This window comes from Crocinitomix catalasitica ATCC 23190, from assembly GCF_000621625.1.
Taxonomy (GTDB): Bacteria; Bacteroidota; Bacteroidia; order Flavobacteriales_D; family Crocinitomicaceae; genus Crocinitomix; species Crocinitomix catalasitica.
In genome coordinates this window covers 57,672-115,342 of record NZ_JHXV01000015.1, presented here as the reverse complement: position 1 = coordinate 115,342, position 57,671 = coordinate 57,672, and the positions used below count along the sequence as shown (strand labels likewise).

General features: G+C 34.0%; 53 protein-coding genes and 1 tRNA gene (2 of these 54 cut by a window edge). 27 read left to right on the top strand and 27 right to left on the bottom strand.

Annotation, left to right across the window (positions count from 1 at the left end):
- The 4 genes in view from T367_RS0110450 to arsB are tightly spaced (at most 54 nt apart) and all read left to right on the top strand, a layout consistent with a single transcriptional unit that may run on beyond the window.
- Nucleotides 1-81, top strand: partial view of an ArsR/SmtB family transcription factor gene (locus T367_RS0110450; RefSeq protein ID WP_027419796.1) — the 3' portion only. The gene continues 255 nt to the left of window position 1, outside the view; 81 of the gene's 336 nt are visible here — the last part of the coding sequence; its start codon lies beyond the left edge, outside the window; its stop codon occupies nucleotides 79-81.
- Nucleotides 82-135: 54 nt separating this feature from the next.
- Nucleotides 136-609 carry a DUF6428 family protein gene (locus T367_RS0110445; RefSeq protein ID WP_027419795.1) on the top strand — a complete coding sequence of 158 codons (474 nt, stop codon included), beginning with the start codon at nucleotides 136-138 and terminating at the stop codon, nucleotides 607-609.
- 10 nt (nucleotides 610-619) lie between these two features.
- Entirely contained in the window at nucleotides 620-1,222 is a 603-nt protein-coding gene (locus T367_RS0110440) for a low molecular weight phosphatase family protein (protein ID WP_027419794.1), read from the top strand.
- A 2-nt stretch (nucleotides 1,223-1,224) separates the two neighbouring features.
- Nucleotides 1,225-2,283, top strand: coding sequence for an ACR3 family arsenite efflux transporter (gene arsB / locus T367_RS0110435; protein ID WP_035843211.1), 1,059 nt, complete (start codon nucleotides 1,225-1,227; stop codon nucleotides 2,281-2,283).
- 85 nt (nucleotides 2,284-2,368) lie between these two features.
- On the opposite strand, the gene T367_RS0110430 is transcribed toward arsB, so the two are convergent.
- The gene (locus tag T367_RS0110430) at nucleotides 2,369-4,624 is read right to left on the bottom strand and encodes a PKD domain-containing protein (RefSeq protein WP_084274384.1); all 2,256 of its coding nucleotides are present in this window, start codon (nucleotides 4,622-4,624) and stop codon (nucleotides 2,369-2,371) included.
- A gap of 331 nt (nucleotides 4,625-4,955) precedes the next feature.
- Between T367_RS0110430 and T367_RS0110425 the strand changes: the two genes are divergently transcribed.
- From T367_RS0110425 to T367_RS24905, 4 genes are all read left to right on the top strand, one after another.
- On the top strand, nucleotides 4,956-5,771 hold the full coding sequence (locus tag T367_RS0110425) for a helix-turn-helix domain-containing protein (RefSeq protein ID WP_027419791.1): 816 nt from the start codon (nucleotides 4,956-4,958) through the stop codon (nucleotides 5,769-5,771).
- Nucleotides 5,772-5,802: 31 nt separating this feature from the next.
- Nucleotides 5,803-6,159, top strand: coding sequence for a DoxX family protein (locus T367_RS0110420; RefSeq protein WP_027419790.1), 357 nt, complete (start codon nucleotides 5,803-5,805; stop codon nucleotides 6,157-6,159).
- A 103-nt stretch (nucleotides 6,160-6,262) separates the two neighbouring features.
- A complete protein-coding gene (locus tag T367_RS0110415) occupies nucleotides 6,263-7,054 on the top strand; it encodes a head GIN domain-containing protein (protein ID WP_084274383.1) in 792 nt (263 codons plus the stop codon).
- A gap of 109 nt (nucleotides 7,055-7,163) precedes the next feature.
- A complete protein-coding gene (locus T367_RS24905; RefSeq protein WP_157454197.1) occupies nucleotides 7,164-7,751 on the top strand; it encodes a hypothetical protein in 588 nt (195 codons plus the stop codon).
- A 32-nt stretch (nucleotides 7,752-7,783) separates the two neighbouring features.
- Here T367_RS24905 and T367_RS0110405 read toward each other — a convergent pair whose 3' ends face one another.
- Nucleotides 7,784-12,646, bottom strand: a complete 4,863-nt coding sequence (locus tag T367_RS0110405; RefSeq protein WP_027419787.1) for a T9SS type A sorting domain-containing protein — start codon at nucleotides 12,644-12,646, stop codon at nucleotides 7,784-7,786.
- Between the two features lie 323 nt (nucleotides 12,647-12,969).
- A tRNA-Gln gene (locus T367_RS0110400) sits at nucleotides 12,970-13,042 on the bottom strand.
- Nucleotides 13,043-13,376: 334 nt separating this feature from the next.
- Here T367_RS0110400 and T367_RS23910 point away from each other — a divergent pair.
- Nucleotides 13,377-17,312, top strand: coding sequence for a glycosyltransferase family 117 protein (locus T367_RS23910; RefSeq protein ID WP_027419786.1), 3,936 nt, complete (start codon nucleotides 13,377-13,379; stop codon nucleotides 17,310-17,312).
- Nucleotides 17,313-17,314: 2 nt separating this feature from the next.
- Nucleotides 17,315-17,953, top strand: a complete 639-nt coding sequence (locus T367_RS0110390) for a polysaccharide deacetylase family protein (protein WP_027419785.1) — start codon at nucleotides 17,315-17,317, stop codon at nucleotides 17,951-17,953.
- 973 nt (nucleotides 17,954-18,926) lie between these two features.
- Here the strand turns inward: T367_RS0110390 and T367_RS0110385 are convergent.
- The 3 genes from T367_RS0110385 to T367_RS0110375 form a co-directional block, all read right to left on the bottom strand.
- Entirely contained in the window at nucleotides 18,927-19,748 is an 822-nt protein-coding gene (locus T367_RS0110385; RefSeq protein ID WP_084274381.1) for an outer membrane beta-barrel protein, read from the bottom strand.
- Between the two features lie 67 nt (nucleotides 19,749-19,815).
- Nucleotides 19,816-20,892, bottom strand: a complete 1,077-nt coding sequence (locus T367_RS0110380; protein WP_027419783.1) for a hypothetical protein — start codon at nucleotides 20,890-20,892, stop codon at nucleotides 19,816-19,818.
- Nucleotides 20,893-20,896: 4 nt separating this feature from the next.
- Entirely contained in the window at nucleotides 20,897-21,385 is a 489-nt protein-coding gene (locus tag T367_RS0110375) for an RNA polymerase sigma factor (RefSeq protein WP_027419782.1), read from the bottom strand.
- 142 nt (nucleotides 21,386-21,527) lie between these two features.
- Between T367_RS0110375 and T367_RS0110370 the strand changes: the two genes are divergently transcribed.
- The 4 genes from T367_RS0110370 (at nucleotide 21,528) to T367_RS0110355 (ending at nucleotide 24,281) form a co-directional block, all read left to right on the top strand.
- Nucleotides 21,528-22,421 (top strand): flavin reductase family protein, encoded by an 894-nt coding sequence (locus T367_RS0110370; RefSeq protein WP_027419781.1) that lies wholly within the window; start codon nucleotides 21,528-21,530, stop codon nucleotides 22,419-22,421.
- A gap of 10 nt (nucleotides 22,422-22,431) precedes the next feature.
- On the top strand, nucleotides 22,432-22,788 hold the full coding sequence (locus T367_RS0110365; protein WP_027419780.1) for a DUF3127 domain-containing protein: 357 nt from the start codon (nucleotides 22,432-22,434) through the stop codon (nucleotides 22,786-22,788).
- 239 nt (nucleotides 22,789-23,027) lie between these two features.
- Nucleotides 23,028-23,699: a YceI family protein gene (locus T367_RS23905; RefSeq protein ID WP_051568487.1), complete on the top strand. Its 672-nt coding sequence runs from the start codon at nucleotides 23,028-23,030 to the stop codon at nucleotides 23,697-23,699.
- A 3-nt stretch (nucleotides 23,700-23,702) separates the two neighbouring features.
- Nucleotides 23,703-24,281, top strand: a complete 579-nt coding sequence (locus T367_RS0110355) for a pseudouridine synthase (RefSeq protein WP_027419779.1) — start codon at nucleotides 23,703-23,705, stop codon at nucleotides 24,279-24,281.
- Here the strand turns inward: T367_RS0110355 and T367_RS0110350 are convergent.
- From T367_RS0110350 to pheS, 9 genes are all read right to left on the bottom strand, one after another.
- The gene (locus T367_RS0110350; RefSeq protein ID WP_027419778.1) at nucleotides 24,278-24,592 is read right to left on the bottom strand and encodes a helix-turn-helix transcriptional regulator; all 315 of its coding nucleotides are present in this window, start codon (nucleotides 24,590-24,592) and stop codon (nucleotides 24,278-24,280) included. The two genes, T367_RS0110355 and T367_RS0110350, sit on opposite strands and share 4 nt — an antisense overlap.
- A gap of 138 nt (nucleotides 24,593-24,730) precedes the next feature.
- Nucleotides 24,731-25,699: a glycosyltransferase gene (locus tag T367_RS0110345; protein ID WP_169736051.1), complete on the bottom strand. Its 969-nt coding sequence runs from the start codon at nucleotides 25,697-25,699 to the stop codon at nucleotides 24,731-24,733.
- Between the two features lie 80 nt (nucleotides 25,700-25,779).
- Complete coding sequence (locus T367_RS23900; RefSeq protein ID WP_072032191.1) at nucleotides 25,780-26,709, bottom strand: lysylphosphatidylglycerol synthase domain-containing protein; 930 nt, start codon at nucleotides 26,707-26,709, stop codon at nucleotides 25,780-25,782.
- Nucleotides 26,710-26,757: 48 nt separating this feature from the next.
- Entirely contained in the window at nucleotides 26,758-27,777 is a 1,020-nt protein-coding gene (locus T367_RS0110335) for a quinone oxidoreductase family protein (RefSeq protein WP_027419775.1), read from the bottom strand.
- Between the two features lie 5 nt (nucleotides 27,778-27,782).
- Nucleotides 27,783-28,457: a 16S rRNA (cytidine(1402)-2'-O)-methyltransferase gene (gene rsmI, locus T367_RS0110330; protein ID WP_027419774.1), complete on the bottom strand. Its 675-nt coding sequence runs from the start codon at nucleotides 28,455-28,457 to the stop codon at nucleotides 27,783-27,785.
- Nucleotides 28,457-29,521, bottom strand: a complete 1,065-nt coding sequence (locus T367_RS23895; RefSeq protein ID WP_157454195.1) for a glutaminyl-peptide cyclotransferase — start codon at nucleotides 29,519-29,521, stop codon at nucleotides 28,457-28,459. Before T367_RS23895 ends, rsmI begins: the two co-directional genes overlap by 1 nt.
- A 10-nt stretch (nucleotides 29,522-29,531) precedes the next feature.
- Complete coding sequence (locus T367_RS0110320) at nucleotides 29,532-30,257, bottom strand: LytR/AlgR family response regulator transcription factor (RefSeq protein WP_027419773.1); 726 nt, start codon at nucleotides 30,255-30,257, stop codon at nucleotides 29,532-29,534.
- Nucleotides 30,254-30,628 (bottom strand): bacillithiol system redox-active protein YtxJ, encoded by a 375-nt coding sequence (ytxJ, locus tag T367_RS0110315; RefSeq protein ID WP_072032190.1) that lies wholly within the window; start codon nucleotides 30,626-30,628, stop codon nucleotides 30,254-30,256. Before ytxJ ends, T367_RS0110320 begins: the two co-directional genes overlap by 4 nt.
- On the bottom strand, nucleotides 30,628-31,665 hold the full coding sequence (gene pheS, locus T367_RS0110310) for a phenylalanine--tRNA ligase subunit alpha (protein ID WP_027419771.1): 1,038 nt from the start codon (nucleotides 31,663-31,665) through the stop codon (nucleotides 30,628-30,630). Before pheS ends, ytxJ begins: the two co-directional genes overlap by 1 nt.
- Nucleotides 31,666-31,900: 235 nt before the next feature.
- Here pheS and T367_RS0110305 point away from each other — a divergent pair, with 235 nt between their 5' ends.
- The 3 genes from T367_RS0110305 (at nucleotide 31,901) to T367_RS0110295 (ending at nucleotide 33,311) form a co-directional block, all read left to right on the top strand.
- Nucleotides 31,901-32,284, top strand: a complete 384-nt coding sequence (locus T367_RS0110305; protein WP_027419770.1) for a hypothetical protein — start codon at nucleotides 31,901-31,903, stop codon at nucleotides 32,282-32,284.
- A gap of 69 nt (nucleotides 32,285-32,353) precedes the next feature.
- On the top strand, nucleotides 32,354-32,938 hold the full coding sequence (locus tag T367_RS0110300) for a suppressor of fused domain protein (protein ID WP_027419769.1): 585 nt from the start codon (nucleotides 32,354-32,356) through the stop codon (nucleotides 32,936-32,938).
- A 49-nt stretch (nucleotides 32,939-32,987) separates the two neighbouring features.
- Nucleotides 32,988-33,311, top strand: a complete 324-nt coding sequence (locus T367_RS0110295) for a BlaI/MecI/CopY family transcriptional regulator (RefSeq protein WP_027419768.1) — start codon at nucleotides 32,988-32,990, stop codon at nucleotides 33,309-33,311.
- Here T367_RS0110295 and T367_RS23890 read toward each other — a convergent pair.
- The 3 genes from T367_RS23890 to holB all read right to left on the bottom strand — a co-directional run bounded on the left by T367_RS23890 (nucleotide 33,306) and on the right by holB (nucleotide 36,704).
- The gene (locus T367_RS23890) at nucleotides 33,306-33,782 is read right to left on the bottom strand and encodes a gliding motility lipoprotein GldH (protein ID WP_072032189.1); all 477 of its coding nucleotides are present in this window, start codon (nucleotides 33,780-33,782) and stop codon (nucleotides 33,306-33,308) included. The genes T367_RS0110295 and T367_RS23890 overlap by 6 nt on opposite strands.
- A complete protein-coding gene (ricT, locus tag T367_RS0110285) occupies nucleotides 33,782-35,341 on the bottom strand; it encodes a regulatory iron-sulfur-containing complex subunit RicT (RefSeq protein ID WP_027419767.1) in 1,560 nt (519 codons plus the stop codon). The genes T367_RS23890 and ricT overlap by 1 nt, the downstream gene beginning before the upstream one ends.
- A 232-nt stretch (nucleotides 35,342-35,573) precedes the next feature.
- Nucleotides 35,574-36,704, bottom strand: coding sequence for a DNA polymerase III subunit delta' (gene holB, locus T367_RS0110280; RefSeq protein ID WP_027419766.1), 1,131 nt, complete (start codon nucleotides 36,702-36,704; stop codon nucleotides 35,574-35,576).
- 100 nt (nucleotides 36,705-36,804) lie between these two features.
- Here holB and T367_RS0110275 point away from each other — a divergent pair, with 100 nt between their 5' ends.
- From T367_RS0110275 to T367_RS0110235, 9 genes are all read left to right on the top strand, one after another.
- On the top strand, nucleotides 36,805-37,464 hold the full coding sequence (locus T367_RS0110275) for a hypothetical protein (RefSeq protein ID WP_027419765.1): 660 nt from the start codon (nucleotides 36,805-36,807) through the stop codon (nucleotides 37,462-37,464).
- A 58-nt stretch (nucleotides 37,465-37,522) separates the two neighbouring features.
- Nucleotides 37,523-38,428: a DMT family transporter gene (locus T367_RS0110270; RefSeq protein WP_027419764.1), complete on the top strand. Its 906-nt coding sequence runs from the start codon at nucleotides 37,523-37,525 to the stop codon at nucleotides 38,426-38,428.
- 97 nt (nucleotides 38,429-38,525) lie between these two features.
- Complete coding sequence (locus T367_RS0110265) at nucleotides 38,526-39,365, top strand: universal stress protein (protein ID WP_027419763.1); 840 nt, start codon at nucleotides 38,526-38,528, stop codon at nucleotides 39,363-39,365.
- Nucleotides 39,366-39,552: 187 nt separating this feature from the next.
- Entirely contained in the window at nucleotides 39,553-39,978 is a 426-nt protein-coding gene (locus T367_RS0110260) for a hypothetical protein (RefSeq protein ID WP_027419762.1), read from the top strand.
- Between the two features lie 102 nt (nucleotides 39,979-40,080).
- Entirely contained in the window at nucleotides 40,081-40,392 is a 312-nt protein-coding gene (locus T367_RS0110255) for a hypothetical protein (RefSeq protein ID WP_027419761.1), read from the top strand.
- 28 nt (nucleotides 40,393-40,420) lie between these two features.
- A complete protein-coding gene (locus tag T367_RS23885; protein WP_157454194.1) occupies nucleotides 40,421-41,185 on the top strand; it encodes a hypothetical protein in 765 nt (254 codons plus the stop codon).
- Nucleotides 41,185-41,679, top strand: coding sequence for a Rab family GTPase (locus tag T367_RS0110245; RefSeq protein ID WP_027419760.1), 495 nt, complete (start codon nucleotides 41,185-41,187; stop codon nucleotides 41,677-41,679). Before T367_RS23885 ends, T367_RS0110245 begins: the two co-directional genes overlap by 1 nt.
- A 16-nt stretch (nucleotides 41,680-41,695) precedes the next feature.
- Complete coding sequence (locus T367_RS0110240) at nucleotides 41,696-42,550, top strand: sensor histidine kinase (RefSeq protein ID WP_169736050.1); 855 nt, start codon at nucleotides 41,696-41,698, stop codon at nucleotides 42,548-42,550.
- Nucleotides 42,551-42,555: 5 nt separating this feature from the next.
- Entirely contained in the window at nucleotides 42,556-42,951 is a 396-nt protein-coding gene (locus tag T367_RS0110235; RefSeq protein ID WP_169736049.1) for a response regulator, read from the top strand.
- On the opposite strand, the gene T367_RS0110230 is transcribed toward T367_RS0110235, so the two are convergent.
- From T367_RS0110230 to T367_RS0110190, 9 genes are all read right to left on the bottom strand, one after another.
- Nucleotides 42,948-43,331 carry an Hpt domain-containing protein gene (locus tag T367_RS0110230; RefSeq protein WP_084274379.1) on the bottom strand — a complete coding sequence of 128 codons (384 nt, stop codon included), beginning with the start codon at nucleotides 43,329-43,331 and terminating at the stop codon, nucleotides 42,948-42,950. The genes T367_RS0110235 and T367_RS0110230 overlap by 4 nt on opposite strands.
- A gap of 136 nt (nucleotides 43,332-43,467) precedes the next feature.
- On the bottom strand, nucleotides 43,468-44,154 hold the full coding sequence (locus T367_RS0110225) for a LytR/AlgR family response regulator transcription factor (RefSeq protein ID WP_027419756.1): 687 nt from the start codon (nucleotides 44,152-44,154) through the stop codon (nucleotides 43,468-43,470).
- A gap of 106 nt (nucleotides 44,155-44,260) precedes the next feature.
- The gene (locus T367_RS0110220) at nucleotides 44,261-46,453 is read right to left on the bottom strand and encodes an OmpA family protein (protein WP_211252701.1); all 2,193 of its coding nucleotides are present in this window, start codon (nucleotides 46,451-46,453) and stop codon (nucleotides 44,261-44,263) included.
- Between the two features lie 12 nt (nucleotides 46,454-46,465).
- Nucleotides 46,466-47,404: a PorP/SprF family type IX secretion system membrane protein gene (locus T367_RS0110215; protein ID WP_027419754.1), complete on the bottom strand. Its 939-nt coding sequence runs from the start codon at nucleotides 47,402-47,404 to the stop codon at nucleotides 46,466-46,468.
- A gap of 7 nt (nucleotides 47,405-47,411) precedes the next feature.
- On the bottom strand, nucleotides 47,412-53,288 hold the full coding sequence (locus tag T367_RS23880; RefSeq protein WP_169736048.1) for a T9SS type B sorting domain-containing protein: 5,877 nt from the start codon (nucleotides 53,286-53,288) through the stop codon (nucleotides 47,412-47,414).
- A 262-nt stretch (nucleotides 53,289-53,550) separates the two neighbouring features.
- Nucleotides 53,551-54,141, bottom strand: a complete 591-nt coding sequence (locus tag T367_RS0110205; protein ID WP_027419752.1) for a bifunctional nuclease family protein — start codon at nucleotides 54,139-54,141, stop codon at nucleotides 53,551-53,553.
- Between the two features lie 44 nt (nucleotides 54,142-54,185).
- Entirely contained in the window at nucleotides 54,186-55,127 is a 942-nt protein-coding gene (locus tag T367_RS0110200) for an electron transfer flavoprotein subunit alpha/FixB family protein (RefSeq protein ID WP_027419751.1), read from the bottom strand.
- 10 nt (nucleotides 55,128-55,137) lie between these two features.
- Nucleotides 55,138-55,878, bottom strand: coding sequence for an electron transfer flavoprotein subunit beta/FixA family protein (locus T367_RS0110195; protein ID WP_027419750.1), 741 nt, complete (start codon nucleotides 55,876-55,878; stop codon nucleotides 55,138-55,140).
- Nucleotides 55,879-56,003: 125 nt separating this feature from the next.
- Complete coding sequence (locus T367_RS0110190; protein WP_027419749.1) at nucleotides 56,004-56,525, bottom strand: glutathione peroxidase; 522 nt, start codon at nucleotides 56,523-56,525, stop codon at nucleotides 56,004-56,006.
- A 79-nt stretch (nucleotides 56,526-56,604) separates the two neighbouring features.
- Here T367_RS0110190 and T367_RS0110185 point away from each other — a divergent pair, with 79 nt between their 5' ends.
- Nucleotides 56,605-57,671, top strand: the 5' portion of a protein-coding gene (locus tag T367_RS0110185; protein ID WP_027419748.1) for an aminotransferase class V-fold PLP-dependent enzyme. The gene runs 85 nt beyond the window's last position; the window shows 1,067 of its 1,152 coding nt (coding positions 1-1,067); the start codon lies at nucleotides 56,605-56,607; its stop codon lies off the right edge, out of view.

Below are 57,671 nucleotides of genomic sequence, written 5' to 3'. Positions count from 1 at the left end.
GAAAAATGGTTAGAAATTAAATCAACATTCGAACAGTTTTTTGACCAACATCAGTGTTGTTCGGGAGATTCTTGCTGTTAAAAAAAATTGATATACACTATCGTAATATTACAATGAATAATTAAAAAAAGCAATATGAAATTAAACGAATTTAAAAACAAATTAAAAGAATTGGGACAAATCAGTTTTGAATTACCCAATGGAACATTAGTGCCTTCTCATTTTCACGTAACAGAAGTTGGCAGTGTTACAAAGAACTTTATTGATTGCGGTGGAACGACAAGAAAAGAGAACAGAGTCAACTTCCAATTATGGGAAGCGAACGATTATGATCACCGATTACATCCAGAAAAATTATTGTCAATTATTGAATTATCGGAAGATAAACTTGGTCTACAAGACGAAGAAATTGAAGTAGAATACCAAGGAGATACAATTGGAAAATACGGAATTGAAATGAAAGGGAATAACTTTATCTTAACCTCATTAACGACAGATTGTTTGGCAAAAGACAAATGTGGTATTCCTGAGAATAAAATCAAAGTTTCATTGAATGATTTAACTGCAGGAGAAGGCGAGAGTTGCGCTCCAGGATCAGGTTGCTGCTAATAATTATCCTATGTTCGACAAAATAAAACAGGTCATTAATAAAATGGACTTCGACGCGATTTTACCTCAACGTAAAGTCGCGTTAGACGTCCTTAGCCAATTCATACAAGAGAAAAAGGACAATAATGCGGAAGTGTTGTTAAATTTTATTTGTACTCATAATTCAAGAAGAAGCCAATTTTCACAGGTTTGGGCACAAGTTGCAGCGAATTATTTCGATGTAAAAGCTGCGTGTTTTAGCGGAGGCGTAGAGGAAACGGCCTTTAACGAACGTGCAGTCACATCTCTTCAACGTTTTGGTTTTAAAATCGCTCAAGCTGGAGAGGAAAACCCAAAGTACTCCGTACAATGGAATAACAATTCACAACCCTTCGTTATGTTTTCAAAAATGTACGATGATGTGATCAATCCGTCTTCAGGATTTGCAGCGATAATGACTTGTTCGCATGCCGATGAAAACTGTCCATTTGTTGCCGGTTGTGAAAAACGCATTCCAATTCGTTATGAAGACCCAAAAAACTATGACGACACACCATTAGAATCCGCTTTCTACGATTATCGATCGTTTGAAATTGCAACAGAAATGTTTTACGTATTCTCTAAAATTAAATAGACATGAGCGAAGCCGCCAAAATTGGATTTTTTGAAAAGTACCTCACCGTTTGGGTATTGATATGCATCGTGGTTGGTATAGGTGTTGGATTCGCTTCAGGGGATAGCATTACCGTGCTAAGTGATTGGAATATTGCAACAGTTAATGTTCCAGTAGCAATACTAGTCTGGTTAATGATTTACCCAATGATGGTTCAAATCGACTTTTCATCCTTAAAATATGTATCTCAAAACTGGAAAGGACTTGGGCTAACGGTTGTAGTAAACTGGCTAATTAAACCCTTCACGATGGCATTTTTTGCTTATATTTTCTTCTATCATTTATATGGCGCATGGATGTCTCCGGGCGATGCAGAACAATATTTAGCGGGAGCAATTCTACTCGGTGCTGCACCGTGTACGGCTATGGTTTTTGTATGGTCATACCTTACCAAAGGTGATGCAAATTATACCTTAGTACAAATATCTGTAAATGATCTAATTCTATTGGTCGCTTTTGTTCCGATTGTTGGATTATTATTCTCTTGGTTCGATATTAGTTTCATGAATGGAAGCGGAGAAATAATAGGCATTCCATACAACACACTTATTTCTTCGGTAATCATCTTCGTTGTTATTCCTTTAGTCGCTGGATATTTGACCAATAGAATTTTAATAAAAAGTAAAGGGCAAGAATGGTTCGAAAATCAATTTTTAAGACGTTTAAAACCTATTTCTATTGCGGCTTTATTATTAACCTTGGTTTTGATTTTTGCTTTTCAAGGACAGAAAATTATTGACAATCCAATCGCCATTTTATTAATTGCGATTCCACTTACTTTACAGACTTATTTCATCTTTTTTGTGAGTTGGTTTGTTGGCAGATTTTTAAAATTGAAACACAATATTTGCGCACCTTCAGCGATGATCGGAGCGAGTAACTTTTTTGAACTCGCTGTTGCGGTTGCCATCTCCATATTCGGACTAAATTCTGGGGCATCACTTGCTACTGTAGTCGGTGTATTAATCGAGGTTCCTGTAATGTTATCACTGGTCGCTTTGGCTAATAAATGGAAGTATTAATATTATATATCAGGTAAACAAGTTTGATTTTAAATGGATTCCGAAATGACTTCAGCATCCATTTAAAATTGAACGGTATGAAGGTTTATTTTAATATTGTCACATTACCTCTTTCGATGTGTTTTTTATCACTCATCACCTCTCCAAATTCAATGATCCAAATATAAGACCCGTCATCAACTAATCCTCCATTACCGTAGGATCCATCCCATCCAAAATTTGCATCAAACGATTCGAATACCATTTCTCCCCAACGGTTATAAATCGTTAAGTGATAATCGTAAACATCTAAGCCCATCGTAAAAATAGGTTTGAAGGTATTATTAAATGGATCTCCATCTGGTGTGAATGCATTTGGTATATAAAAAACCAATTCCTTTGTAATTTTAATTATTTGTTGTGCTTTACTCACACATCCGATATCATTTGTCGCTGTGAGCTCAACATAATAAGTGCCATTTGCTGTTTGGGGGAATTCGTGTGCTGGATTCTCTTCAAATACTGAAGGCGAACCATCACCAAAATTCCATGAATAAATAGTGGCATCCATTGAACGGTTAACAAATACATAAGTATAATTAAATTCAGAATCCTCTAAAGGGTTATAAGTAAAAATAGCTTCTGGTTGTGGAATCACTTCGATATACTCATTGTAGGTATCACTATCAACACAACCTTCAGTTGAAGTGACAGTCAATCTCACATCATACAGACCGACCCCTTCATATGTATGTAAAACATTTGCGCCTACTCCATTATCGCCATCTCCAAAACTCCATGAATATATCGCCTCATCGGAAGAAAAACTTGTAAATTGAACGGTGAAAGGCTCACATCCTATTGTATCGTCCTCAGTAAATTCAACTTCAGGTAATGGATGAACAGTAACAACCATAGCATCCGAACTTATACAACCTTCCGCAGAAGTAACAGTGAAAACATAAGTAGCCGTTTCAGTTGGTGCAAAAGGAACACCATCAATAATACCCCTATCCCAAGCAATTTCGTCACCAACTTCGACGCCTAATCCTGATAAAGTAATTTCATCACCAATACAAATCTCTTCATCCATTCCGGCATTGATAACAGGCAAAGGATTTACTGTTACAATCACCTCATCTGTGTTGACACAACCATTTTCATCAGTACCCGTTAATGTATAAGATTCAGTTTCAACAGGAGCAAAATCTTCGCCATCAACAACACCACGATCCCAAATATATTCACCATCTACACCGGCACCCGCACCAACTAAAACGGTCGTTTCTTCAATACAAATAGCATGATCTGGCCCAGCATCAACAGGTGGTAAAGCGACTACTTCAACCAATACATCATCCGAATTCACACATCCATTTACATCTGTTCCAGTTGCCGTATAAATTGCCGTTGCTGCGGGAATAAACGCCACACCATCAACCACACCCAAATCCCAGACATAAGACACTGCCCCATCGCCGGTAAAAACTACCTCTTCACCGACACACAAAAGAGAATCGTCAGCAATTGCCAATATCTCAGGCAAATCATTCACAAGAATGTCAATCGTAAATTCACAATCATCTTCATGATCACTTGTTGCAGTGAAAGTGTGAATTCCTGCCGCATCTGGTCTAAAAGCTTCGCCATCAATGTAGCCGTCCGACCAAGTTATTGTTCCACCATGAGTTGATTCGGCAGTTAAAGTCACTTCGCCACCTAGACAAAACTCAACTGAAGATACATCTGTAACTAAATCATCACAAGGTGGCTCAGCTTCCGTCCCTTCTAATACAATTACACCATGCGGATCAGGATTCGCCGCACCATCTGCAAAAGGTTCGAAAATTATTCCAATTACTCCTTCACCAGGAGGAATTACATAATCAGCAAAATCTAATAATTGAGAAGGACGCTCATAATTATATGGACCGCCATAAATTATACCACACGATGCTAAAGTTCCGGTTGCATTTGATGTCACCAATGTTAAATCATAATCTAAAGTTGCGGTTGTCGATCCATCAGACAATCTTAAAGCCACACGCCATGATTCGGTATAAGTATGTAAAGAAACCAATAAAACCTCTTCCCCCGGTCCATCAAAATAAGTAACACCAGAATTCCAAGTACCCGAAAAAGACCAACCCATTGGTACTTCAGCAGCTCCATTAATAAAATCTGCATCACCAATTGAAGCATTTACGAAAGTCATATCACAAGGAGCACCCTCGTCTGGATTGGTATAATCAGTTGCGTAATCAATGCCAGTATAAGGACCAACAATTTGACCATGTCCAACTAAAACATACATTAAACAAAATACAACTGATAGTATTATATAATTGATTTTGAATTTCATAGCGTTACAAAAATAAAAAAATAATTTAGACACCAATGGAAACGAACGATTAATGCAATCGTCGCCATTTTTTTAGGTGCATCAATTCAGACGCCGAATAATGAAATTAGATTCATTCATTTAATTCATATACATAGTGAAAATACAAATTTTAAAGTGAAATCCCAACAAACCATTTATATAGAACCTATTAACCGAATTATCAAGAAAATTTAGCTTAGTGGATTGGACAAAACATCCTCTTGTTTAACAGTTATTAAACAATAATTGCAAGTAACCACATTATTAAACGTCCAACCAACATCAATAGTCAATTCATTCACACATAAATATGATAATTAGTCGACATCATTTTAAATTCAAAGACTTTATTGTTTTTGAAAAAGCAATCATAACTACACCTTTTAAATATGAAGGAGTATTTAACAATAGTGGTTGTTTTATTTATATTAAAGGAAGCGGAAGTAAACTCATTTCTGCACAAGAGAATAAAGTTGTTGATGACAAAGAGTCCGCACTTTTAAAATGTGGAACCTACTATTTCGATTTCCACAAAAAGAATAAAGAGCAACAAATAGAAATGATTGCGATTCATTTTTTTCCAGAATTAATTCGAGCTATCAGTCTACACGAACTTCCAAAAGTCGATCCATTAGCAGTGACAAATGCCAAAGCTATTATTTCGAATTTTATTGGTTCATTGGAAGTATATTTCGAACATCCAACATTAATGAATGATGAAGTTTTGGCCTTAAAACTTAAAGAATTGGTGCTTTTACTCATCCAAACCAATCAAATTGATTCAATTCAAGGACTGTTAACAGATTTAAGGAATCCAAAATCCTTAGCATTTAAAAAAGTAGTTGAGACCCACATTTACTCCAATCTTTCAGTTGAGGAATTGGCTAAATTGAACAATTTGAGCTTGTCTTCTTTTAAACGAGAATTCAAAAAAACTTATGATGACAGTCCAACAAGTTACATCAATAGAAGGCGAATAGAAAAGGCAAAACAATTGTTGACACAGTCAAACGATAATGTAAATGAAATTGCTTACAATGTAGGCTTCAACGACCCATTATATTTTACCAGAATATTCAAAAAACAAGAAGGCATTCCACCGACAATGTATCGGATGGCGAATTAAATAGACTTAACATTTTAGAAAAAACCAACACATGAAAAGAGATAAAATTATTTATTATATCGCAACAGGAGTATTAAGTGCAATCATTTTGTTTTCAGCAAGCATGTATATATTCAACCACGACGCAATCACCGTAGCATTTACAACTTTAGGTTATCCAACATACCTTATATACCCTTATGCTGCTGCAAAAATAGTTGGGATAATTGTATTGTGGAATACCAAGTATATGATCTTAAAAGAATGGGCTTATTCGGCATTCTTTTTTGCAATTATTTTAGCCTTTTTCGCACACATCATGATTGGTGATGGTGGGCAATCAGGAGCAATATTGGCATTTATCGCATTAACCGTTTCTTATATTTTCAAGCGAAGAATTCAAGGTTAATTGAAAACGTAAATGCAACCTATTTAGCATAACACAATATTTACTACTTTTAAAGAATCTTTGATCGGCATACATCTTTACCAATCTAAAAAAGTATTTAAGTATGAAAACATTAAAAAGCACACCCTACCTGATGTTTGCAATTATTTTATTGGCGTTAGGAAGCTGTACGAGTATTGATGCATCAGATGGTGACGCTATGAATCATGTTTTCAATGAAACCGATTTTAACGCGGTTAATCTTCAAGATGGAGGGGTATTAACATTTACCGAATCAAATACTGTTTCAATAATTGTAAATACCACCCAAGCGGTGATTGATGCAATGGATATTGAAGTCGATAACTCAATTTTAACCATCAAAACAAAAGACGGACAACGAATTTCGAATAGCGATGCGATTAAGATCACAATCACAGCCCCTAATGTCAACACATTTATCAATTCGGGTAGCGGCGATATAAACATTACAAAGACCAATACCGATTCAATGCCAATTTTTAATTTGGTTGTGTCTGGTTCGGGGGCTATTTCAACAAATAGAGCTTATGCGAATGTGCAAAGCATGACCGTTTCAGGCTCAGGTAATATAACAACTAACGAGGTTCTAGCTGAAAATTGTCAAGCAACAATCAGCGGCTCTGGAAGTATAAATTGCAATAGTGGAACCGCAACAAAGTCGATCATTACCATAAGCGGAAGTGGAAGTTATGAAGGAGCAGATATGCTCTCAAACAATGTCACCACAAAAATTAGCGGTAGCGGCACGGCAAAAGTCAATGCAAAAGGAAGATTAAATGTTGCCATCAGTGGTTCTGGCGATGTAACTTATAAGGGTAGTCCAAAAGTAGAAATGTCAGCTTCTGGTAGTGGGAGATTGATTGATGGGAATTGAGGTAGTGGGGTCAAACTCAATAAATGAAGACTTACATATCAGAGAACTAAACGATTAAAATTCGATTTACAGTATTGAATATCTAAATAATTTTCATATATATTCCCAGATGTATAAAAATCTCACACGGATTGGAATAGGGGCATTGACATTGTCCATTCTTTTCAGTCTATTTATTAATTATGTGTTTTACAATGGTCTCATTTACCAATTCAAATACTCCGTTACAGGTTTTTTTATATTAGGATTAGTGCTTGACTTTCTAACTTTTACCGCCTTAGTCAACTTATCAGTCCGATATCGTTATAAACTCTTAATCTTATTGTGCTTATTCTCTTTTTTAGTCAGTATCTTTTATTACTATTATGTTTATCAAGATATCGAAAACAAAGAACAATTCGCAAATATCGAACAGATTAATTTCTATTATTACTTACTACTCATAGCTAATATTCTAATGGCAATTGGCATGATTTATTCAAAATCAAAAGAAGATAAATACCTCTATACATTAGGTGTACTCGCTTTTATATTTTCAGTCCTTAATTTAACTTTTTCCTATTTTGAAAGCTACTACGTTACTTATATTCTTGGCAACCTAACACCATTCATTTATCTTATTTTAATTAAGCGTTATTATAATGAATTGGGTAATAATACAATTAATGATCCTGAAGTATTAGACAATGATTTTTAGGTTGAAAATGAAGAACTCCGACCCATATATGACTATAGGATAATGATTTTTTCAGTATAAATTCGACTTCCAGTTTTTTCATTGTAAATAGAAATGATAAATTCACCTACTCCCGTAAATTCAGATTTACTGATAACAAGATTCGCTTCAAAATTATTTATTTTTCTATAGATTTCTTTTCCGAGAATGTCGTTGACGACTATAGTATATTCTCCTATTGCGGTTTCATTAAATTGGAGTGTCACAAAATCTGAAGAAGGGTTTGGATAAATCAAAATATTTTGCTTAGCCCATTCATCTAACCCAAGACAATCAACAAGTGAAATTTCAACAGAATCTGTTCCGAAACATTCATTATCATCTTGATATCGATAATACAATTTATAATCGCCAGCGTCTAATCTACTCGGGTAAAAATTTGACCCAATTATACCTGGTCCAATAAACACGCCTCCTAATGGCTCACCAAACATTGGAAATATTTCACTGTCAACACAAACAATTTCATCTTCCAATTCAGAAAAAGTAACTGTCGGCAAATCATAAACAATAATGTCTTGCTTAATTATTGAATCGCAACCAAATACAGAACTCAAGCTATCATAATAACTGCCACTCGTATTTTTATATTCACCAAAAATTAATACGCTGTCATTTGCACAAATAAAAGCATCTGGTAATACTGAATAAAAAACAGGATTCACAATTAACTCCTGTAGTTTAATGGAATCACATCCCATGATTGATATAAGACTATCATAATAAACTCCTGAGGTAAATTGATACACACCATAAATTAACAAACTATCGCCCTCACAAATAGTCATTTCCGCATCAACGACATTATATTTAGGTTGTATAGCGGTGATAATTGTATCATTTAGGACACATCCTAACGGAGATGTTACTTTAAGACTAATACTATCCTCAACAGCCATTAAATAAAATGAATTACCAGAATAAACATCATCCCAAATATAATCATACGTAATTGGTGACAATTCCACAAACAAACTATCCTCCTCACAAATATTATAAGTTGCTGTGTACTCATTTGAATAAATACTATCGTAGAAAATCTCTACTGTATCAACTGCTAAACAACCACTAAATGTAAACACCTTAACTATATACTCCCCTGCTTCGAAGAAATTTACTGATGCTGTTGAATCGCCTGATGACCATTCATAATGATAATCCCCATCTGAAGTTGACACACTTATTGTATCCCCATAACAAAAAATGGTATCAGATATTGGCGTCAAAACAGGAAAAATAGTATCAATAAAAATATAAGTACTGTCTTCAAAAACATTTCCGAATCTGTCAACAACAATAACACTTACCAAACTGGTCGAATCTACTATAATTGTTTCCGTTATTTCACCAGTACTCCAACTATAGGTATCATACCTTCCAACATCTAACAAAATAGAATCCCCTATACATGCAAAAATAGTATCAGACGAAAAACTAAGCGGAGTAATTCTAAAATAATCACCTGCATCCGCTCCTATATCGGTCGGTGTTAAATCACCACGAATATCTCCATCAATATCTGTAGTTAGTTCAGATAAAGTTCCTTGGCCTTCCGAATAATTGTCTTCTTGGAGATGCAAATCAATTAGTTCAATCCCACCATCCGTATTAATAAATCTATGAGGAGCAAAAAAACTATTCAAATCTTTTCCTCGCTCTTGCCAATCTTCAAAAGTAATATCCTCATCAAAACGATCATCGTTCCCCATAAAATATTGATTATAATCACATACTTCCACATAATCATCCTCAAAAATAGTTGCATAGTCTACCAATGGATAATAGCCGTCAGAGGCAAAAATATTATTTGTTATAATAATGTTTTTTTCAATAGGAGATGGCCACCTATCAATTGAAATCGTTTTACACTCGCCGTAATAATAATTATCAAGTGAATCCCCTTCGAGATAGATAGAATTATGATTAATTATTGTTGAATCTTGATCCGAAAAGTGAATAGCAATTCCAAAAATCGAACAAGAATCTTGAATAGTTTGACCCAAATCATCTCTCCCTAAAGAAATCATATTGTTTTCAATTTTAGTATTCGTCCGCGAAATAATGCCAGCAATATCTCCTCTAGCACCCTTTGACTGCAAACTGTGTACAAAATTATTAGAAATAATCACAAAACCAGTTGTAACATAATAGCTGTTAGAAATTCCAACAACATATCCATCACGCTCTAAATTCTCTTGAGTAAGTGAAAACACCTCATTATTATCAACAATTATCGGGTTATTTCGCGGCTTCACACAAATCCCAATAATATCATCCAAATAAGGCAATAAATTTTCGCTTGTAAGTTTGTAAACTTTATTGTCAGTTACCCTAGTACAAATATAATCTAATGGTCCGTCAATAATGGTATTACTCTCCATTATAATCCCATTTAACCCCCAATTTTTATTATGTAAATTTCGTATTATATTATTGCTCACTATAATTGTATCATTCAAAGATACACCAGCGCGAATACCTTCCAAACCGGATTCCGAAATAATGTTTTTATCCATTTCACCGCCCAGTATATTCCCACTTATAATGGTTCTAGATTTTGCCGAACTAGAATAAGCCATTCGAATCAAAGAAAGATTTATACCACCCGTTGCTTCTACGCCATAAATTTCATTATTACTAATTGACACTTGCTGATAACAATCCAAGCATGGAGCCGTATTTTTAATTAGACTCATTTCAACTCGAGAATCATTCCCTTCATAAAAAACACTTTGATAAATTTCAGGGTCACCAATTCGGTTACTATCAATAAGAACATTATCACATCTTGTAAAAATAAGTGTGGAATTATACCTTCCCCCCCATATATAATTTATGTGTACATTTTTAATAGTGTTTTTTGAAACTGACGATTCTACTATGCTATCCGCCCGTAATTCTATAAATTGAAATCCTGAATTGGTTGAGGAAGACGTTCGTACTATCTCCATTTTTTCACCACCAGCTTCAACTTCAGCACCCCCAAACCAATTTTCTCTAATTCTAAAATTATTACCCTTTTCACTTCTTACAGAAATACAATTTGTTAAATCATTACCTATTAAAGTGTCAGTAAAATAAAAACTATTCCCTTTTATTAAATAGTCAGAATTTCCATCTTTTATTCCTATTGCCGAAATACTATTGTCTCCATTTCCAGTTTTTCCAGTTTGTTGACCAAAGTTTTTAAAGGCACAATTCTGAATAGAATTATTAATATTTGGTAATTCAACATCCCCCTCTGCAAGGATTATGTTTTCAATCCAATCATCCTCAAACGGAGCAAAATAACAACCATCAAATATATTGTAACTATTATTGTTTTCACCTATGTAAATGATAGACTCAGCATATCGATTATCTCGTCCTTTTCCTAAAAAATTACAATTAAAAAATTCATTATTTGAAGAATTATTCCTTAATGAAATAGCCGACTGCGCTGAATTATCTTGGAAAATAAATAGTGCATTTTCATCACCGTACCCACCTGGTCGTCCATCGAATTTTATGTGCTTAGCATTATCGAAAACAAACATTAAGGTATCTGTTAAATTCTTTATGACAACACTATCAACTTCAGGCGCCGGTCTGATAGTTATTGTTTTATCAAAATCTGTATTATGATTTTCATTCATAAGAATTGGGAAAACCTCTAATTCAGAATCATAGTCTTCTCCCAACTCTAAAATCAAATGACTTTCAATTTGAAGACAATTAATCGCATTTAATGCCTCTCCAATTGTTTCATAATCTCCTGGTATTCTTTTTACCCCACTCATTTGAGGTGCTACAGTGGTTGTATCAAAGAAGAGTGTATCCAATGTAAGAAATAATCCATAAGGTATAACGGCATAATAATAATCCGTTTCTGGAACTAAAATAGAGTCTTTGAGGTAATATAAATCACCAATTTCATCTGTATCAGTTACTAAATTGTCGAACACCTCATCATACGTAATGCCATCTTCCGATTTTAGAACTTTAAATCCATATTCGTTTTCAGTTGTGTCATGAATTACAAATTCTATACACGAAGCACTAACATCTAAAAATTCCACTAAAGGTAAATTAACAGGCATCGTATCTGGTAAAAAAGACAATTTCGCACCTGAGGGAATCGCACCTGAGACCCTTATGTCATCATCAGCAACATCGTAATCAGCATTAAAATCGACAAAATCATCCGTAGTCTCAATACCTACAAACTTTTCACCCTCTGCACCAAATGTAGGATTGTTATAAGTAAAACCTATTTGGTAGCTTTCTGAAAAAGATCCATCCCAATAAGTTGGTGTATCTCCATATACAAATTCTATTCCTCCTTTTTCATGAATCCAGAGTTGAAATTCATCTAATGCAGAATAGAAGGTTAATGACGATTGAAGATGGACTTGCCAGTGCACAACAAATTTTCTATTTGGAGCAGATCCCACAATTTTATACTTTACAAAGCCATTGTTTCCTGTAGACATAACAGCTCTCATTGGTGCTATAGAAGTATACCTAGTATTTAACAAAATACTATGACTAAACTGATTGCCTAGCCTTACAATCCCTCGTGAATTAATAATTAAAGAATCATAACAAATTCCAGCCATACAAGATGTAAAACCATCACCAAAAGCTATTGTTTCCTCACTGTACCCCTCTCGATAAGCACCTATCGCAATTGTTGCATCTGTCATATCTTCCAATAAAACATCTAATTCTGTCGAAAAAGGGTAATTTTCTGCATTCACCAATTGACCATTACTATTTAACGTAAACAGCAAAAAAAAGGGAAACGACAACCTTAAAAAAAGAAAATTCAAAAATCGATCGTTAAATTTAAAATTCAACGTTTTTACAAGCTTCATTAGCACAAAAGTTAAGTTAGGGTTTACTTTGGGCTAAATTTAATTAAAAAACCTTACTTCGACTACTATCGGCAAAGCCGATATTCGCTCAGCATAAACACTTCGATAAACTCAGCGCAACGCTCCCCGCCCAGATGGGCCTAAAACAAAAAATCCCCTCCGTAAAAACGGAGAGGATTTTTCTGTTGTCCCTTCCGATCACTATCGGAAAGGGCTTACTTCGACTACTATCGGCAAAGCCGATATTCGCTCAGCATAAACTTCTCGCCCAGGTGGGCCCAAAACAAAAAATCCCCTCCGTAAAAACGGAGAGGATTTTTCAGTTGTCCCACCAGGGCTCGAACCTGGACTCTTTTGTACCAAAAACAAACGTGTTGCCAGTTACACCATGGGACATTATTATCTTTTATCTCAGTGTTGCCTCCCGATCACTATCGGGATACACCATGGGACATTATTATCTTTTATCTCAGTGTTGCCTCCCGATCGCTATCGGGATACACCATGGGACATTATTATCAATAATCTAAGTGTATCCTTTAATTGCTTTCATGACACACAGCATTTCTTCAAATGCGGATGCAAATATACATATATTTTTTTCTTCTACAATAAAAACTTAAAAAAACTTAATTCGATCGTTAAAAAGCAACCTATTTGCCTATTTCGAGTTTTTTAAGAATATTCATCAAAATATATTTTTAAATTCGCAGTGCTGAAAACATTAATTATGGAGTATAAAAAACTGAATACGATAATAGGATGGATGGTATTTTTATTTGCCACCACGGTTTATTTTATGACAATCGAACCCACAACCAGTTTATGGGATTGTGGAGAATATATAACAACCGCCTTTAAACTAGAAGTTGGTCACCCACCTGGAGCACCTCTATTTATGATGCTTGGAAGATTATTTACTGTATTCTCATCACCTGAAAATGCAGCAATGATGGTCAACTTAATGTCGGCACTTTCAAGTTCTTTTACGATATTGTTTTTGTTTTGGACGATCACTATGTTGGCCAAAAAAATTCTTTTATCTCCTAAATTTTCTATTTTCTCTACTAAAGAAGAAAATGAAGCGAACGATCTTAACTATACAAAATCAGAAGTAAGCAAAACTGCTTTATCTGACGGACAAAAATGGGCCATACTTGGCAGTGGTTTAATTGGTGCCATGGCTTATACATTTACAGACTCATTCTGGTTTTCAGCTGTAGAGGGTGAGGTATACGCAATGTCATCATTCTTTACCGCACTTGTTGTTTGGGCTATTTTTAAATGGGATCACGAATTATTTGAACAAGAGCATCAGACTGAAGAGGAAGAATTACACGCCAAAAATGCAGATAGATGGATCATCCTAATCTTCTTCATGGTTGGGCTTTCGATCGGTGTCCATTTATTGAACTTATTGTCTATTCCTGTAATTGCATACGTAATCTACTTTAGAAAATATAAAAAGTCAACTGTATTAGGTTTCATTTTAACTGGAATTATTGGCGTTGCAGCTTTAGGAATTATTCAATCAATCGTCATCCCAAAAACTGTTCAAATTGCAGGTTGGTTCGAAAGATTTTTCGTGAATGGATTAAGTTTACCATTCAATTCAGGAACAGTTTTCTTCTTTTTATTATTGACAGGAATAATTGTTGCCCTTTTAATGTGGTCGAAAAAATCAGGTAAAACCATAATCAATACGATAACTTGGAGTGCTACTATGATTTTTATTGGTTATTCATGTTTTGCCATGATTGTAATTCGTTCGAATGCCAATACGCCATTAGATGAGAATGACCCTGAAAACTTGGTAAGTTTAGAGTCATATTTAAAACGTGAACAATATGGAGACTGGCCAATTCTTTATGGTCAATATTACAATGCTGAAAGAAATCCTTCAAGTGAATGGGCGGACAGAAGTGATGTTTATTTACGTCGTTTTGTTGCAATCAATTCTAAAAACGAAGAATTAAAAGGATTTAAAACTGAAGCTGAAGCAAAAGAATTTGTTGGCGATCAGAATATGACGATTGTCGAAAAATATTTTCAGACCTTTGACGGAAGTAGAGGCAAACCAACTTATAAAAGTGAACAAAGTACTGTTTTCCCAAGAATGTATAGTTCTGAAGCTAGACATGTTCAAGGTTACAAAGATTGGTCTGGTGTAACAGGAAATAGAACACCAACCATGGGCGAAAACTTGCGTTATTTTGCGAGTTATCAAGTCGGCTGGATGTACTGGAGATATTTCATGTGGAATTTCTCTGGTAGACAAAGTGACGAACAAGGACATGGTAATGCCTTTGACGGCAACTGGATTTCAGGTCTCAATTTTATTGATAAACATCATATCGGGGACCAAACTTTAGCACCAACAATTATTACTTCGAATCCTTCGCACAATAAATACTATATGTTGCCGCTAATTTTGGGTATCATCGGATTTATTTTTACGTTAACACATGCTTCCCGTTCGTGGTGGTTGGTGATGTTACTCTTCTTATTGACAGGATTCGCAATTATTATATATCTGAATCAGAAACCAATTGAACCAAGGGAAAGGGATTATGCGTACGCCGCCTCCTTCTATGCCTTCTCAATTTGGATTGGATTATCCGTATTGGCACTTTACCGAGCATTTAAATCAATGGTATGGAAAGAATTGGCGATTATTGTTGGTGTACTTGTTGGATTTGGTTTAATCTTCAGTGTTGGACAACAATTAACAGCAGCTATGAGCTTCTTCTATATGGCGTTTATTATTGGCGGCGCATATGCCCTTATGATTCTACTCCGTACTGGTGTGAAAAAAGAAGCCCACGGAGCAATTATCGCTACTTTAATAACATTGCCTGTTCCAATTATTATGGGAATGCAAGCATGGGATGACCACGATAGAAGTAATCGATATACAGCAAAAGCCATCGCTCATAATTATTTAACGAGTTGTGATGATAATGCAATTATTTATACCAATGGAGATAATGATACATTCCCATTATGGTATTTACAAGAGGTTGAAAATGAAAAAACAAGCGTAAGAGTTTGTAACTTAAGCCTTTTAAACACAGATTGGTATACTGAGCAAATGACGAAACGTGCATATGACTCTGATCCTTTACCTATCTCTTTTACGGAAGAGCAATATAGACAAAACGGTTTGCGAGATTATATGTTCATTGCATCGACTAATATGTTGACAATGCGAGCGATTGTAATTGAGCCTAAATGGAAAGCTGTTTTAGACAAAAAGATAGAATCTAACCCTACCATTTTTAAAGCAGCTTATGCACAGGCAGGTCAAGAATTACAGCGATTATTAGCTGCAACTAACTTTGCTCAGCTTAAACCTGATCTTTTAGCGCAATTGAGCAATATGCACAATACTTCTAATTATTATGATTTTAGAAATCTTATTTTTAATCTAATTCAACGAAGTGGAGAGTTTGGCTTAAATGAGACGCATACGAATCCTATGCAAGGTATTTTAACGAAATTCAATGATGCATTTGATTATTTACCGCTTCCTTATGTCATGGATTTCATGAAAGATGATGCGAACACTTTAGAAGTACAACAAGGACTTGATTTATTAGTTGTACCATGTAAAGGTTTCACATTACCGGTTGATAAAGAAAAAGTATTGGCGAATGGAATTGTAAGTGAGAAATATGCTGATAGAATTTTAGATGAATTGAGATGGCAATTGCCAAATATTCAAACCATTTATAAGAACGATTTAATGATCTTAGATATGGTTGCGAATTTCGATTGGAATAGATCTATCTACTTCGGTAGTTCAACAGATAGAAGAACTTTCTTAGGATTAAATAAATATTTCTTCTCTGAAGGATTGGTTTACAAATTTGTACCTATAGAAACTGTACCAAGCAGAAACCCTAATACATTGGGTGAAGTCAATACAGATGCTTTATATGCGAATTTAATGGAGAAATTCAGTTGGGGAAATATGAATGTTGAAGGTGTATTGGTTGATTATTACAGTCAACGTTTAACAAACAACTACCGCGTTCAATTTAGTGTATTAGCTGATGCTTATGTTGAAGTAATTGAAAAGGAAAAACAAAAACTGAACATAATGCAACAAATTGCAAAAGCGGAACATGAAAACCCTTATGCACCAATCCCTACTCAATTTGGCACATTTATTCCAAGTGAAATCCCTTCTGAAACTAAAAAATCAGAAGCTATAATCGCTGATGCTAAAACTAAAATAAACGAAGTATTGGACAGAGCTTTTGAAGTTATGCCACATTCAAATGTTCCATTCAAGAAAGTTATTCCTTCATATATTTCTACTTATTATCAAGCAGAAAATGAAGAAAAAGCACAATTGTACACGAACCAAATGTTTGATTTGTACGAAGAAGAGTTAGACTATTTCTTCGATATTGATCCGAAATTTAGTAGCTTAATGATTGATGATATGTTTAATACATACAGAAGTATATTCTCATTATTTCAATCTGCAACTGTTTACAGTAAAGATGTAGCCTTCCAAGAAGAAATGAATGCTAGGTTTGATGCTGTTAATTTAAAAGTTCAAACAGGAACAAATAATATCCGTAGAGAAAACTCCGCAACTGATAAAAAAATACAACATACTTTTGACGCTTTCTTTGATCGATTCAAAGACCTTTAAGAGTGATTACAATTAGAGCATTTAAATTTCCCAAATGGCTGAAAGGTTTTTACCAGACAGCCATTTGGGATTTTTCTTTAAATGCTACTGAGAAGAACTCAATCTATCTTACTTTTGACGATGGTCCCAACCCAATAACCACACCTTGGATATTAGATATATTAGGCCAATACAATGCAAAAGCAACTTTCTTTTGCTTGGGTAACAATGTCGAAGAACATACTTCTCTTTATCAAAACATTATTGAACAAGGTCATAGTATTGGGAATCATACAATGCATCATTTACATGGATGGCGCACCCGAACAAAAGACTATGTTCAAGATGTAATTGCAGCAGCTGAACATATCGATTCCCATTTATTTAGACCTCCATACGGTAAAATAAAAAAGAAACAGCTCAATCAATTAAAGGAATTAGGATACACGACCGTGTTTTGGTCACATATCACTTACGATTTCGATAAGTCTCTATCAACGGAAAAACGAATGAGAAAAACGAATGAAGCCATTTTTCCAGGTGCGATTCTAGTTTTTCACGATTCGGAAAAAGCTTTCGCACAAATTAAAATAGAATTGCCAAAATTGATGGAAGAATGGGCCAGAATGGGTTATACCTTTGCGGCAATACCTACCTCATAATCCTAAAATTCAAATCCAACTGTTCTGAAGGAACGCTTTTATATCTTGGCACGCATTCCTCTATTACAACAATACCCCCTCAAGTCCCAAAGGGACGCTTTTCAAAACCATGCCTTGCTTAAGAAAACTTCTTCTTTACTATGCGCGATTGAAATAGTCATTTTCAGATTATGAAAAATAGTTAAAGATAAGAAAGCCTGATACGTTTACCATCGTTGTTCTTAACGATAATAAAGAAGGCGGAAATCAAATTTAACAATAGATTTGTTTTAAGTAAATCTCAATACTTTTAAACAAAAAAATCCCGATCATTTGGCATAATGACCGGGAATTATGAAAAAAATCTACTATTTTACTTACGCTTACTTTTAACCTGAAATTGGCTATTACAATTCTACATAGAAGCCATTAATAAGTAATAATAAACAAATTAGAGATTTACAACTTCTATAAAATAATTATCAATGAATTAATGGCTTTCCTCCGGATAAATAGAAATTATCTTACGCAGCGTTATGATTTTTCGAATTAGTAATAATCCTTCAAAACCATGCCTTGCTTAAGAAAACTTCTTCTTTACTATGCGCGATTGAAATAGTCATTTTCAGATTATGAAAAATAGTTAAAGATAAGAAAGCCTGATACGTTTACCATCGCTATTCTTAACGATAATAAAGAAGGCGGAAATCAAATTTAACAATAGATTTGTTTTAAGTAAATCTCAATACTTTTAAACAAAAAAATCCCGATCATTTGGCATAATGACCGGGAATTATGAAAAAAATCTACTATTTTACTTACGCTTACTTAATGAAAAATAGTTAAAGATAAGAAAGCCTGATACGTTTACCACCACTGTTCTTAACTGCAACAAAGATGGTGAGTTTTGACAGTTAAATATGTTAACCAATCGTTAAAGAATTAAAGTATTCTGTTAAAATCTGTTAAACGTAAATTAAGTAAAACCAATGTTTTAAAAGTGGAATGAAGCTCCAAAACTGAACGGGTAAGCCAATTCAGACGCTCCATCATCATAAAGGGATAACACATTATAATTCGCGAAGAGACCAAAGTCCTTATATCCAATTCGAACAGTACCGGTCAGTTGAAATGCATTTAAATTATAGTCTCCTTTTTCTTTAGTTTTAGATTCTTTTCCGCCTGGCACTTCGTATTTGTATTTTACGTTCGCACCCATTTTTAAACCACCAATTACACCAAAAGCTACATGGAAATTATTTTCGTGATATTTAGATGTATTAATTTGGAAAAGAATTGGAATATTAAAAGTATTCACACGCAATTGATTTTTTGTGAAGCCTCTAAAATAAGTCGAATCCAACACGCCAAAAGTTGTATCACCAACAGTATTTAACGTAGTATAAGCATCCTTAAAACCATAACGACTATTCGTGAACCCAATTCCAGTTACGATACCAAAATAATCACCTATTATTTTAATCCGTTGTTCTAATAAATTAAAACTAAAAACAAAAGAGTTTCCTGGATCAGTCTGTAAATGGTGTCCACTAAAGGAATTCTGGAAATCACCATTCATTGGAACATTGACACCGATCTCAAAACCTGACCAATAAGTTAATGCATTCTTATCTCCCATTTTATGACCAACATGAATACTACCGTCGTCGTCATCTCCGCTTACTTCAATAGTATCACTTTCAACAATAATGAATTCGTGTCTACCAATTTTAAACCTTGTTGTATCACTTTTTTCTTGGGCGATTAATGAGAATGAACTCACTAAACAAAAACAAAATAGGAATATATTTTTCATGATTATAATTATTAATTTATTCTTTCAGTATTTATAATAGGACGTTACTTTAAAGGGAATGTTACAGCTATTTAGATTTTTTTCTTTCAAATTCAAAACTACCCAATTTAAATCGGTAAGCCACATAACTAGTAGAGTTCTTTATTTTATCACGTTCAAAAACTACAGGTCTATTTATTGCATTTCCAGCAGCATTTGTGATTAATTTAAAAGGTTGTTCTGATTGGAGTAAAACAGCCATGTCATTTTTGCTATCTTCAGTTGCAATCCTATCTTGTTCATTTAGTTTTTCGGGGGTAGACATCGCAATTAAAACAGGCATTTCATTATTATCTGTACGCTTTATTGATTTTAACTTTTTTGGGGAAAATTGAACTTTATCAATATTTCTTCTCTTAATCGCTTTTGTTGTTTTTGAACCTCTCAAATCTTTGCTATCTTCTGAATTAAGAATATTAACAATACCTGCAGATGAAGCTATTAGGTCACTGTCCGTTGAATTATTTACAGAATTAGATTCAATATTTTCGTTAACTTCAACTTGTGTAGAAACCAAATCATTTGGTGAAACAATAATCTCTTCCTCTACATTCATTATGTCCTCATATAAAGGCAACGAACGAGAAGCATATTTTCTATTTGGTGAATTGCCATTCAAACCGAATGAAATTAAAATCATAACAACTGCAGCTGCAGCAACTATTTTAGTAAAAAGAGGAATTACAGGCGCATCGTTCTGTTTTAATACCTTTTTATTAGGATGAACAATAGTTTGATCAGCAACTAGAATTGTAGATTGATAGTTAGCATATAATTTATGTAAATTATGCTTTTCTATATAAGCGATTAGGTGCTTTTGTTGATTTGCAGACAATTGCTTTTCTATACTCGTTACCATTATATCATCAACAGTACCTGCTGTAATTAATAAATGGTCATCATTTACTTTCAATTCATTCTTAGCATCGTAAATTGTTTCATCCGCAACTAATGCTAAATCATTCATGTTTATATCAAGCTCTTGAGCAAGATTAGGATGACGATCCAAAAATTTATTCAACTCAACCACCTCGGCATCTCCCAGATTTCCCTCTAAGAAATCAAGAAAAAATGATTCATAATTATTTATATTAATCTTTTCCATTTTATCAATCTAATACTGCCTCAACACTAACTAAAATATCCTTTAATTTTTTCCGGGCTCTAAAAATATAAACCTTTACTTGACTTTCATTTAAATTTGTGATCTCACCAATCTCATCATAACCATAACCTTCATAATCTCTCAATAAAACAAGAGATTTTTGAATGTCACTCAATTGGTTCAATGCATGATCTAATTTCACCTTTAAGTCTATATTCTTCATTCCTAAATCTTCAACCGGAAGATTTTGACTTTCAATATCAGTTTTATACTTCTCTTTTCTAACCAGGTCGATTAACGTATGGTGAGCAGCAGTAAAAAAATATGACTTCGCTTTGCTATAATCAACCTTCTCATGTTTTACCCAAACTTTGGTAAAAGTTTCTTGTACAATATCTTTGGCCGCATCAATATTGCGGATATGTTTCAATACAAACCGATAAATATTATCAGCATATAAATCCACACAAATATTATACTCTTCGTTTGTCATTTAAGGCCAAGTTATTGTTAGGACGGCTTTAGATCTAATAAGTTACAGTTCGCATTCAAGTTTCAAAAAATAATACCAAATTGGTCATCTAATTTATCAAGAAAGAATTTAAGTTCCCTTAATAATTATTAATTTTGCAGATATGTTAAGTTTAGATCCTAGTGAATTATCAATACCAGTCTTACATGGGTATTTATTGGGGGCAGTTGGCCCTCGACCTATCGCTTTTGCGAGCACAATTGATGGCAAAGGAATTCCAAATTTGGCACCTTTTAGCTTTTTTAATGTTTTTAGTGCAAATCCTCCGATAATGATCTTTTCTCCAGCGAGAAGTGGACGGACGAATGAAACAAAAGACACCTATAAAAATGTAAAAGAAATTGGTGAAGTTGTTATTAATGTAGTCAATTTCGATATTGTTCAAAAAATGTCATTAGCTAGTTCTCCTTACGAACCGGAAATTGACGAATTTGAAAAAGCTGGATTTACTAAAATAGCTTCAGACACGATTAGACCTTTCCGTGTTGCAGAATCACCAGTACAATTTGAATGTGTTGTGAATGAAGTTGTAGAATTAGGACAAAATGGTGGTGCTGGAAATTTGGTGATTTGTGAGGTTAAAAAAATTCATATCAACGAAGCTGTTTTAGATGAAAACGGAAAAATTGACCAACATAAAATTGATTTAGTTTCGAGAATGGGAGGAAATTGGTATTGTAGAGCTGACCAAAATTCGATGTTTGAAATTACAAAACCTATCACCACTTGTGGAATTGGTTTTGATGCTATTCCTGCAGACATTAAATCTTCAAATATTCTAACCGGAAACGATTTAGGACAGTTAGGTGGTATAGAAAATTTACCTGACGAAACAGAGGTTAATGAATATAAATTAATAGAATTAAGTGATTTATTTGTTTCTTTGGAGGATGAACAGGAAAAGCTCGAAAAAGAACTACATAAACGAGCAAAAGAATTATTAAATAAAAATAAAATAGAAGAGGCTTGGAAAACCTTGCTTTCTTTTAACAACTAAACAAACCAATATGTACACATTAAAAGGAGAATTAAAAGTGATAAGTGAAGTTCAGCAAATTTCTGACTCATTTAGGAAGAGAGAGTTTGTAGTATTAGATGCTTCTGGACAATATGCGCAAACAATAATGTTTCAAGCTGTTCAAGACAGAGTTGACTTGTTAAATAATTTCAAAGAAGGTGATAACGTAGAAGTTACTTTCTTTTTAAGAGGTAGAGAATGGACAAATCCTAAAGACGGAGTTGTAAGATATTTCAATTCATTAGATGCGTGGAAAATTGAACCATTAGGTGCTGCAGGTGGAACAACAACAGTAGACAATGCTGAAACTTTCGTTGCTGAAGGTGATGACGATTTACCGTTCTAATCAAAAGGTATTAATTATTGATTATTGTTAAATCTAACGATTAGAAGTTTACCCTGAGCTTGTCGAAGGGTTGCTGAAGGTGATGACGATTTACCGTTCTAATTGAATAGAAAAATCGTTTTCGATATAACAATTGGAAGCAAATAATTCAAGCTACAAAAGGATAAAATCAATTGTAGAATTGACAAAAATAATTGGGGTATTCTTTAGGATACCCTTTTTTGTAAACAACAACTTATATGAAGAAAAAAATAATTATCGCAATCGTAATTTTAGCCATTGGAGGCGGAATTGCAGCTTATTTTATGACCAGTGGTCAATATGATAGTAAGCTTGAAAAGTCAACAGTTGACGTAGCTGAAGTAGCTGAAGGTGAAACATGGGTAAATACACTTAAAGACTTAAGTGGTAATTACGTTGTTGTTGCCGGTGAAAATTCAAACGCCGAAATACTCTTCCATGTTGAAGGTTTAAAGAAAACAATTGGTGCTTTTGAAGATTTTAAAATATCATTGGAAATTGGCGAAGATTATTTGACTTCGAAGTTAAATGTCCAAATCCAAACTAGCTCTATTAATACTGGAAATAGCATGCGTGATGAGAGTCTTGCTGAAGCTGACTTTTTTGACATTCCTAATTACCCAACGATCAGTTTCTCTTCTAATCAAATCGTTTTGTCGGATACAGGATATATTGCAAAAGGTGAACTGACATTAATGGGGCAATCCAACGCAATAGATTTACCTTTTAAACATATCGGAAGTGGTACAGATAAAAACAACAATAACTTTCAAGCATTTGAAGGTGAAGTTGTATTTGATAGAACGGCTTATGGTATGCAATCAGTTTCTGGAACGGGCGACATAGTTACTTTAAATTTTTATTGTGAACTTATCGCTACAGAAAAATAATTAGTGACCGAAAAACATCAGCATTATATCATTTTTAAACCTTGGGGATATTTAAGTCAGTTTATTGATAATTCACCAACCCGAAAGAATAAAAAAAAACTCGGGGATCTGCACCCTTTTGATGAACGAACTATGTCCATTGGACGATTAGACCAAGACTCTGAAGGTTTACTGTTATTAACAACGAACGGCAAAGAAAGCTATCGAATTTTAAGCTCGAAATACGAGAAGGAATACTATGTCCAATTGGATGGAATAATCGATCCAGAGGCATTAGAATTGCTCGAGATGGGTGTTGAGATTAGTATTGATTCTGGTAAGTATATGACCAAACCTTGTTTGGCTAAAAAAATTGATGTTCCCGATCTACCCACACGTGCAAAAAAAATAAGAGACGAACGTCATGGGCCAACAAGTTGGGCGAGTATAACTGTGAGAGAAGGTAAATTTAGACAAGTAAGAAAAATGACCGCTGCAGTTGGCTTCCCTACATTGCGATTAGTTAGAGTTCGAATTGGTAAGATTACAATTTTTAACTTTCAAGCTGGACAAGTTGAAGAAGTAGACCAACTGAATGTTTAGAATCCTTCTATAAACTGATCCAAATTCGTTTCTGAACCCAATTGCAATTTCTTTTTAAGTCGATAACGACTCATTTCTAATGATTTGGTCGTAATCCCTTTAATTGATGCTATATCCTTCGCTTTAGTTTTCGTTCGAATTAATCCTAAAAGTTGTTTTTCATTACTCGTTAACTTTGGATATTTCAATGTAATTCTTCGAAAAAATTCATCATTCATTGTCTCCATTTCATTCAAGACTCTATCAACATCTTGACTCATTCTTACATTATTCGCAGACGACTGAAGTAATTCTTTTATTTCATTTAACATTGCACGTAGTTCTAACTTCTTATTAAATTGACAAACACTTCAACCAGTGTTTCTTTCTTGACGTCAAATTTTAAAACGCTCAAATAAAACTTCGATTTAAGTATAATTATGTGTTTAAACGTACGAGTTGTAGATTCCTTACGACATCCATCTTTTTTCACGATTCAAAGGGTAAAGTATCGCAATTAGATAGAAGGGATACCAAAATTGAAACAAGACAATCAATAATAATCCGTTCACACTTAAATTCCTTCCTATAAAAAGTAAAAATAAATCCGTCAAAATTTTTAAAACGATAAGCCAGTAGAATAGACTATCTGTAAAAACATTTAAGAATGAAAAGATGAATACAAACTGAAGAATGATAAGAAACGAACCTCCTAAAAACAAGTCGAAACTCAGGAGATTCTTCATTTTACCCAACCAACGTCTTCTCTGTTTTAGAAGCGGAATAAAACGCTGTGGATTTGCAGTGTAAACTGTCGTTGTTAAATCGTAAGATCCACTAATACTTTTGTTAGCCGACTTAAATTGATTCATTAAAAACATATCATCACCTGAGGCAATATTATAATCTGTTCGGTCTTTATCCAAGGTTAAAAAATCAGATTTATTAAAGATTAAATTTGCTCCATTGCACAACAATGGTTTTGACCAACCAAGACTGCCAAAAGTTATAACTTGTAAAAAAGAAAATTCAATATCCGCCATACGACCGATTAATCCTTTTGAATAGGTTTGAACGGGTAAAACAACCATTCCTTTTGGTAGAATTTTACCAATGCTATTTAGAAAATTCGGCTGAAAAGATATATCGGCATCTAAAGTTAAAATGCAATTGTGTTTCGCTGCTGTTACACCTATTCTGATAGAATGCTTTTTTCCTTTTTTAACTTCATTCTTTATAATCGCGAACGGATACAATAGATTCTCTTCAATTTTAGCTGATGTTCCATCTGTAGAATGATCGTCAATAAACAATATTTGGCAATCTTGGGTATCATCTGATTGATTCAAACTATTGATCAAACCATCGATACGATCAACTTCATTATGAAAAGGAATAATAACCGTATACTTATAATGCTCTTTTTGCTTTCCAAGCATAGGAAGACGCTTAACTCCTACAACCAATATAAAAACAACTAACGTATAAACAACGAATATTATAGCAACAACTATTACCATTATTTTTTAGCAATTAAAAGTGATCCACCAATCAAAGATGGAATAGCGACGTTAATTAACCATAATACAAATCCAGTTAGAATAATAACAGTATTTGGCACTCCTATTTTAGTCAATACAAACAAGGCAGATGCTTCACGAACGAATAATTTACCAAAAGTCAATGAGGGCAAAATCGTCATCACCAAATAAACCAATCCTACACCAATATAAAGAAGGTACAGCTTTTGCGTTTGACCAAATGCTAATAATAATAGAACGTATTGTGATAAGAAAACAACATAACGAAGCGCTGCATAAAACAAAGTAATGACTTTCACTTTAACGCTGCTTTGATCAATAAATAGAATGCCATCTATTAGAGATGTATTCAATATTTTTTTAAACCATGTTTTCAACAAGATTGATGGCTTAAAGTAGAGCCAAAAGCCAACAAATAAACCCAATATAATTATTATAACTATTAACTTAGTTTTGAAACTACCTAATATCAGCATATAAAAAATCAACGCCACTAAACCAAATACAACGGTAATAATGAATTGAGAGAGGTTAGAAAGCAATGTTAAAAGAATAGATTTTGTCTTAATATTCTTCTCCAACTTATAGGTCCTACCAACAAAATTACCCAGTCGATTCGGTGTAAGAATTCCAGTGCTTATTCCAGCTAAAACCCCAGCAAAAGCAGACCGTAATGACATAGATTTTAAAGTTGACATCAGAAATCTCCATTTAACGGCTTCAATTAACCAATTAAAAGGCATTAACAAAAGAAACACGGTAAAGTAGATATATTGACTACCGACAAATTGGATAGCGCTTAATTGTCCTAAAAAGTCATCTTTAATTAGCTTATTGATTATATAAAACAATAAAACACTTGCGAAGAGAATTTTAAGACTAAATATTATTGATTTCCGAGTTTTCAAATTATAGGGATCAGCGATCTATTTTGAAAGTTACATTTTTAGATTAGACTACCAATGTACAGTAATTTTTCCCGTTGATTTTCTACTTTCTAATAAATCATGAGCTTCAGTAATTTCAGTAGCTTTAAAAACACCACCAATCTCAGCTTTTAAATGACCTGATTCCACCAATTTAATCACCTCTTGCATACAATACTGAATCATTTCGGCTTTATTATCGCCAATTTTAAGCATATTCACACCAATAACTGACTTCGACCTCATCATCATCGTTATCGGTAAAATAGCGCCCATTTTACGTACAAAATTCAATGTAGATAATATACCCCACTTTTTACCTGATCTTTCTGAACCTCCGAATAATAATATTCTTCCTCCTGACCCAATTAATTGATAGTCCTTTTTAAAAGTTGAACCGGCAATAGGATTAAAGGTTCCATCTAATCGATCCCCTTCTAACAATTTACTAATGACTTCAAAATAATCCTTTTCACGGTAATTAATCACATGATCGGCACCAAGCTTCGTCATTAACGCCAACTTTCTTTCGCTTCCAGCAGTTGCATATACAATACAACCTTTAGCTTTTAACAGTTGAATTAATGCTGAACCTACTCCGCCTGCTCCAGCATGAACTAAAACACGATTCCCAGGGAAAAAGTTTGTAATTACTGTAGACATATAATAGGCAGTAACGAATTGAGTAGCGATACACAATGCTACATCAGTATCCATATCTCCAATCAAACCGAAGCCCAACTGATTCACTTTAGCATATTCAGCATAGCCCCCAAAACGGGTAAAAGCAATTACACGTTTACCTATAAAATCATCAGATATATTCGTTCCAACGGTATGAATAATCCCTACCACCTCGTAACCTAATACGGATGGCAACGCTGGCGCCTCACGATATAAACCATTTCTTGCCATAACATCTGCATAGTTCAATCCAAATGCATCTACTTTAACGATGACTTCATCATCTTCAGGTAGAGGAATAGCTATATCCCGTATTTCAAAAGCTTCCTTTGAAACACCATTTTTAATAAGATGTACCGCTTTCATTTTTATTATTTTGATTTACCAGAAACAACCACAACAAACTCCCCTTTAATTGGGTTATTCTGAAAATGTGTTATTAATTCCTCGGCAGTTCCTCTAACAGTTTCTTCGAATTTTTTTGATATTTCTCGAGAAATTGAGATTTTACGATCTGCGTCAAAAGCCTCCTTAAATTGCGTCAAACATTTAATAATTCGATGCGGAGATTCGTACAGAACAACCGTTCTAGATTCTTCTGCTATCTGTAAAATTCTTGTTTGACGCCCTTTTTTCGTCGGTAAAAACCCTTCATACACAAACTTCTCACAAGGAAAACCAGAATTAACCAATGCTGGCACAAATGCTGTAGCTCCAGGTAAACAATCCACTTCAATTCCACGATCTACACATGCACGAACCAATAAGAAACCCGGATCAGAAATAGCAGGTGTTCCTGCATCAGAAACTAAAGCATAAGTTAATCCGCTTTCAATTTCTTCCACAATTCTTTCAACCGTTTTGTGCTCATTATTCAAATGATGCGCAATTAATTTATTTTGAATCTCGAACTTTTGAAACAACTTGACAGTCGTCCTTGTATCCTCAGCCAAAACGGCATCCACTTCCTTCAAGATTCGTATTGCACGAAAAGTGATATCTTCTAGGTTGCCAATTGGAGTTGGCACTAAATATAATTTTCCCATTATTCAATTCGAACTTCAAACATTTTAGGCCACCATTTGCCAGTCATATAAGTCTTTCCAGTAAACTGGTTATAAGCAATTCCGTTTAACACATCCGATCCAGGTTGCGTTCCTGCAACTACTAACGAATTACAATCAATCTTAGATAAAACTTTACCATTTGTAGTATCAATTTCTACCACAAATTTCTCAGTATACACATTCGCAAAAAGACGACCATTAATTAATTCCAATTCATTTAAATTAAAAACACTCTCTTGATCCGTAAAAACATACATCGATTTTATTATTTCAAATGTTCTAGGATCGCGCCAAACAATTTGATCTGTACCATTACTCATAATAATTTGTTTACCATTATTACAAAGACCCCATCCATCGCCATCATAATTAAATTCACCAATTTGTTTAAAATCCATATCATAAATTAAACACTTACCAGATTGCCAAGTTATCTGATAAATCGTATCATTTAGAATAGTAATTCCCTCTCCAAAATATTGACCATCTAAAGGAACAGATCTTAAATGTGCACCCGTGATTAAATCAACCTCTGCCAGTATGGATTGATTATTTCGACCGGTTCCTTCATACAATTTACCCTTATAAAATTCTAACCCTTGGGTATAGGATTTTTGATTGTGTGCCAATTCTTTTTCAATAAAAACAGTTTTGTATTCCGGCTCCACATCAGAGAATAGTATAATTTCTTGTAAATCCGAATATGTTTTACCGTCTTTACCTTTAGCGGTTAAATTGACTAAAAACTTACCGACACTCATTTCTTTCGTGTCTAATGTAAAATTACTATTTGAATTTAACATGTATTCTTCATCGCCAACACTGACTTTAGTATCGGTAAAAGCAAAACTAGAATCTAGCATAATTACCAACTCAACTTTATCTCCAATTACAAAGTTCTTATTTGCTGTAGTCAACTCTATACTCAAAGGAGTTACAACCGGTATAATTAATTCATTAGAACCTTTATTAGAATCGTCGTTACAAGACGCTAAAAAAGCTAAACAAAGAAATAGTGCAAATTTATGCTTTATTAAATTCATTCTGTTTTTATTAAAATTTATCAATCATTTCCATTAATACTTGCTTCTTTCTTGTCGAAACAGGAACCTTAGTACCATTCTTTAGTATGATATCTCCTGATGATTTTGAAAACTCTTTAATGAATTTTGTATTGATTAAATGTGATTGATGTACACGCAAAAATCCGTGATCAGTAAGTAAATTATCGAATTCTTTTAATGTTTTAGTAACTAATAATTTAGTTCCATCGACAAAATAGAACGTCGTATAATTAACACTAGACTCACATCTTAATACCTCTGAAATCTCAACAATATGAATTTTTTCAAGCGTATTTAAAGCCAACCTTTTAGGTTGATCTAAATTCTCCTTTAACAGACCAATTCTATCCGTAGGACTATTTTGACTACTCACCCTTTTAACCGCTGCCATTAATTCATCTGGATCAATTGGCTTCAATAAATAATCAACTGCACTAAAACGAAACGCTTTAACGGCATATTGATCCGAAGCAGTTGTGAAGATCAATTTAAAATTCTGGTCAGTGACAATATCTAAAAGGTCGAAACCTGAACCATCTGGCATTTGAATATCTAAAAAGAGTAAATCAGGTTTTAATTCCTTCAGTAATTTAGCACCAGACACAACACTTTCTGCCTCACCAATTACTTCAATTTCTTGGCAATAATTATTCAAGTCCTTTTTGAGAACTGTTCTTGCTTCAGCAATATCATCAATTATGACAGCTTTGATCATAATTTCGATTTAATGGAATCTACAGAAATCTCATTGTGTGACGCTTGATAAATACATTTACCATCTTTGACCAATAATATTTGAGGGGATTGATGCATGACATTCAATACATGAGATATTTCGTTAGACACATCTCTAAATTTTATTAAGTCAAGATAAACAGGAGTTAAAGCATCTTCCTCAATATCCCAATAATTTTCCAATCTACTTAACGCCATTGAACTTATAGAACATCTCGTACTATGTTTTAAAAACAATACAGGTTTTGTGTTGCTTCCTTCTATTAACTCATTCAAAAGATCTATAGAATCGAGGTTAACCCAATCTATACTTGTCGATGCTTTTGATTTACCGAATCCAAAAAACCCCATTAGTACGCAGATTTAAATTGATCTAGAAAACGCATATCGTTTTCAGAATATAATCGTAAATCACCCACTCTATATTTAAGTTGAGCAATTCGTTCTACCCCCATTCCAAAGGCGAACCCTGAATAGACTTTACTATCAATATTAGCAGCTTCTAAAACAGCAGGATCCACCATTCCACAGCCTAAGATCTCAAGCCAACCAGAGTATTTACAAACATTACAGCCTTTTCCCTTACAAATTGTACAAGATACATCTAATTCGGCACTTGGTTCTGTAAAAGGGAAATATGAAGGTCTCAATCTAATTTTAGTTTCTTCCCCAAAAACTTCTCTTGCAAAATAATCCAAAGTTTGCTTAAGGTCTGCGAAAGAGACATTCTTATCAATATATAATCCTTCGAGTTGATGAAAGAAACAATGTGCACGTGCAGAAATTGCTTCATTTCTGTATACTCTACCTGGCGAAATTGTTCGAATAGGCGGTTTAGAATTTTCCATAACGCGCACTTGAACTGAAGAAGTATGAGTTCTCAGCGCCATTTCATTCTCGCCCTTTTCAATAAAAAAGGTATCCTGCATATCTCGCGCTGGATGTTCCGGGGGAAAATTCAAGGCAGAGAAATTATGCCAATCATCTTCTATTTCTGGACCTTCAGAAACAGTAAAACCAATCTTCGCAAAAACTTCAATAAGCTGTTTACGAACAATAGCTAGCGGATGTCTTGCACCAATTGCATCACCAATCACCGGTCGACTTAAATCTATTTGTTCTTTTGTTGTATCAACCTTGACAGTTGAATCAATTAATGCTTTTAATTCTTCAAAGCGATCTTCACTGCTTTTTTTCAGTGCATTAATTCGTTGTCCAAATTCCTTTTTTTCTTCAGCAGCAATATCCTTTAAATCTTGGTAAAGACCTTTAAAAATATTCTTTGCCCCAAGGTATTTTATACGGTATTGCTCTAAATTCTCTGCATTAGAAACCTTAGCTGCAGCTATATCTGACTGGATTTGTTCTATTTTTTCTTTTAAACTCATGCCCTAATTGTAACTTTTGACTGGTCTTAATTGTTTTAATACAGAGCAGTCAGTAAAATAAGACTGTAAATTTACAAAAAAACCAGTATACATTTGACTGAATTAAAATTAGCTTTGGACAACTATTTTATTATTAAAAGTGTATTGTAAATAAATAAGATAAACTTTCTCTAAAAAAATATTGTATTTTTGCTAGCAGAAGGTTTTGAAATGAAAAACTGAAAACTTGAAAAAAATGAATAATATAATCGCAAAAATCGGATTTCTTTTAGTTACGGGTGTTGTAATTGGTGCAAGTTTAGTATCATGTCGTAAAGAAGCAGCTACGGTAGCACAAATTCGAATTATAGATACTGCAGGAGAAGCAGTTAGCAAGGCTAGAGTTAGACTTTATGCCACTCCAACAATTGACGAACATGGCGCTATTATTATAGACGACACATTATTCACGGATGCTGCAGGATTAGCAACATTTGATTATAGTGATATGTTCAATTTAGGTCAAGCAGGATTCGCAGTTTTAGATATTGAAGCAAATAGTGGAGACACAATTTTTGGTGACGGTATCATAAAAATTGAACAAGAAACAACCACAGTTGAAACGATTGTGGTCCAATAAATAATTAAACTTTATTATTAGCCCATTTCAGTCAATCGACTGGAATGGGCTTTTTTTATACTCATTCCAATGAATTTTGAAGAAGTCATAAGGCAATTCCATCCAGAAACTGAATTTGAAGTTATACGTGAAAACCCTACTTATAACTTTATAATAAAGTCTGCACGTCTTGATAAAAACTACATCATTTTCACCGAAGGATTGTCTAAATTCGATCAACCAGTCAATGATCAAAAGGCTTTATATAAGCATATAGAACTATATTTTTTATTGCCTGACTATATTCAACCAACACAGGATCATTGGCCAGTGAATTGGCTTGATATTTTAGCAGAAATTCCAAGTAAAAAAAACACTTGGTTTGGACCTGGTGACACAATTCCAGCCGGTCAACCACCAAAATCGTTGAGTACCTATTTTGATGCAAACACCTTTATGTTGGTAGACCCTATTGCGATAAATTATCTTTTCGAAGACACAGAAGAAATGAGCTTTAAAGCCTTGGGAATATTACCATTATTCGACACAGAAATCGCATATAAACTAAAGAATTCTGCCACATTATTGATGCGTAAATTATTAAAAGCAAATGTAAGTGAATTGGTAGATACCTATCGCACACCAGTTTGTAGAAAAAAAATACTAGGTTTTTAGTTGAAGAAAATTCATAACTTTATAGTCGATAGATAATAAAAATTAAAAAATGCAACGGTTAACGAAAGCAGAAGAACAAGTAATGTTACGATTATGGGGCTTGCAAGAAGCGACTGTTAAAGATATCATTCAGTTTTACCCTTTGCCGAAGCCTGCTTATAATACAACCTCTACAATAGTCCGTATTCTAGAGAAGAAGAAGTTTATAGGCCATAAGAAAAAGGGAAGAGGATATATTTATTTTCCAAAAGTATCCAAAATCGCCTATCGCGATCACCTTGCAACATGGCTATTAGAAAACTATTTCGATTCATCTAATCAAGATGCAATCAATCATTTCAACACAACAAAAAGCTTAGAGGAATTATTATAAATCTTTCGTTTCGACTCTAAAACCAATATCAACAATTTCCTTTAATGACGATTCGCGCATTGCGTGTTGGAAGCTAAAACTATATGTTCCAGATCTATCAAATCTACCGCCACTAGCTATCAAACTGTGGAACTCTATAATTGTTCCGGATTTCTCACCATTCCATTTGCCATCAGGTTGGGCTAAAATAAACTCTAGGGTATCTAAAGCGGACTCGCCATTTGGATATTCACTTTTAAGAAACATATAAATATTCTCATAAGCATAATCCGTCGTAGTACGCAGGTTTACCCATAAATTTAATTGAGAAATGGTGTCAGTAACTTCAAACGAGAACTCCTTTATATCATCACTTTCCCAAACATTGTTTTCAAAACCTAAAAATTCGTCATAAACCTTATTATCATCACAAGAAACCATAGTGGTAAAAGCAAAGATAAGCAGTATATTCCTTAGCAATCTAGCGTACATTATTCCTCTTTTTTAGCAGTTTGATTTGGATTCGGCTTATTTGGCCTCGGCTTATTCGGCCTTGGTTTTTTAGGCCCAGTTTTCTTTACAGTATTCTGAGCAGAACCTTCCGCTTTTGGTTGATTAGGATTCGGTTTTGGCTTAGGACCGTTATTTGGTTTCCTTTTTTTGTTCGGCTGATTACGTGGACCTACTTTTTGTTCACCTTGTCCTTGCGATTTTGGTTTTGGTTTAGCATTCGGATTCGGCTTACCTTTTGGATTTGGCTTACCTTTAGCATTCGGATTAGGCTTCGCATTCGGATTAGGTTTATTCACCTTTTTAACTGGTCTATTATTCGCTTGTTTTAAATCTTTCGGTTTATTACCCGCGTTTTTATTTTGGCCAGACCCACTCTCCTTAGCCGAAGGCTGATTTCTCTTCGTATTGTTTGATCTTTTCTTCTTCTTTTTATTCTTGAAGACATGTTCGAATCTACTCAAACTATCTTGCCCAACGACATCTGTATAATCCGGAATTTCAACCTCAACCTCAATCATATAATCCTTTAGATCAGTTGGTGTTTTTCCTTCTTTATTTAAAGCAATAATTTCTTTTACTCTATCGGGAGTTAATGGAATAAAACCACCAGAACCTGGATTACTTTTATCATCTTGCACGTACCACATTTGTTCTTTAAAAACATCTGTTTTCACATGATAAGCGATACCTTTTTCAGTTTTAAGGCGAATATCAGAGCTCGGAAATTTCTTTAGTGCATCCAAATAAGCATCTAGCTCATAATTTAAACAACATTTTAACTTTCCACATTGACCTGCTAATTTTTGCGGGTTTAATGATAATTGTTGGTATCGGGCTGAAGCTGTTGAGACAGATCTAAAATCTGTTAACCAAGTAGAGCAACATAATTCACGACCACAAGAACCAATTCCACCTAAGCGGGCAGCCTCTTGACGAACGCCAATTTGTTTCATTTCTATTTTCAGCTTAAACTCGTCAGCTAAATCACGAATTAATTGTCTGAAATCAATTCTTTCTTCAGCGGTATAATAAAAAGTTGCTTTATTACCGTCTCCTTGATATTCAACATCAGAAATTTTCATCTGCAATGCCAATTCTGACGCTAACTTTCTTGAAGCAAACATTGTCTCAGACTCTAGCCCTCGATATTTTTGCCATTTTTCTATTTCTTCGCTTGAAGCTTTACGATATATTTCCCTAGCTTCGTGTGCTTTAAAATTGTTTGTTTTTTTCCTTACTTGTATTCTAGCTAATTCACCAATTACGGATACAATTCCTAAATCATAACCTGGACTGGCGTCGACAACAACAACATCACCAACTTGTAATTGATAATTTTTTATGTTGCGATAAAAACCTTTACGGCTATTTTTAAATCTAACCTCTACTATATCGTAAGGACTTTGACCATTTGGCAATTCAACATCTGCCAACCAATCAAAAACAGACAATTTGCCACAACTTCCAGTTCCGCATGACCCGTTGCTTTTGCAACCACCTGGCACACCACCATCACTTGAACAATTACTGCATCCCATTATTTATCTTAATTTTAATCAACATGTAAAGTTAACGCTTTAAAAGCAATTAGCTACAATAATTTAAACGATCAATTAACATACGATTGAGAATAAATCTTTTTAATTGATAATTGAAAGCGTTAGAATTCGTTTTTAAAAAAACCAGTTTAGATAAATATTTAAAAATCAAAATTGGATTTAAATCAAACTTAAAACAGAAAGTCATATAACTATATTAATAGTTAAAAGCCTACACTCCTTTTTTAATCAGCTTAGTAAGCTTTATCATAACATCGCTAAAGAGAATTTTTGCACTTGCATTTCTTTCCAAGTGATAAACAGCTTCATTAAACTCGTCCATTAATTGAACAATATTTTGGTTATTGATAAAGCGCGCAAATTTTTGTAAAAACTCAAATTCTTCATTTCTCAAATTCACCAATTGATCCTTCATATAATTCATCATTATACTTTCCCGGAAAATATACAAGGCATATTTCAAAAAGTTCTTTTGATTCTCTTTATCTAAGGCCGCAGCTTCAGAAGCAATATCCATTAAATCAATAGGATTTGCGGTATAAGCAGCGCGCATCATTTTAACAAATAATGAGAAATATACATGTTGGTTTTTCGCACCTTGTACTAAATCAATTGCCTCGTTAATATTCCCTTGACTGAGACCCGCTGTTGATTCCGCAAAAGATTTCTCAATCGCAAACTTTCCAACAAGATAGTTAGCAATATCATCAGTTTTTAAATTCGGTATTCTTATTGTCTGTGTACGTGATAAGATAGTCGCTAAAATATTCTCTGATTGATTACATACCAAAAGGAATATGGTCTTTTCTGGCGGCTCTTCAAGTAACTTCAATAATTTATTAGCGGCCTGATTATTCAATTTTTCAGGAAGCCAAATAATCATTATTTTATACTTACCACTAAAAGATTTTAAGCTTAATTTCTTTAGAATTTGTCGACTTTCTTCGACAGCAATACTTGCATTTTTACCAAGTTCCCCAAGAGATTCTTGCCATTGGTGAAGATTAAAATACTGTCGTGTTTTAAGCAAATGTGTCCATTCTACCCATCTATCTTTAGAAGAACCTACTTTATTCGTTTTATTGGCAACAACAGGATAAACATAGTGCAAATCTGGATGTACGTAATTTTGTACTTTTTTACAATGATCACAAACCCCGCAAGAATCTGTCTTCGTTGGGTTATCACAAAGTAAATATTGAGCAAAAGCAATTGCCAAAGACAGTTTACCTGAACCCTCTTGACCGAGAAACATTTGAGCATGACTAATACGCCCAGTTTGCACCTCTTTTATGAGCTTTTTCTTCGTGCTTTCATTCCCTATTACGTCCTTAAATAACATAGACCGTAAAAATACAATATATTCATTACACTAAATTAAGCTTCAACGACTAAATTATTCTTATTTTAGACTGCTCCAAAATATATTTAAAACGAAAAAAATGAAAAAGTTAGGATTAGGATTAGTAGCCATATTATTTGCAGCGATAAGCTCAACAGCACAAATTAAGGTACAAGAAAAAGAAGTTAACATTGACGGGAACAAGAATGGATTTGAAGTTTTTATTCCTTATGGAAATGAAAAAGAAACAGATAAAGATTTAAAAGAAGAACTAAAAGATTGGAAAGGAAAATACAGCAGTAAAGATTTTGTTTTTGTTGATGATTGTAAGTTAAAAGATATGGGCGAAAACTCGTTCGATGTTTACGCTAAAATTGTTGAAGAAAAAGATGGTGGCACAACCGTTTCAATGGCAGTTGATTTAGGTGGTGCTTTTTTAAATTCTAAAGAACACGGCGATCAAGCAAAAGTAATTGAAGATTTCATGTATAAATTCGCTGTTAAAGCCGCAAAAAACATTGTTGCAACAGAAATCAAAAATGAAGAGAAAATTCTGAAGGATAAAGAAAAAGAATTAGAAGACTTGGCTAAAGAACAAGAAAAGATGAAGAGTGAGATTGAAGATTACAAGAAAAAGATAGAAGGATTAGAAAAAGACATAGAAGAAAACAAAGCAAGCCAAACGACTAAAAACGGTGAAATTACTGCACAGAAAGAAGTAGTTAAAACGGTTGAAAAGAAAAAAAATGAAGTGAGATAAGTCCACGACAATTTCTTGATTAAATTTAGAGCCGTTCTATATCAGGAACGGCTTTTTTATGGCTGCAAGTTTTAAACATTATTTTATACTAAACCTCATCGTATTTGTCTGGGGTTTTACTGGCGTATTGGGAGATCAAATTTCCATTAATTCTGAACGCATCGTATTCTTCAGAATGGGTATCGCATTTTTAAGTTTGTTATTGGTATCTAGATTTATCAAAACCACACCTTTGCACCCAAAAGACATTCTAAAACTTTTAGGTACCGGATTGATTGTAGGACTACATTGGTACACATTTTTCTACGCGATAAAAATAAGTACAGTTTCAGTTGCTGTGGTTTGTATGTCTAGCACAACTTTATTTACAGCGTTTGTTGAACCCTTGCTGTTTAAGCGTAAAATACTAGCGAATGAAATAGTTCTCAGCTTTATTATTCTAATCGGTATTATACTAATTTTCGGATTCGAACCCAAATACGCATTAGGCATTTATGTTGGATTGATTTCAGCTTTATTAGCGGCATTTTTCGGTGTTTTAAATGGCATTCATATTAAAAAATATCAACCCGTATCAATTACCAAATACGAAATGCTTGGAGGTTTTCTATTTATGGGAATTTGTTTGATGTGGACCAATCAAATTACAACAAAAATGTTTCAGCTCTCATTAACCGATTGGCTTTACTTACTAATCTTAGGAATTATTTGCACTACTATCGCTTTTATGGTCAGCGTTTGGATTATGAAATATCTGTCTCCATTTACCGTTAGTTTAAGCATTAATATGGAACCTATATATGCGATAATTATCGCACTTATTGTGAGTTATTATCAAGGTGAATCAAGCGAAAAAATGTCTATAGGATTCTATTTTGGAGCATCTATTATAATAGGTGCAATTTTTATCAATTCGTACTTCAAGAAAAAAAAGGCAAAAAGAAAAAAAATAATTCCGATCTAAAAAGAAAATTACATTAATTATACTTAATTTAAGAGCATTATTTCGCAAAAACAATACATTTGCGCGGTTAAAAAGCCTAATCAATATTAAAAAAAATATGGCCAAGAAAAAATTTATTGTACCCTTCGATTTTTCTGAAGTAGCAGAAAGCGCTGTTGAACATGCTTTAATTACAGCAAGTGTAGTCGGTGCTGATGTTCATTTATTACATGTAGTGTCTAAAAAAGACGCAATTAAAGAAGCAAAAGTAAAATTAGTAGATGCTGTAGAAAAAGCACTTTCACACACCAAATCTAAAGGTGTTGAAATTATTAGTCATGTTCGTGTTGGAAACATATTCGATGACATAGCAGAATTTGCTGTAGAAATTGGTGCAGAACTTATTTTTATGGGGACTCATGGAGCGCATGGTTGGCAACATATTACTGGAAGTCACGCACTGAAAGTAGTTACCAATTCACCTACTCCATTCATCATTGTTCAAGAAGCAAAATTAAATGAATCAGGGTATGACGATATCGTTGTTCCTCTTGACCTACATAAAGAAACAAAACAAAAATTAACTTTAGTAGCCAATATGGCCCACTATTTTAATTCGCGTGTTCACGTTATTATTCCAAATGAAACAGACGAATTCTTAATTCATACCGTTAAGGCGAATATCATTTTTGCAAACAAATTCTTTGGAGAACGGAATATAGAAGTTACGACAACATTAGCTGCATCTAAAAACTTTGATGAAGAAGTTATAAAACATGCCGTTAAAGTAAATGCGGACATTATTACGATTATGAATCTTCAAAAAAATCAATTATTCGGTGGTGGTGTATTAGGAAGTCAACACGAACAGTTTATGATTACGAACGAAGCTAAAATCCCAGTTTTATTAGTAAATCCAATAAATGCAACAAACGCATATCAAGCGATTTTTACATAAAAAGCTACAATAAAAGACATTAAAAATAAGCGTTCCGAAAGGGCGCTTATTTTTTTTTGAACAATAATTTCGTGTTAATTAATTGATAATTAAGCATTAAATTGTAAATTCGTGCAAAATTATTGCCTAACTTCGCAACGTTATCATTTTATCGACGTCTAGTGAAAGATTTGAGTGGAATAATTATATGAAAAACACAGTATCAAATATTGGAATTGGCTTATTGGGTATCATGCTTATTGCCCGTGTTTTAACACTAGAAAGTGAAACAAGTATTCGCGAAGAAAGTAAAGTCGAATTCATTAAAGAGACTGAAATTAGTGCTACAAACTTCATTAACTTTTCATCTTTCACTCCCTTGATTAAAAATGCAACTCCCAAAGCTAAAACAAAACTCAAACTCAAAAAGGTTGCTCCAGCTGTAGCAACTGAAGACGTTGAACCTGTTTTGGTAACAGAAACAAAGGCGCAAGAAAATCTTGAAACATCTAAACAAGAAAAAGAAACCTTTGCCTACCCGCTTGATGGTAGAAGTACTTTAACCGTTAACTTATCACATCATTTTCCTAGGAAAAAAATCAACGTTAAAAAAAGCTATTCACCCACAAAGTAGCATTCTCCTTCAAAAAACTTCTATTTAATATTCGCCTGAGCAATAATATCTTTGCGCATAGCAGATCAATTTTCTTATATTTACAAAAAAAAATACTCATTTATGGCAAGTGATTCAGATTTATCCAAAATTCAGGCTGTCAAGGAATTAATTTTTGGACAAGAAATTCAAAATTATGATACTGAATTTAAAGAAATAAATGCCCGATCTTTAAAGAATGAAGAGAAAAGCAAAAACGATTATATAGCTTTAAATAACGCCATTTCGAATTTAGAAAAATCTGTTTCTGCTCGAATTGATCGTTTAGAAGCAGACTTGAATAAAAAGTTAGCCTTGTTAGACGACAAAAAGACCGACAGAGCTAAATTGGGGAAAATGCTTATCCAAATTGGCGAAAAATTACAAGACCAATAAAGTTATCTGACATATTATGTCACAAGACATGAATCAATTCGAAGAACTTCGTCGACTTATACTTGAAGTGGACAGGGAAGAGAATGCCAGAAAAACTGACGAAATAATCACTAAACTTGACGAATTAGAAAAGGAATTGAATGATCCAGACAAATTTGCCAATGTTATCCAACAATCAAAAGCAGAAGTAATTGACGTTTTAGGTCCAGTAATGGGTAAAATGATCAAAAAATTCATTTCCTCAGAAATTGAAAAATTAAAAGAGGGAATTGAACGTAAAAGTAAAGCCATCTTTTCATTTGAATTTCTAAAACGGAAAATCAAGAGTAAAATGACAGGTGTTTCAGAGGAAGAATTATTACTGAGCGATTCAATTGGCAGTTCACTACTTCAGGTTTTTGCAATTGAAAAAGATACTGGTATATTGATTGGTACTTATTCCCCAAAAAACATATTAGAGGCTGATCTTGTTGCAGGTATGTTATCTGCAATCAAGTCGTTTGTAGAAAGTGCTTTTGGGGAAGAAGATTCGGAGCTAGAAAGTTTATCCTACAGTAACTATAAAATTTTACTTTATAATTTCAACCGCTATTATTTTGCCTGTGTTCTAGAAGGCATAATTGATGCTAAAATTAAGGAAGAATTACAAGATGAATTCTTAAATTTAGCGGATAAAGAATTGGGTTCTTTATCCTTTAAAAAAATTGATGGCGACATTCGAAAAAAAGTAGAATTGGCATTGTCAAAAGCTTTTGAACTTAAATACGGCGCTAATTTTAGGGCAGATAATTAATGAAATCGATTACAAAAAAGATAGTACTCCTTGGAAATGAAGGCGTTGGTAAAACATCCCTCGTAAAAAGATTTGTACACAGTATTTTTAACGATCAATATTTGTCGACAATTGGAATTAAGATTTCAAAAAAGACGATTCAAATAGAAGACACTGAAGTCAACCTGATGCTTTGGGATATCGCTGGTAATATGATGAGTAAAACACTTTATCAGAATTATTTAAAAGGCGCACATGGCGTATTTTTAGTTTGTGATGGAACTAGACCCGAGACATACGAAGCTGTAATTCAAGAAAAGGACATGCATATAAACGTTGATTTTAAAGAAAGCATTGCTTATTTAATTGTCAACAAATCAGACTTGATGACCGAAATAGATAAAAATAAATTAGAATCTTCCAAAGTAGATTTTTATACCAGTGCAAAAACAGGTGATAATGTTGAATTTGCATTTCAGCGAATGGCTGAAAATTTTGTAGATACAAATACATAAAATGATGTCGCGTGCTATGCAAAATTCTGAAGATGAAATTAAATCGCTTAAAGCTGAGGTTAAGTCTTTAAGAGCAGAGAATCGTGAACTAAAACAGGTTGTTTCTGAACCACTCGAACATCAACAGCAGACTATAGAAGCTGAAAAAAAAATAAAGGATCAAAACGAAAAGCTTAAAAAATACAATCTAGAACTAGAGCAATTCACATACGTTGCTACTCACGATTTAAAATCTCCTCTTACAAATATCCAGGGCTATCTTGACTTATTAGAACTTGACCTTGTCGATCCTTCAGAAGACATCAAAGACTCTTTAAAATGGCTTAAATACTCCGTTGCTGAAGCGAGAAGTGTAATTGTAGAGTTGACCAATGCTTTAAAAGCGAGAAATAATAAAGAAGAGCTATTAAGTAGTATAAATTTGGAGGAATTAGTTGAAAGCATACTTTCAGGAATGCGTTCAACAATCTTAGAAAAATCAATAATTTTTATTTCAGATTTAAGCGAATTAAATATAATAAAATATTACCCGGTTGCCCTTCGGAGTATTCTACAAAACATTATTTCAAATGCGATTCAGTACATTGGCGATTCAAACCCTGCAGAAATTCACATTACATCGAGCAGTACAGAATCACATATTAGTATTTCTATCCAAGACAACGGTTTAGGCATTGATTTAGAAAAAGACAAAGCAAAAGTATTCGGTCTTTTTAAACGTGTAAGTAATGATCAAAATGGGTCGGGAATTGGCATGTTTATAGTCAATAATTTACTAAAAAATTATGGCGGAGAATTGGCCGTAGAAAGTGAAATTGGTAAAGGTTCGACTTTTACAGTGATCATCCCAAATGAAACAAATAAAGAATAATGACTATGCCTTCCTTCAATCACCTTTTATTAATTGACGATAGCGATGCAACCAATAATTTTCACAATAGGTTATTGTCTAAAATTAAATTTGCGCACCAAATTTCAACCAAAAAAAATGGACAAGAAGGTTTAGAGTTTTTGGATCAATGTGAAACTTATCCTGAAATTATTTTCTTAGACCTCAACATGCCAATAATGGATGGATTTGAGTTTTTAGCTGCAATAAGTGAACAAATTAAAACACATAATTATCACGCACCATTAATTGTTATTCTATCATCCTCAGAAGAGGTAATTGATAAAGAAAAATGTCATACGCTTTATGATAATCTACTATTCTGTAGTAAACCTTTAACAATTAATCAAATCAACGAGATAAAACTATACAAAGGGAATTAAAGATATTTAAGCTTAATAATTTTAAAAGCGCTACTTGCTTGAGAAGCCAAATCTGCAAAAATCATGTCAGATTCGTTCACACTGCCCTCCGTTAAGTTTTCAAGTTTTTTTATTAAATCTAGAATTCCTGTCAGATCGAACATACTAAAACTCGACTTTAGTTTGTGTGCATTCATTTTAATCCCCGATAAATTCTTTTCATTAACACTTTCATTTAAATCGTGTATTGTATGCTCCGCTTCCTTAACAAACATAACCACAATTTCTTGAATAAAGTCTTTATCACCAACACCGGCATCAATTAGTTGCTTAAAAAATTTTTCACCTCCTGTGAAATCATTTGCCAACTTATTATCTGGATCAATTTCTTGCATTATCATGTAGCATTAGTTTACGATTCAAAACATGTATAATCTTAAACCAGGATACAAGTTACAAGAATAAAAAGTAGCTAAAACAGTGATTCGCTAACTGAGCAAATTTTATCGATTAATGAAACAAAAAGGTATTATTTTTTTATGAAAGACGCTCTTTTAATTCCTTTTTATATTTGCGACTGACTTTAATTGTTTTTTCCCCAATCTTTAAGCCATCCTCATTCATTGCTTCAATTTTATTGATCGCCACGATAAAAGAGCGATGCACTCTTGCAAATTCTGTTTCACCAAGTTTTAATAGGATTGACTTCATTGTTGACAAAACAGTGAATCGTTTGTCTGCAGTATAAATCTGCACATAATCTGCAAACGCCTCGATATATAGGATACTTGAAAAGTTTAATTTAATCAATTCAGTTCCAGACTTTACAAAAATAAATTGTTCATCGTCACTTTCGTTTAATGCGATAGCAGCTTTGATTTCTTTAACTCTTTTAACTGCTTTTATAAAACGATTGTATTCGATCGGTTTTACTAAATAATCCGTCACATCATAATTATATGATTCTGCCGCATACTCTGTTTTAGAACTAATAATTATTACCTGTGGTATATTTTTAGCTTGCTCAATAAAATCTATACCATTCATTTGTGGCATTTCAATATCAAGAAAAATTAGATCACATTTATATTTATCAATGTTTTCCAAAGCTATAAGTGGATTATCAAACTCAACTTCTAGCGTAAGATAATCTGTAAAATTTATATAAGATTTGATGATCTCCCTAGAGACTTTATCATCATCAAGTATTGCTACCTTTAACATATTGGTTTTTAGATTCTGTCCAAATATACATTAATCAATATGAGCATGTATAAAATTAGGTGTATTAATTTTTATGAAATGTAGTTTGAATATACGGATTTTTAAATTATAATTCCAAAATAATAAAGAGTGATCTATTATTAACATTGTGCTCATCCTCCGTACAATCCTTATTTTCTCTACAATCATTCAATAAATTTGCCTCTCCATAGCCATTCCCTAAAATCCGATTTGGATTTGAAACTTGACTTCTCATATACTTGCAAATGGTTTCTGCCCTTTTTTTAGACAGTGCTAAATTACTACTTTCACTACCCCTTGCATCTGTATAAGTCTTTACTTCTATCTTCATTTCAGGATGGTCATTTAACACTTTTACGACTTTATCAAGTGCATATTTTGCTGGAGCTGATAAAACCGCCTTCTGCGAATCGAAATGAAGATTTTCTAAATTCAACATCTGACCTAAATCACTGCCTTTCGTTACTTTCGACATACCTAAATCTACCTTTTTACTGAGTAAATATTTGCCATTCACTTTCATGGTTTCCGAATAAATCACCTCTTTACTTAAATAGCCTTTCTTCTCAAGTAATACGGTATAACTAATTCTGTCATTCACTTTATTATCATGAAGGGGAACCAGAAGATCTCCTCTTAAATTGGTATTATAAGATGCTTCATTTGCAAAAACATTATTTATCAAGGTAATTTTTGCATCTCGAATAGGAAGCTGTGTTTTTTTATCAAATACATGAAGGAAAATAGATAAACCTGGATCTTTTTCCAAGACCAAATCAACTTTAACAAAATTATCCTTTGCATAGGTATCTACACCACTAACAGCGTCGAAGAAACCTTCTTTTTGGCCCCGAATATTATATGTTTTCTCTTCTTCTAAAAGGAATGAAAATTTACCATCTTCGCCAGTAATAACAACCTCTTCTTCACCAGAAATTAGATCGAACAATACAACTCTCGTATTGGCAATTATATCACCGTTTTCATCTCTAGAAACACCAATAACTTCTTTACCAAATTCGTAAGGTTTAGATAAAGAAAAACTATAGATATCATCACTCCCTTTTCCGCCATCTCTATTGGAAGCAAAATACCCAAATGATTGATCAGCCTTCATAACAAAAGAAAAATCATCTTTATTGCTATTTATTGGAGCTCCTAAATTCATTATTTTACCAAATGTCCCGTTTCCTTTAATCTGGCCTAGATAAATATCCATACCGCCTAAACCAATTCTACCATCTGAAGTAAAAAACAACATTTGATTATTGGCATGAACAAACGGAAACATTTCGTCTCCAGCGGTATTAATTTTAGGCCCTAAATTTTCTGGCTCTCCGTATTGATTATTTTCTAAAACTGGACAACGATACAGGTCTACACCGCCATAACCGCCCGGCATGTTTGAAGCAAAATATAACCACTTACCATCGTTCGTAAAATTGGGGTGACCGGTAGAGAATTCAGTATTATTATAAGGAAAATCAGGTAAATCTTTCCATTTTCCATCTTCAAATTGAGCAAAAGACAATTTTAAACGTGTAAACCCTTTAGAACTTTTACCATCATAATTATTGCAAGTGTATGCAACTATTTTATTATTCGGACTAAAACTTAATGGTCCCTCATGATATTTTTTATTGACATTACCAGCAAATAACCGAGGATATGACAATGTATTATCTTCGGCGCGGTTGGCTGTATAAATATCTAAAAAAGGAAGACTATTTGCGTTCCATTTTCTGCTAACAGCTTTCGTTTCCTCTCGACTAGAAATAAAGACCACTTGATCTTTAAAAAAGTTTGGACCAAACTCTTGTTGTTCGGTATTAATTTCTAAATTCTCTATAGAAAAATCAGGATTCGGTTGTGACAAAAGTTGATAAGAATTTTTGTCTGCTAGGATCAATCCATTGCGATTATCATCAGGATTTTCAGCCGTATATTTTTTCAACCAAATTTCAGATTCCGCATATTTTTTATTCTCACGCAAAATCACTGCATAATTATAAATATCCTCTGCTTTATACCCTTTTGTATTAACGATTTCATGAAAAATAGGTTCGGCATCAGTTGTATTATTCAATCGCCATAAACTTAAAGCAGTATTCCGCTTTGTCTCTATTGTCTCTTGCGCTAAAGATTGGTATAATTCTAATGCTTTATCATAAGAAAAACCTTCAAACGCCTTATTGGCCTTGTCTATTTTACTAGAATCCACTTGGCCATATCCGTAGCACGAAGACAAAATGACAATATACCAGAATAGATTTTTCAATTTCATTGCTCTTTAAAAATAACGCGGTGATTCAATTTTTTCTTTGTTATTAAATATAAAGTCATAACGCAATAAGAGCTCGTGGGAACCAGCGTTATATCGGCTTGATGAATTCGCAAATGACCAATCGTACCCATAACTCAAGGCAAATTGCTCAGTTATATTAACCCCAATTAGCATACCAGCGGCATCTCCATATCTAAACATTGGTCCTACCCAAAATCTATTGTTAAAATAGACAAGCGCCGTTGCATCAATTGCAAGTGGTGCACCGGCAACATATTTAATATAGGCTGTTGGTTTCAATTTAATTTTTTTATTCTTCGACAAATTAAGCATAGCGCCTGCTATGAAATAATAATGTCTTTCAGCTAAGTTTAATTTTTGATCTGTTCCTTCTATAGAAAAATCGTTCTCTAGCACTTGAGGTGTTGAAATTCCAACATAGAAATTTTCAGTATAATAATATGCTCCAGCACCAAAATTAGGAACGATACGACTCTGTACATCTTGTGCAAAAAGTGGATCATCTTCAGTATCTGTATCAATTTCAGTTAATTTATCTGATCGCACACTTATTCCACCTTTAAGGCCAAAAGAAAGTTGACCGTTACCTAATCGCAACTTGTACGAAAAATCTGCAAAAACACTTGAGTTCTTAGACTTCCCAATCTTGTCATTTAACAAGCTCAAGCCGACCCCTAATTTATCACTAAAAATTGGTGAGTGTACGCTAACTGTTTGTGTGATTGGTGCACCTGGAAAGTTCACCCATTGTGAACGATGAACACCTGTCATGGTTAATGCCCCTCTTGTTCCAGCATAAGCAGGGTTTACACTCAAAGTATTAAAAGAATAATGTGAGAACATCGCTTCTTGTTGCGCTGATGTATTTATAGCCACTAGCATAACAAGCATCAATAATATGTTATATCTTTTTCTGTTCATCATCTAAATACTATCTATTCAAATATATATAGTCTTTAATCACTTGATTTTCGTCATCGCCAAGGCTTAATACATAGAAGTACGTGCCTGCAGGTAATTTTGTTCCTTTTTCTGCCCCTCCAAATTGATTTTCTCCAGACCAATCGTTCGCATAACCGCTTTTAGACTCATAAACTTTCTGACCCCAACGATTAAAAATGACAAATTCTGCATTCGGATATTTCTCAATTCCACGAATAATGAAGTTTTCATTTATTCCATCGTCATTAGGTGAAAACCCTTGAGGAATGATTAAGTTGCAGAGGTCAGGATCTAAATAATCTGGAATACCATCTAAATCGCAATCAGCATATTTACCATCGCTATCTATAGAAGACTCAGATATTGTTAAAATACCATCATTATCGTCATCCGTATCCCTAAAATCAAGAATGCCATCTTTATCCGTATCATCTGGACCTGTACCATCTTTATTCGCATCATTTTCTATGCTATCAGGAACAGAATCATCATCCGAATCTGTATCCTGAAAATCAAATTTAAGATCTCCATCAGTATCAGGTGGATAAACAATAATACCATCTTTTAAACCATCTGCATTTTCATCTATAAAACCGTCAATAATTCCATCGAGATCAGCATCGAGATTATCACTTTCAAATACATCAAACAATCCATCATTGTCAGCATCTTTAACGTACATGTCAAATTCTCCATCAGCATCTGTATCTGTAGGTAAAATCACTTTTTGTACATCATCCCACCCGTCTTTATTTGCATCAATAAAGTCGTCTATTCTACCATCGACATTTAAATCTTTTAATCCATTTTCAATGACATCAGGCACACCATCATTGTCGCTATCAACATCTCTATAATTTGGAATTAAATCTTCGTCGAAATCTAAATCTCCAGCAGTCATTTTTGCATCATCTGCACCATCAATGTTGCTGTCGACAAAATCATCAATCATTCCATTACCATCTGAATCAATACCACCATCTTCAAGAAGGTCTGCCATGCCATCATTATCCGAATCCAAATCAAGAAAATTACTTTGTCCATCTTGATCGAAATTCAATAAACCATCTGTTTTCAAGTTATCATCCCAACCATCACCATTGGCATCATTATCAAATTCATCAGCAATGCCATCTCCGTCCGAATCATCCCCTACTTGCATTACATCATCTATTCCATCACTATTTGCATCAACCCCACCAGTTTGATCAATATCAACAGCATCTACGATACCATCATTATCAGTATCCAACCAGTTGTCAACGACGCCGTCTAAATCCGCAAAACCTTCTTCAACTCTATCAAAAATACCATCATTATCAGCATCTAAATCAACTGAGTTTAATAGCCCATCACCATCAAAATCAAGATTAGACAAAGGTGTTAATGCCAAATTATCATCGTAACCGTCTCCGTTCTCATCAATAAAATCATCAACACGACCATCATTGTCAAGATCAATTCCACCAGCTTCCTTAATATCTGCAATACCATCATTATCACTGTCAAGATCTAAAATATTTGGAATTCCGTCATTATCATTGTCACCAATTCCTTCATCAATATTTAAGATGCCATCATTGTCTGCGTCTAAATCAAATGCATCATCAATTAAATCCCCGTCTGAATCATTTTCTCTAAAATCCAGATCACCAGTATCAGGAGAATTAAAATCAGCCAATATTCCATCCGTTAGTGGGTTAACGGTACCATTTCCAGCATTAGTCATTGAAGTTGCAATTGCTAATACAATTTCATCAAAGGCATTGTCTAATCCATCTTGATCAGCATCAATTCCAACAGGCACTACTTCTGCAATTCCATCACCGTTTGCATCAAAACCTTCAATTCGATCAGGAATACCATCCGAATCGGTATCTAAATCAATATAATCAGGATCTCCATCCATATCATGATCATTAGGAACGATTGGCGTTCCTCCGTCATTTATGTCATAATTATTATCAATTCCATCACCATCCGAATCTTCTCCACTAGCTGGAATATAATCTGCAGATTTTTGACCTTCAATATTGTCTATAATTCCATCATCGTCACTGTCAATATCTATATAGTCAGGACCTAAAAGTCCGTCAGTATTTGGCAATAAAAGCGCTGTACCACCTTCGTCAGTATCAACAACACCAGATAAACCATTATTATTTACATCAACAAAACTGTCCAAATAACCGTCTCCATCAGCATCATCACCGCCAGATTCAAAAGCATCTACTATGCCGTCGTTATCCGAGTCAAGGTCAATATAATTTTTATGACCATCTAAATCAGTATCTGGATTCAACAACCTTGTTCCTCCTGCATCTTCGTCAACCTCATCACTGAATCCATTTGCATCATCATCAATAAAACCATCGATCATTCCATCACCGTTAGCATCGGTACCACCTGCCTCAATGACATCAGGAATACCATCATTATCACTATCTAAATCAATTCTATTTACAAATGCATCCGTATCAGAATTCGGTTTCAATAATGCTGCTCCTCCATCACCCACACCATCGATCGTATTATCATCCGTATCATATAAATCAACGAATCCATCATTATCGACATCACTCAGGTCATCTACAATACCGTTTCCATCAAGATCGGCACCTCCAGCTTCAACAAGATCAGGTATACCGTCATTATCACTGTCCAAATCTTTAAAGTCTTTTATGCCGTCTCCATCAGTATCTATATTTGGCAGTGGACTTAAAGCAATTCCATCATCCATACCATCTCCATCTAGATCTACAAATCCATCAACTTTACCATCTCCATCTAGATCAACACCTCCAGCTTCGACTATATCTGGAATACCGTCATTGTCACTATCCAAATCAAATTTATCTAACAAGCCGTCACCATCAGTATCTTCAAGCCCTTCATCTACATTTGTAATTCCGTCGTTATCACTATCGATATCAACATTATCGTCCACACCATCATTATCAAAATCTTTATCTCTAAACTCTAATTTACCATTCAAATTTACATCAGGAAAATGTCCATCTGTAAGCGGTTCAACAGCTGAATTACCTGCATTAGTAAAACGATTTGCTAGATTTAAAACAACCAAATCAAAATTATTATCTAAGCCATCATCATCCGAATCAGAACCGGAAGGGACAACCTCAGCGATACCATCTCCATCAATATCATGCGCTTCAATTAAATCAGAAATTCCATCATTATCGCTATCTAAATCTATATAATCTGGAATCAAATCTAAGTCATAATCCAAAAGAAGAATTGGTGTTCCAGCGTTATCAAGATCATATTCATCATTAAGTCCGTCACCGTCAGTATCCGCATCGAGAGGAGGTCTATAACCTACAGTTGCTTGTGCTTCAATATTATCAGTTATTCCGTCACCATCACTGTCAATATCTAAATAATTTGGTCTTGCCAAGCCGTCAGTATTTGGAATTTCAAGTGGTGTTCCAGCTAAAATTTCTTCTACGCTATCGGCTAAACCATTGCCATTTACATCTTCAAAACCATCTATCCGACCATTTCCATCTGAATCGATACCACCGGCCTCAATTACATCAACAATACCATCGTTATCAGCGTCTATATCTCTATAATTCCTTAAGCCATCTAAATCAGTATCAATATTTGGTAAAGGGCTGCCTAATATCGCATCATGAAGGCCATCGGCATTAATATCTATGAAGCTATCTACTTTACCATCATTATCAATATCAATACCTCCTGCTTCAATAATGTCTGGAATTCCGTCGTTATCGCTGTCTAAATCAATTCTGTTAGCATTTAGATCCTCATCCGAATTGAAATCAAGAAGCGCTGTCCCACCATCACCGGGACCGACAATGTTATTATTATCGGTATCATATAAATTGACAAATCCATCATTATCAACATCCGTTAAATTATCTACAATTCCATTTTGATCAACATCTGCCCCTCCAGCTTCAACTAGATCCGGAATTCCATCATTATCCGAGTCGAGGTCCAAAAAGTTTTTCATTCCATCGCCGTCAGAATCTGGATTATCAAGCGGTGTAAGTGCTAAATCATCATCTAGTCCATCGTCATCTATATCAGTAAATCCATCAACAACACCATCTCCGTCAACATCTACACCACCAGCTTCGACGAGGTCTGGAATACCGTCATTATCTGAATCTAAATCTAATTTGTTTACAATACCATCACCATCTTTATCACCTTCACCTTCTGCGAGATCCGGAATTCCGTCATTATCGTTATCTAAATCAATAATATTTGGAATACCATCTTTATCCGAATCAATTTCCCTAAAATCAAGGTTTCCAATTCCAGGAGCATCTATATCAGCATAAATTCCATCAGTCAGCGGGTCAACAGTTCCATTTCCTGCATTTTCATGTGCGGTTAATCCACTCATGACAATAAAATCAAATGCATCATCTAAACCATCTCCGTCACCATCCGTTCCAGCCGGTGAAACATCTGGAATTCCGTCGCCACCTAAATCATGCCCCTCAATAATATCGTTTTCGGTGTCACCATCCGAATTTAAATCCTTATAGTCTGGTATTCCATCACGGTCAAAATCGACAGGTTGTATTGGTGTACCTCCAAAATCAATATCATAATTATCGTCCAACCCATTACCATTGTCATCTAGACCAGAAAGCTCAATATATTCTCCAGTAGTTTGACCTTCAACATTATCTAAAATACCATCTCCATCACTATCTATATCTAAATAATTGGCTCCACCTGTACCATCCGTATTAGTAATACCCAAAGGTAAACCTCCGTCAAACGGCCCTGGAATATTATCATTATCTGTATCGGTTAAATCATTAAACCCATCTCCGTCAACATCTTCAAATCCATCTAATTGACCATCGCCATCTGCATCCAATCCATTATTTTCAATTACATCTACTATACCATCATTATCCGAATCAATATCTAGATAATCTGAAATACCATCGAAATCAAAATCGTTAATAGGTAAACTTGTTCCACCATCACCAGGACCCGCGATATTGTTGTTATCGGTATCTACGACATCAGAAAAACCATCCCCATCTACATCTGCAAATTCATCCAAACGACCATCACCATTTCCGTCCTCACCTCCAGCTTCAGAAGCATCAGAAACACCATCATTATCACTATCTAAATCTAAATAATCAGCTATTCCATCGTCATCAGTATCAGGAATAGGCAATGGAGATAATGCCAAACGATCATCTAAACCATCTCCATCAACATCTTCAAAATCGTCGACTCTTCCATCACCATCTATGTCCACACCACCAGCTTCGATTATATCGGGTATACCGTCATTGTCACTATCCAAATCCAAATAATCTAATACACCATCACCATCAGTATCTTCAAGACCTTCAATCAAATCAGGAATTCCGTCATTGTCTTCATCTAAATCCTCATCATCACAATATCCATCATCATCTACATCAGCAACACCATAAATTATTTCTCCATCATCATCAATTCTTCTAATTCCTAATTCAATTAATCTATGCTCTCGCACTGTTCGTAATGCTGCTTCCGTATATACTAAATTCAAACGATCAGTATTAATCCCGATCAATGCTGCGTCTCGATTAACATAAGGAGAATGATCATTGTCCGAACGACTACCCAATACAACTGCACTTAATAAATCTTCACTACTTGGATAGGGAGCAAATAATCGCCCCGATTGTAATAAACGGTTTTGACTAAGACTTTCTGATGAATGGGAATTTGTAAGATTAAAATATTCAGCACTGTGAATAACCAATTGTTTGTGCACAGTGGTTGGATTGGCAACTTGTCCGAAAGTTGTCAACGCCGTTACTATAAGTATGGGAAAACTGAATAGTAGTTTCAAATATTTATTCATTTTGTCGGCCTTGTACGATAAATCCTAATCTATAAAGATACTCAAACTAGTATATAAGGTTACAGAATACAATAGAAAATCGTTTATTTACGGTAATTAACGGATGATCACCCTAAAACGTTAGTGATTCTGTGAAATAAGTGAATTTAGGATAATTTTTGAAGATAAATTTTAATTTTAAAAACAAAAACCCCGACTTATAAAGCCAGGGTTTTATTAAAATAACATGAACATAAAGTTTTACGTTCTTCTAGTTTCTTTTATTTATTTCATCTCGAATTTCGGATGCACGCTCGTAGTCTTCTTCTTGAATAGCAGCATCTAACAAATTATTCAATTCTTCAGAACTAGCACCGGCTAAAGTATTTTTCGGTTTTTCTTCAACCTTCTCTTCCGCAGCGACATCTCCTTCAGCATGTTCAGCAATTTCATCTTCTAATTGAATTCCAGCAGAACTTAAAATATGTTCGAAAGTAAAAACTGGGCAACTAGCACGAATACCGATTGCAATGGCATCAGATGTTCTAGCATCAATTTCAATTAATTTTCCATCACTTTCACAAACAAGTTTGGCGTAAAAAACACCTTCAATAAGATTATAAATTACAACCTCCTTTATCAGGATTTGAAAGGTATCAGCGAAAGTTTTAAATAAATCGTGCGTTAAAGGTCTAGATGGTTTCATCTTTTCCAATTCTATAGCGATAGATTGTGCTTCAAAACCACCAATTATTATTGGTAATCTTCGCGCACCTACTTTCTCAGACAAAACCAAAGCGTAAGCACCAGATTGTGTTTGACTATAGGATAAACCTATTATTTTGAGTTCAATTTTTTTCATAATCTACCAGACAATTCATCACAACAAATTGTCCCCCAACACAATTAATTTTCGGCTTTTAATTTTTTTATTTCCTCAGTTAATTTTGGAATCACATCAAAAGCATCTCCAACAATACCGTAATCCGCAGCCTTAAAGAAAGGCGCTTCTGGATCTGTATTTATAACTACAATAACTTTACTTGCATTAACACCAGCTAAATGCTGAATTGCACCTGAAATACCTGCAGCAATATACAAATTAGGACGAATAGCAACACCTGTTTGCCCTACATGTTCGTGATGAGGTCTCCAACCAATATCCGCAACTGGTCTAGAACAAGCAGTAGCAGCACCTAAAACCTTTGCAAGATCTTCAATCATTCCCCAGTTCTCTGGACCTTTAAGTCCTCTACCCCCAGACACTACTAATTCAGCCTCTGGTAATAAAATATCACCTTCTTGTTTCTTAATTTCCTTAACAGTTATTTTACTTGCACCTAAATCTGCATCAAAAGCCTCAACAGAAGCTTCGCCTGAACCAGGAACAACACCAACTGAATTAGGAGTTAAGGCAATAACTTTTTTAGACGTTTTAACATTTACAAAACCATAAGCTTTACCAGAGAAAACATTTACTTTAACTTGGCCATTATCGTTTGGTAATGCAACTGCACCACTTACTAAACCAGCGTTCAATAAAACAGATAATCTTGGCGCAACTGCCCTTCCAACTAAATCGTGAGAAAAAACAACTGTTTCAGCACCCGTACTCTCAACTGCTTTAGCAACTAATTTTGTGATTTGTTCTGAATCATTAGATTTTAAGGCTTTATTAACCAAAACTTTTGATGCTCCATAAGCACCTAATTTTGATAATTCTCCTTCAGAAATATCACCATTTGTAACAACAGTAGTACTTCCAATTTTACTTCCGTATTGAACAGCTTCCATTGCATTTTTTGCAATTTTACCACTCAATGTATCTATATAAACTAATACTGACATTTTCTTTTAATTAAATGATTTTTGCCTCATTGTGCAATAAACTAACTAATTCCGCCACATTATCGGCGTCTACATATTTACATGCTGACTTTGCTTCAGGTAATTCAAATGTTTCAAAGCTCGTCATTGCATCACATGCTGCAGCAGGTATAACCTCTAAAGGTTTCGTTCTAGCCGCCATGATACCACGCATATTTGGAATTCTTTGTTCAGCCATTCCTTTAGCAGCACTTAAAACAAATGGTGTTTCCAAAGAAATGATTTCAGAACCACCTACAATTTCTTGATCAATTGTCGCAGTGTTACCACTCATTTCTAATTTTGTTGCTAAACTAACAAATGGTTGATCTAATAATTGAGCAATCATTCCACCGATTTGCGAGCCATTAAAATTGATTGTTTCTTTACCAGTTAGAACCATATCAAAACCATTAGCTTTGGCATATTCCGCTATTTGGAAAGCCGTAAAATAAGCATCTTCTGCTTTTGCATCTACTCTCACTGCGTTATCTGCTCCAATTGCTAAAGCTTTTCTAATAATAGAATCATCCTCTGCTGTACCCACAGTAATTGTTGTTACAGATCCTCCATTCGCTTCTTTTAATTCTAATGCACGAACTAACGCATACCATTCATCGTAAGGATTTACAATAAACTGAACACCCGCTTCATTAAACTCCGTGTTATTATCTTTAAAATCAATCTTACTGGTCGTATCAGGTGCTTTACTAATACAAACTAATAGTTTCATATATATTGAATTTATTTAAATTAAATCTTTAAGGGTTCAAATTTACCAAAATTTTAAGAACCTATATTAAGGCTTCTCATTAAAATTAATTCAATTTTGCAATACCTCCTGATTAAATTGGATTATTATTTAATATATTTTAGAATCTCCTCACTAATTGGAGAGACATTACTTTTGAATCGCTCTTCTAGCATTCCTTTTTCATTAATCATGAACTTTTCAAAATTCCATGAGATTGGTCCATCAAAGCTTGAATTTTCCGTAGTTGTCAACCAATTAAACAAATCACTTATCCCGTCTCCTTTTACAATAGACTTTTCTGCCATTAAAAATTCGACACCATAATTCTTCTGACAAAAAGCCGCAATTTCATTATTAGAACCAGGCTCTTGTGAACCGAATTCGTTTGCTGGAAAACCAATAATTACAAGTTGATCACCATGTAACTTATGTAACTCCTGAAGCCCTTCATATTGAGGGGTAAATCCACATGCTGAAGCAGTGTTTACAATTAATATTTTTTTACCTTTAAATTCAGAGAATGTTTTCTCTTCACCATTTAAAGTAGTAAATTTAAATCCATAAATATCTGTTTGTCCCATAACCTGCAATACTGAAAACATTATAATTAATAAAGAATATTTCATATTGATTTTGTTTATTAAATCTTATTACACAAAGCTAAGGTTTAATAACCAAACCAACATCAGCTAAAAAAATCAAAACATGCGCAATCAATTTTTACTAGACCAAGATACTTATTATTTTAATCATGGATCTTTTGGCGCTTGCCCGAAAGCTATATTTAAAAATTACCAAGATTGGCAATTAGAATTAGAAAGAAATCCTGTCCAATTTATTGTAAACAAAGGTCCAATAATACTTAACGACGCTAAAAAAGCCCTTGCAAAATACATTAATTGTCAAGCAGAGAATATCGTATTTACACCAAACCCATCAACAGCTTTGAATATAGTTATCAAAAACATAGAACTAAACAAAGGGGATGAAGTTTTGACAACTGATCACGAATACGGAGCGATGGATTACACTTGGACTTACTATTGTAAAAAAGCAGGTGCAAATTATATTAAATCAAAAATTTCCACTCCTATAGAAAGTAAAGAAAGCTTTTTGAAAGAATTTTGGAATGGTTTAACTGATAAGACAAAGATTGTTTTCATTTCGCATATCACAAGTGCTTCGGCATTAATCTTTCCTGTTGAAGAAATTTGTCAAAAAGCAAGATCGTTAGGTTTAACCATAATTATAGATGGAGCTCATGTTCCAGGTCACATTCCATTAGACATTGAAGAACTTAATCCGGATGTTTATACCGGCGCCTGTCATAAATGGATGTTGGCGCCTAAAGGAGCATCCTTCTTATACGTAAAAAAGGAATTACAGCGACAATTAGACCCTTTAGTTATATCATGGGGATACGCCCCTGACAAAGTCGAAAATAGATTCACAGATTTTCACCAATTTCAAGGCACGAATGACTTTTCTGCCTATCTAACGATACCAAAAGCAATCGAATTTATTACAACTGACGACTGGAAAAAAGCACAACAAAATAGCAAGAATTTAATTTTAGAATATTATCCCATATTCGCAAAAGCACTTAATGGAAAAACGATATGCCCTATTAATGAAGATTTCTTAGGTCAAATGTTTAGTGTTCCAATTTCGTCAGAAAATCCTGAGCTATTAAAGGCCACTTTATACAATCAATACAATATCGAATTACCTATAACGAATTTGGAAAATCAATATTTCTTTAGAGTTTCAAT

What these genes read in the sequence shown, in the direction of transcription:
- T367_RS0110445 (WP_027419795.1), top strand. Translation starts at nt 136, where the DNA reads ATGAAATTAAACGAATTTAAAAACAAATTAAAAGAATTGGGACAAATC.
- T367_RS0110440 (WP_027419794.1), top strand. Translation starts at nt 620, where the DNA reads ATGTTCGACAAAATAAAACAGGTCATTAATAAAATGGACTTCGACGCG.
- arsB (WP_035843211.1), top strand. Translation starts at nt 1,225, where the DNA reads ATGAGCGAAGCCGCCAAAATTGGATTTTTTGAAAAGTACCTCACCGTT.
- T367_RS0110430 (WP_084274384.1), bottom strand. Translation starts at nt 4,624, where the DNA reads ATGAAATTCAAAATCAATTATATAATACTATCAGTTGTATTTTGTTTA.
- T367_RS0110425 (WP_027419791.1), top strand. Translation starts at nt 4,956, where the DNA reads ATGATAATTAGTCGACATCATTTTAAATTCAAAGACTTTATTGTTTTT.
- T367_RS0110420 (WP_027419790.1), top strand. Translation starts at nt 5,803, where the DNA reads ATGAAAAGAGATAAAATTATTTATTATATCGCAACAGGAGTATTAAGT.
- T367_RS0110415 (WP_084274383.1), top strand. Translation starts at nt 6,263, where the DNA reads ATGAAAACATTAAAAAGCACACCCTACCTGATGTTTGCAATTATTTTA.
- T367_RS24905 (WP_157454197.1), top strand. Translation starts at nt 7,164, where the DNA reads ATGTATAAAAATCTCACACGGATTGGAATAGGGGCATTGACATTGTCC.
- T367_RS0110405 (WP_027419787.1), bottom strand. Translation starts at nt 12,646, where the DNA reads ATGAAGCTTGTAAAAACGTTGAATTTTAAATTTAACGATCGATTTTTG.
- T367_RS23910 (WP_027419786.1), top strand. Translation starts at nt 13,377, where the DNA reads ATGGAGTATAAAAAACTGAATACGATAATAGGATGGATGGTATTTTTA.
- T367_RS0110385 (WP_084274381.1), bottom strand. Translation starts at nt 19,748, where the DNA reads ATGAAAAATATATTCCTATTTTGTTTTTGTTTAGTGAGTTCATTCTCA.
- T367_RS0110380 (WP_027419783.1), bottom strand. Translation starts at nt 20,892, where the DNA reads ATGGAAAAGATTAATATAAATAATTATGAATCATTTTTTCTTGATTTC.
- T367_RS0110375 (WP_027419782.1), bottom strand. Translation starts at nt 21,385, where the DNA reads ATGACAAACGAAGAGTATAATATTTGTGTGGATTTATATGCTGATAAT.
- T367_RS0110370 (WP_027419781.1), top strand. Translation starts at nt 21,528, where the DNA reads ATGTTAAGTTTAGATCCTAGTGAATTATCAATACCAGTCTTACATGGG.
- T367_RS0110365 (WP_027419780.1), top strand. Translation starts at nt 22,432, where the DNA reads ATGTACACATTAAAAGGAGAATTAAAAGTGATAAGTGAAGTTCAGCAA.
- T367_RS23905 (WP_051568487.1), top strand. Translation starts at nt 23,028, where the DNA reads ATGAAGAAAAAAATAATTATCGCAATCGTAATTTTAGCCATTGGAGGC.
- T367_RS0110350 (WP_027419778.1), bottom strand. Translation starts at nt 24,592, where the DNA reads ATGTTAAATGAAATAAAAGAATTACTTCAGTCGTCTGCGAATAATGTA.
- T367_RS0110345 (WP_169736051.1), bottom strand. Translation starts at nt 25,699, where the DNA reads ATGCTTGGAAAGCAAAAAGAGCATTATAAGTATACGGTTATTATTCCT.
- T367_RS0110335 (WP_027419775.1), bottom strand. Translation starts at nt 27,777, where the DNA reads ATGAAAGCGGTACATCTTATTAAAAATGGTGTTTCAAAGGAAGCTTTT.
- rsmI (WP_027419774.1), bottom strand. Translation starts at nt 28,457, where the DNA reads ATGGGAAAATTATATTTAGTGCCAACTCCAATTGGCAACCTAGAAGAT.
- T367_RS23895 (WP_157454195.1), bottom strand. Translation starts at nt 29,521, where the DNA reads ATGAATTTAATAAAGCATAAATTTGCACTATTTCTTTGTTTAGCTTTT.
- T367_RS0110320 (WP_027419773.1), bottom strand. Translation starts at nt 30,257, where the DNA reads ATGATCAAAGCTGTCATAATTGATGATATTGCTGAAGCAAGAACAGTT.
- ytxJ (WP_072032190.1), bottom strand. Translation starts at nt 30,628, where the DNA reads ATGGGGTTTTTTGGATTCGGTAAATCAAAAGCATCGACAAGTATAGAT.
- pheS (WP_027419771.1), bottom strand. Translation starts at nt 31,665, where the DNA reads ATGAGTTTAAAAGAAAAAATAGAACAAATCCAGTCAGATATAGCTGCA.
- T367_RS0110305 (WP_027419770.1), top strand. Translation starts at nt 31,901, where the DNA reads ATGAATAATATAATCGCAAAAATCGGATTTCTTTTAGTTACGGGTGTT.
- T367_RS0110300 (WP_027419769.1), top strand. Translation starts at nt 32,354, where the DNA reads ATGAATTTTGAAGAAGTCATAAGGCAATTCCATCCAGAAACTGAATTT.
- T367_RS0110295 (WP_027419768.1), top strand. Translation starts at nt 32,988, where the DNA reads ATGCAACGGTTAACGAAAGCAGAAGAACAAGTAATGTTACGATTATGG.
- T367_RS23890 (WP_072032189.1), bottom strand. Translation starts at nt 33,782, where the DNA reads ATGTACGCTAGATTGCTAAGGAATATACTGCTTATCTTTGCTTTTACC.
- ricT (WP_027419767.1), bottom strand. Translation starts at nt 35,341, where the DNA reads ATGGGATGCAGTAATTGTTCAAGTGATGGTGGTGTGCCAGGTGGTTGC.
- holB (WP_027419766.1), bottom strand. Translation starts at nt 36,704, where the DNA reads ATGTTATTTAAGGACGTAATAGGGAATGAAAGCACGAAGAAAAAGCTC.
- T367_RS0110275 (WP_027419765.1), top strand. Translation starts at nt 36,805, where the DNA reads ATGAAAAAGTTAGGATTAGGATTAGTAGCCATATTATTTGCAGCGATA.
- T367_RS0110270 (WP_027419764.1), top strand. Translation starts at nt 37,523, where the DNA reads ATGGCTGCAAGTTTTAAACATTATTTTATACTAAACCTCATCGTATTT.
- T367_RS0110265 (WP_027419763.1), top strand. Translation starts at nt 38,526, where the DNA reads ATGGCCAAGAAAAAATTTATTGTACCCTTCGATTTTTCTGAAGTAGCA.
- T367_RS0110260 (WP_027419762.1), top strand. Translation starts at nt 39,553, where the DNA reads ATGAAAAACACAGTATCAAATATTGGAATTGGCTTATTGGGTATCATG.
- T367_RS0110255 (WP_027419761.1), top strand. Translation starts at nt 40,081, where the DNA reads ATGGCAAGTGATTCAGATTTATCCAAAATTCAGGCTGTCAAGGAATTA.
- T367_RS23885 (WP_157454194.1), top strand. Translation starts at nt 40,421, where the DNA reads ATGAATCAATTCGAAGAACTTCGTCGACTTATACTTGAAGTGGACAGG.
- T367_RS0110245 (WP_027419760.1), top strand. Translation starts at nt 41,185, where the DNA reads ATGAAATCGATTACAAAAAAGATAGTACTCCTTGGAAATGAAGGCGTT.
- T367_RS0110240 (WP_169736050.1), top strand. Translation starts at nt 41,696, where the DNA reads ATGCAAAATTCTGAAGATGAAATTAAATCGCTTAAAGCTGAGGTTAAG.
- T367_RS0110235 (WP_169736049.1), top strand. Translation starts at nt 42,556, where the DNA reads ATGCCTTCCTTCAATCACCTTTTATTAATTGACGATAGCGATGCAACC.
- T367_RS0110230 (WP_084274379.1), bottom strand. Translation starts at nt 43,331, where the DNA reads ATGATAATGCAAGAAATTGATCCAGATAATAAGTTGGCAAATGATTTC.
- T367_RS0110225 (WP_027419756.1), bottom strand. Translation starts at nt 44,154, where the DNA reads ATGTTAAAGGTAGCAATACTTGATGATGATAAAGTCTCTAGGGAGATC.
- T367_RS0110215 (WP_027419754.1), bottom strand. Translation starts at nt 47,404, where the DNA reads ATGATGAACAGAAAAAGATATAACATATTATTGATGCTTGTTATGCTA.
- T367_RS0110205 (WP_027419752.1), bottom strand. Translation starts at nt 54,141, where the DNA reads ATGAAAAAAATTGAACTCAAAATAATAGGTTTATCCTATAGTCAAACA.
- T367_RS0110200 (WP_027419751.1), bottom strand. Translation starts at nt 55,127, where the DNA reads ATGTCAGTATTAGTTTATATAGATACATTGAGTGGTAAAATTGCAAAA.
- T367_RS0110195 (WP_027419750.1), bottom strand. Translation starts at nt 55,878, where the DNA reads ATGAAACTATTAGTTTGTATTAGTAAAGCACCTGATACGACCAGTAAG.
- T367_RS0110190 (WP_027419749.1), bottom strand. Translation starts at nt 56,525, where the DNA reads ATGAAATATTCTTTATTAATTATAATGTTTTCAGTATTGCAGGTTATG.